Origin of the sequence: Agrococcus jejuensis (assembly GCF_007679035.1) — a bacterium.
In the GTDB taxonomy this organism is placed as follows: domain Bacteria; phylum Actinomycetota; class Actinomycetes; order Actinomycetales; family Microbacteriaceae; genus Agrococcus; species Agrococcus jejuensis_A.
In genome coordinates this window covers 56,709-112,061 of record NZ_VEFR01000003.1, presented here as the reverse complement: position 1 = coordinate 112,061, position 55,353 = coordinate 56,709, and the positions used below count along the sequence as shown (strand labels likewise).

Here is a 55,353-nt window from a genome sequence, read left to right as displayed (position 1 = left end):
TGCGTGCGCGTGAGCGGCGGCGCGATCTCGATGACCTGCACGCTCGTCTCGCGCAGCTGCTCGCGCAGCGCCTCGGTGTACGAGTGCACGCCGGCCTTCGTCGCCGAGTACGTGGGCGTCGCCGACAGCGGCACGTACGCGAGGCCCGACGTGACGGTGAGGATGGCCGCCTCGGGGCGCGTGCGCAGGTGCGGCAGGAAGGCCTCGACGAGGCGGATGGTGCCGAGCAGGTTCGTGGCGATCGTGCGCTCGGCGAGCTCGAGCGAGCCGGGCGTGCCGATCTGCTCGGGCTGCATGATGCCCGACATCGTGACGATGGCGTCGAGCTCGGGATGCTCGGTCGTGACCTGCTCGGCGAGGGCGACGATGGATGCGGCGTCGGTGACGTCGACGACGTAGCCGTCGAGCCCGTGCTCGGCGTGGATGGCGTCGAGCCGCTCCCGACGGCGGCCGGCGACGATGACCGTCGCGCCCTTCGACTGCAGCTCGAGCGAGAGGGCGAGGCCGATGCCCGACGTGCCGCCGGCCATGAGGATCGTGCGTCCGGGGATGCGCATGGGTGCTCCTTCGTGGGGTGCGATCGCCGATGCTCCACCGGCGTTACCGTCGCTACCGTACGCGCGCTATCGCTGATGTGCAAGTCGCTAGCAGGGATCCGTTATCATCGATCCATGGCCGAGGCGATCGACACCCGCACGCGCATCCTCGATGCGGCGAGCGGGCTGCTCGACGAGGGCGGACGAGACGCCGTCACGACCCGGGCCGTGAGCGCGGCCGCCGGCGTGCAGCCGCCCACGATCTATCGCCTCTTCGGCGACATGGACGGCCTGCTCGACGCCGTCGCCGCCGCCGGCTTCCAGACGTACCTCGGCCAGAAGCACGCGATGGAGCTCGGCGACGATCCCGTCGCCGACCTGCGCGCCGGCCACGAGATCCACGTGCGCTTCGGCCTCGAGCACCCCGCGCACTACCGCCTCATGTACGGCCGCGCCGACCCCGACCGCATCACCGATGCCTCCCGCGCCGCGCACGACCGGCTCACGATGCTCGTCTCGCGCATCGCCGCCGTCGGGCGACTCGTCGTGAGCGTGCCGACGGCGGTGCAGATGGTGCAGGCGACGGGCACGGGCCTCACGCTGCAGCTGATCGGCACGCCGCCCGCCGAGCGCGACCCCACCCTGACGGGGCGCATGCTCGACAGCGTGCTCGCGTCCATCACGGGCGAGCGCGCCGAGCAGGCGTCGACGTCCGCATGGGCCGCGAGCCTGCTGGGCGAGATCGACGGGCTGGATGCCGTGCTGTCGCCCGGCGAGCGGGCGCTCGCCGCCGAGCTGCTGCAGCGCATCGCCGACGCGCGCTGACGCGCCTCCGCCAGCGGATCGAGCCGCTGCGAGCGACGGGGTGAGGAGAGGCCGACGGCCAGGCCGGCCTCTCCAACGGACCCTTGCGGGCGACCCGTGGTGCAACCCACCAGGTTGCTTCGAACACCGTATGGGCGACCACCCACGTGCACCATGGGCAGAACTGCCCATGTCGCAGAAACGTCCCCCGAACGGGCGTCGCCTGAGTGACGCCCGACGCAGGACCCCACCCGCTGCACGCAGCGCAACGGGGTCGCGCGAGCGTCGCGGCACGAGGAGGGTGGCTGCCATGACCGACGCGACGCAGCCCACCGCCTCCGACCCCGACCTGCCGATCGACCCCGACGCCGCCGAGCCCGCGCCGGAGGCGCCCGACCCCGACCAGCCAACCGATCCGGGCGAGCCCGGACCGGCGGAGTCCGCCCCCAGCACGCCGAGCGTGTCGCCGACTGCAGCGTCCGGCGGCCCGGTCACCTCCGAGCTCGACGGCCCGCCGGAGCTCGATCGGGTCGTGGAGGGCGAGGAGCCGACGAACGTCGAGCGCGACTGATCGCTGCGGCAACGACGAAGCCCCTCGCTGTCGCGAGGGGCTTCTCTTGCGCGCCCGGAGGGATTCGAACCCCCAACCTTCTGATCCGTAGTCAGATGCTCTATCCGTTGAGCTACGGGCGCATGGCCTTCAGGGCCGTGGACCAGCATAGAGGACCACGGCCCCTCGGCGCGAATCGGCGTGGCGCGAGCCACGCGAACGATCAGAGCGGCGTGATGTTGGAGGCCTGCAGACCCTTCTGGCCCTGCGTCACCTCGAACTCCACCTTCTGGTTCTCGTCGAGCGTCTTGAAGCCCGACGTGGCGATCTGCGAGTAGTGAGCGAAGAGGTCTGCGCTGCCGTCGTCGGGGGTGATGAAGCCGTAGCCCTTGCCCGAGTCGAACCACCTCACGGTCCCAGTGGCCATGAGTCTCCCTGTCATGCTGTGGTGCTGCGTGATGCACGGCGGATGCCGCAGGCCGGGTCGCGAAGGCAGCCCCTGTCCCCCGCACGGCGTGCTCTCACGCTAGCGACTCGTCCCTGAGACATGGGGCTTCGATCATGCCGATTGGATAACGGTCTGCCACGCCGTCCGGATGCCGGTCAGCGGTGCGTGAAGTCGGGGTCGCGCTTCTCTCGGAAGGCGGCCATGCCCTCCTTCTGGTCGTGCGTGTCGAACTGCGCGGCGAACGCGTGCCGCTCGAACCGCAGACCCTCGGCGAGCGACGTCTCGAGCGCGGCGTCGAGCGCGGCCTTCGCGGCGTAGAGGCTCGGCAGCGACTTCGCCGCGATGCCCTCCGCGATCGTCGCGACCTCGTCGAGCAGGTCGTCGGCGGGCACGACTCGCGACACGAGGCCCGCGCGCTCCGCGTCCTCGGCCGAGATGAGCCGGCCCGTGAGCACCATGTCGGCGGCCTTGTAGTAGCCGACGGCACGCACGAGGCGCTGTGTACCGCCGATGCCGGGCAGCACGCCGAGGTTGACCTCGGGCTGGCCGAAGCGCGCCGAGTCGGCGGCGACGATGAGGTCGCACATCATCGCGAGCTCGCAGCCGCCGCCGAGCGCGTAGCCGGACACCGCGGCGATGACGGGCGTGCGGATGGCGGCGAACCGCGGCCACTCGCCGAACGGGTCGTCGACGAGCCAGTCGACGCTCGTCTTCGACTCCATCTCCTTGATGTCGGCTCCGGCGGCGAACGCCTTCGCCGATCCCGTCAGCACGATCGCGCCGATCGCCGGGTCGGCGTCGAACGCGGTCGCGGCGGCGACGACCTCGCGCATGATCTGCGCGTTGAGGGCGTTGAGCGCCTCCGGCCGGTCGAGGGTGATCCAGCCGACGCGGCCTCGGGTCTCGACCTGGATGGTCTCGGGTGCGGTCACGATGTGCTCCTCTTCGTCGTGGCGGGCGTGGGGAGGTCGAGGTCGCCGCTGGGCGGCGCCGCGAAGTAGGCGTCGACGTCGGCGTCGGTCACCTCGGCGAGCGTCGCGGGCTGCCAGCGCGGGTCGCGGTCCTTGTCGACGAGCTGCGCGCGGATGCCCTCGGCGAGGTCGTGCGTCGTGATCGCGTGCGCGACGATGCGCAGCTCCTGCGCGAGCGCCGCCTCCAGGTGAGGCAGCTCGGCGCCACGGCGGCGCGCCTCCGCGGCGACGCGCAGGCCGGTCGGCGACTTCGTGCGGATGAGCGCCGCCACCTCGCGGTCGCCCTCGCCGCCGGCGTCGAGGGCGGCGAGCACGGCCCCGACCGTCGGCTCGTCGAACGCGTCGGGCACGTCGTCGCCCGCGCCGGGGCCCGCATCGGTCGCGAGCGCGGCGATCGCGGCATCCGCATCCTCGCCCTCGAGCCGGGCGAGGAGGGCGTCGAGGCGATCGGCGGGCACGTGGTGGTCGGCGAGGCCGGCGCGGATGGCGGCGGCGGCCCCGATGGGCTGGCCCGTGAGGGCCATCCACTGGCCGATGCGGCCGGCCTCGGGGCGCGACAGCAGCCAGGAGGCGCCGACGTCGGGGGCGAAGCCGATGGTGACCTCGGGGAAGCCGATGCGGCTGCGCTCGGTGACGACGCGGTGCGAGGCGTGACCGCCGATGCCGATGCCGCCACCCAGCACGACGCCGTCCATGAGCGACACCACGGGCTTGGGGCAGCGCGCGACGGCGGCGTCCATGCGGTATTCGTCGTGGAAGAAGCGCAGCGTCGCGTCGAGCTCGCCGTCGAGGATGCTGCGGCGCAGCCCCACGACGTCACCGCCGGCGCACAGACCCCGCTCGCCGGCCCCGCGGATGACGACGGTCTGCACGTCGTCGTTGTCGCGCCAGCCGTCGAGCGCTTCGAGCACGGCGAGCACCATGCCGTGCGTGAGGGCGTTCATCGCCTTCGGCCGGTCGAGGGTGATGATGCCCGCGCGTCCGCGGCGCTCGACGACGACGTCTTCGCTCATGCGCCCACGCTATCGGCGCGATGCGACGGCGTGCGTGGCACGAGATGACGTCCAGCCGGGCGCGCCGAGCGACGTCGAAGCCGCGCTCGGCGTCAGCTCATGCCGACGGACCGCGCCGGGTGATGACCAGCGGCACTGCTCCTGCGATGCGCGCTCGCCGACGCGCTCACCATCACCTCGAGCGATGCGCCCGCGTCACACCGACGGCGGCGCCTGCCTGCCCGCGGTGATCTGCTCGGCCTCCTGCTCGGTGACGAGCACGAGGCCGCGCGACGAGTTCGCCATCTCCATGAGCGCCTCGAGCCACATGCCGTTGAGCTGCGGCACCCGCGAGCCCGAGAAGCGGAACTCGAGCGGGATCGACGGCGACATCCACAGGGACACCCGACCGGAGCCGGCGTGGGCGTCGACCGTCCACGACAGCAGGAACGACTCCTGGCGGCGCAGCTTGGCCGACACGACCGCCTTGGCGTGCGCGAGCATGCGATCGTCGATCTCGTACTGCGTCGATCCGGCGTAGGTGAGGTGGCCCATGTCGTCAGTCTACGAATCGAACGGTGGTCTACGGTACTTCGGCGGCGCGTCGCGCCGATCGCGAGAACGTAGGGAAACTAGTTCGGCACGCTACCTAGTTCCCGCGCGATGACACCTGGAGCGCTCGAAGGATCTTCACAGGCCTCGCGCACATGTCGATCCGCCTGCAACCCCGTTGCCGAGACTGGTCCGCGGTGATGAGGTGGAACGTGGATCGAGAGGAGCGAGCCATGGGACGGCTGCACTACGGCGACGACGGCACGGTCGCACGACTTGCCGACGAGGATCTCGAGCACTTGCAGGTCGTGGTGGTGAACAAGCTGCGCCGGTCGGAGCCCTTCCTGCTCACCGTCGAGTCGACGGATGCCCTCGAGCCCACCGTCGCGTTCTGGATCCACGAGCACTCCGACCTGCGCTTCGCCTTCGACCAGCGCGAGCCCATCAAGCCCGACCGCGAGCGGCTCGAGCACATGATCCAGGAGGCGTCGTCGACCGCGGGACTGCATCTGCACGCGGCGTGAGCGCAGCGCCCCCTCGCGCTCACCGCAGCGTGATGGTCCGGCATCCGATCAGCTCGTTCACACCCGTCGTGGGCGACACCGCGACGACGCATGCGGTGTGGGAGCCCCGCCCGGGGCTGGCCCCGGCGAAGAACGCGTGGTTGCCGGGCACGCCGTAGGACGCGAGATAGGGCGACTCGAGCGCGGCCGTGATGCCGACGTGCCAGCGGCCGTCGACGATGACGCCGACGGGGATCTGCGCGTAGAGGTTCGCGTGGTCGAACGCCCACCCGACGACGGCCATCGTGCCGCCGCCCACATCGACGATCGTCATGTCGCCCTGCGGCACGACGCCCTTGAGGGTGACGCGCTGGCAGGCGGGGTAGGCGTTGCCGCCCACGCCGATGCCGACGGCGACGACGCAGACCTCGTGGGTGCCGCCGGAGACGGTGCCCGACCAGTGATAGGCATGCCCGGAGGGCACGCCATAGCGGTGCAGCTCGGGCGAGGCGCGGTTCGCCAGCGTCGTCGCGACCCACCGCCCGTCGATCGTGATGCCGATCGCCAGCGGCGCGTACAGGTCGCTCTGGTCGTAGGCCCACCCGCGCACCGACAGGGACCCGTACCAGCCGGAGACGGCGATGGACGAGACGGAGGGCACGAGGATCGCGCGCGCCTGCGCGAGCGTGAGCTCGCCGCGCACGTACTTGGCGAGGTAGGCGCCGAGCACGCTCTGCGCGCGGGCGTTGAAGTGCACCCAGTCGGAGGCCGCGTGGAAGACGGGCGGGTTGAGCCGCGACGCGATCCACTCGCGGTCGAGCGCGGTCGGCACCGCACCGGAGTCGGCGATGGCCCCGTTGCCGATGTACTCGTCGAGCGGCACGTAGTGCTGGCCGTACCGGCGCTCGAGCTCGGCGTTGATCTGCGAGCGCGCGACGCCGTAGATCGACGTCGCATTGCCCCAGGCTGCCGTCACCGACACGACCCAGTAGGGCTCCGACGAACGGGACTCGTGCTGTCGCACGAGCGCTTGCACGTCGGCGAGCACCTGGTCCACGTCGTGCACGTTGTTCGTGCCGGCCCAGATGATCGACGCGGCACCGGCGCGCATCGCCGTCTGCGACGAGATCACCGCGCCCGCGGGCACCGAGACGGCAGCGCCGGGCTCGAACCGGGTGAAGCGCCAGTCGAAGCCGTTGCCGGGGCTGTGCACGAGCACGCCCGAGACGCCGCCGATCGACACGCGACCGGTGAAGGTGCCGAACTCCGCCTCCGTCGTCGGGGCGCCGGTGGGGTATCCGATGCGCACGGGGCCGGACGCCGGGATGGTCACGGCCGCGGGCGTGCGCAGCACGTACGCGCCGGCGTTCGCGGCGATGGCTGTGGAGGTGCTGCCGCCGACGGCGAAGTTCTCGACGCTGCGGCCGGGCACGTTGGCCGCGATCGACGGGCAGATCGACGTCAGCAGGCTGTCGCCGTAGCAGTGCACCGTGCCGGGCGCGGCGCTCCCGGGCTCGACGAGCTCGAACCGGTCTGCGCCCGCCGGCATGTCGAGCGCCTCCTCGGGCGCATCGGGCAGGGCGTTCGGCGAGGCCTGCGGCGGCTCCACGCGCGGCGGCTCGACGGGATCGGCGGGGACGGGAGGCTGCGTGCCATCGACCGGGGCGTCGGGATCGGCAGGGGCCTCGGGCTCGGCGGGGGCGCCGGTGTCGACCGGGTCGGACGGCGCCACGCCGGGCTCGCTCGGCGCGGGCGTTCCGGGCGTCGGCGTGCCCGGCGTCGGTGTGCCCGGTGCGGACGGCTCGGGCGCGACCGTCGGTGCGACCTCGTCCGGCCCCGGCGTCGGATCGCCCGGCGCGGGCGTCGCCGCCTGCGTCGTGGTCGACCGCACGTCGACGAGGGCATCGGGTGCGGCGACGAACGGCGCGACGAGCGCGAGCAGCGCACAGCAGACGGCAGCGAGCATGGAGGATGCGACCCTTCGATGGAGAGATCATCGAGGGGCTTCTGCCACCGTCCGACGACGACACACAGCGTCGCACGAGCTGCCTGAAGATTCGTCGAGAATGGGGGACAGCGTGTCGTCGCGGCCGCCTGACGCGACGACGCTGCGGCCGCGGCGCAGCGACCGGCGGGGCCCGTCAGTCCTTGTAGACGCCCACCAGCACCATGGCCGGCTCCGTGCCGTCCTCGCGATCGCGCACGAGCTCCCAGCCGCGCTCGCCGAGCCGCGCCCAGCGATGCTGCGCATGCCACCACGCCGACGCGTCGAGGCCGTCGTCATGCGACTCCTCGTCACCAGCGTGGCGCTGATCCATGAGGTCGCGCCAGGCGTCGGCCGCCTTGCGCGGGTCGTGGGTGCCGACGACGCAGACCCCGAGACCCGACCAGGCGGCGAGCAGGCCGCCGCGACCGCCGCGCGCCCCGGCCGCACCCAGCGGAGGCTCGGAGCCCGTCGCGCCAGCACCGTGTCCCCTGCTGTGGAATGCCGTCTCGCCCATGCCTGCAGGCTCCTCCGCCACCCTATGGATGGACCAGGCTTGCTCTCCGACATCAGTCGGACACTGGGCGTCGACGCATGCGAAGACCCCCGAGCGATCACGCTCGGGGGTCTGCCGCGGAGACGGAGGGATTTGAACCCTCGGTCCCCTATAAGGGGACTCCACCTTAGCAGGGTGGTGCACTAGGCCGAACTATGCGACGTCTCCATGGCCCGGAGGCCGACCACGACTCTAGCAAACCGCGGGATGCGCTCCGCACCGCCGCCAGAGCGAGGCGACTCGGGTCAGAACTGGTACGGCACGACGCAGGTCTGCTGCGACGCATCCGTGCCCTGCACGCCCTCGATCGGCGCCTCCGACGGGGGCGTCGTGGCAGCAGGGTCGGTCGCCGCCGGATCGGTCGCCGCGGGGTCCGTCGCGGCAGGGTCGGTCGCAGCGGGATCCGTCGCGGCAGGATCGGTCGCAGCAGGGTCGGTCGCAGCGGGGTCCGTCGCCGTCGGGTCCTGCGTCGCCTCGGCACCCTGGCCCGTGGCGTTCGGGTCGAGCGTCACGGGCTGGTCGGCCGCGATGAGCGCCATGACCTCGTCGGCGACCGCGGTGGGCACCACGCGTCCCGTGCCGTTCGAGGCCGACGGGTACTGGATGAACTGCATCGTGTCGAGCGGGATGTTCGCGAGCACGCGCGCCATCGACACCATCGTGCCGACGTCGTTGAGCGACGACGACATCGTCATCGACGAGGTCGCGACCTGCGCGATCGAGTAGAGCCTGCCGAGGTCGGTGAGCACGGCATCCGACTGCAGCTTGCGGATGAGCGCCGACAGGAACACCTGCTGCGACGAGATGCGCGACAGGTCCGAGCCGTCGCCGACGCCGTGGCGCATGCGCAGGAAGGCGAGCGCCTGCTGGCCCTCGATCTCGTGCGTGCCCTCGGTGATCGCGAAGCCCGTGTACGGGTCCTCGATGTCGCCCGCGAAGCACACCGGCACGCCCCCGACGGCGCTCGACATGTTCACGACGCCGTCGAAGCCGATGAGCGCCGCGTACGGGATGTCGAGGCCCGAGATCGACTCGACGACCTCGGCGACGCACGCGAGTCCGCCGCGGCCGAGCGCCGTGTTGAGCTGCTGCGTGCGCGCGGCGGGGATGTCGGCCCCGCCCTCGGGGTCGGGGCAGGCGGGGAAGTCGATGAGGAGGTCGCGCGGGAACGACACGACGGTCGCGCGCTGGTGGTCCTCCGAGACGTGGAGCACCATCGTCACGTCGTTGAGGGCGCCGCCCGAGTAGCCGTCGTCGACCGAGCCCTGGCCCTCGCGGGAGTCGGAGCCGACGAGCAGGATGTTGAACGCACCCTGCTGCTCCGCGAACGCGGGGGGCGGGTCGCCGGCGAGGTCGACGGTCTCGACGTCGCCCTGCAGCTGCAGGAACGAGATGCCCAGCACGCCCACGGTCGCGACGAGCACGACGGTGAGGCCGATGGCCACGAAGCCGACGATGCGGCGCACCGGGTGGCGTCGACGGAGGCGCCCGTGGCGCGGTCGAACCTCAGGTGCGTCGACGATCTTCGGCGGTGCCATCGGTCTCCTTCCGGTGCGGCAGCGTGGCGCGGATGCGCGGAGGGCGTGGGATTCGAACCCACGAGGCATCGCTGCCCACCGGTTTTCAAGACCGGCTCCATCGGCCGCTCGGACAGCCCTCCTGGTCCGCGGCGCGGACGGCTCATGGTACCGGGCGAGCCTCGGGAGCCGCCGCGCCGTCGGCTATGAGCCTGCCCAGGATGCGGCGCGCCTGCATCCCGCAGGCTCGCGACGCGAGCGCGAGCACCCTCAGGCGGTGACGGAGCCGGCGGCCGCGAGCGGCTCGAGCACGTCGGCGAGGCCGTCGTCCTCGACGGATGCGGTGCGCTCGTTCGCGGCCGCGGCGACCTCGGCGGGTGCCTGCCCCATCGCGACGGCGCGGCCGCCGCCCGCGGCAGCCCACTCGAGCATGTCGATGTCGTTGCGACCGTCGCCGACCACGAGCACGCGGTCGCGCGGGATGCCCGTCGCATCCACGATCCGCTGCAGCCCCGTCGCCTTGTTGACGCCGTCGGGCGCGATGTCGAGCCACGACGAGAAGCCGATGGCGTACGACACCTTGTGCAGGCCCATGCCCTCGACGATCTCGAGGAAGTCCTCGACGTCGTGGTCGGGGCTCATGACGACGACGCGCATCGCGGGCTCCACGGTGAGGCCGTCGAACTCCACCTCCTCGGCGTGCTCGAGGTTCCAGTCGTCCATGCCGCGCGTGTAGCGGCGGAAGCCCGTCGCGTCCTCGACGAGGAAGCGCGCCTCGGGCAGCCCCTGCACGATGCGCTGCAGCGCGGGTGCGGCGTCGAAGACCTCGACGTGCTCCTGCACGTAGCGGTCGCCCTCGGCACGCAGCACGAGCGCGCCGTTCGCGACGACCATCCACTCGGGGTGGATGCCGACGCGCTCGGCGAGGCCGACCGTCGTCGACTGCGAGCGGCCGGTCGCGAGCACGACGAGGTGGCCCGCGTCGACGACGGCGCGCACGGCGTCGGCGACGCGCGCCGAGAGCGAGTCGTCCTCGCGCACGGTCGTGCCGTCGATGTCGAGCGCGACGAGCCAGCGGTCGGTCACGCGACCGGCTCCAGCACCTCGAGGCCGCCGAGGTACGGCCGCAGCCGCTCGGGCACGCGCACCGAGCCGTCGGGCTGCTGATGCGTCTCGAGGATGGCGACGAGCCAGCGCGTCGTCGCCGCGGTGCCGTTGAGGGTCGCGACGGGCGCGGTCCTGCCCGTCTCGGTGCGGTAGCGCGTGCCCAGGCGGCGGGCCTGGAACGTGGTGCAGTTCGACGTCGACGTGAGCTCGCGGTACGTGCCCTGCGAGGGCACCCACGCCTCGATGTCGAACTTGCGCGACGCCGACGAGCCGAGGTCGCCCGCGGCGACGTCGATGACGCGGTAGTCGAGCTCGCACGCCTGCAGCATGCGCTCCTGCAGCGCGCGCAGGCGGTCGTGCTCGGCCTCCGCCTGATCGGGCTTGACGTACGAGAACATCTCGAGCTTGTTGAACTGGTGCACGCGCAGGATGCCGCGGGTGTCGCGTCCAGCGGAGCCCGCCTCGCGGCGGTAGCAGGTCGACCAGCCGGCGTAGCGCAGCGGCTGCTCGACGTCGACGATCTCGTCGGCGTGGAAGCCGGCGAGCGCAACCTCGGACGTGCCGGTGAGGAAGAGGTCGTCGGCGGGCAGGTGGTACACCTCGGCGGCGTGCTCGCCGAGGAACCCGGTGCCCTGCATGACCTCGGGGCGCACGAGCGTGGGCGTCACGAGCGGCGTGAAGCCGTCGGCGAGCACCTCGTCGAGGCCCATGAGCATGATCGCGAGCTCGAGGCGCATGCCGATGCCCGACAGGAAGTAGAAGCGGCTGCCCGACACCTTCACGCCGCGCTGCAGGTCGAGCGCCTTGAGACCCTCGGCGAGCTCGACGTGGTCGCGTGCCGCGAAGTCGAACGTGCGCTCGGTGCCGTGCGTCGACAGCAGCGCGAAGTCCTGCTCGCCGCCTGCGGGGACGGAGGGGTGCACGAGGTTGCCGATGCGGCTCATGACGGCGTCGAGCGCCGACTCGGCCTCGCCGACGGCGGCCTGCGCTGCCTTCACCTGCTCGGAGGCCTGCTTCGCCTGCGCGATGAGCGCGGGGCGCTCCTCCTTCGACGCCTTGCCGACGAGCGACGCGTGCGCGTTCTGGGCAGCGCGCAGGCGCTCGAACTCGCCGATCGCCGCGCGACGCGAGGCGTCGGCGGCGAGGGCCTCGTCGACGACGTCGACGGAGTCGCCACGCACCTGCTGGCTGTGCCGTACCGACTCGGGCTGCTCACGCAAGAGGGAGGGGTCGATCACCCCTCCAGTCTAGGGTGAGCACATGCGTGCAGCCGTGGTCTACAACCCCGTGAAGGCTGATCGGCGCGCGCTCGAGAAGGCGATCGAGGGCGCGCAGCCCGACGACTGGGACGAGGCCGTCTGGTTCGAGACCGACGCCGACGACGACGGCCGCAAGGCGGTCGAGGCGGCGATCGCCGAGGGCGTCGACGTGGCGCTCGTCGCCGGCGGCGACGGCACGGTGCGCATGGCTGCGGAGCTGCTCGCCGGCACCGACATCGCCCTCGCCGTGCTGCCCTCGGGCACCGGCAACCTGCTCGCCCGCAACCTCGGCATCGACCTCACCTTCCTGCGCGCATCCGTCCGCACCGCCTACGACGGCAAGGACCGCCGCATCGACGTGGGCTGGGCCGAGTTCGAGCGCGAGGACGGCGCCAAGGCGAAGCACGCGTTCGTCGTCATCGCCGGCTTCGGCCTCGACGCCGCCATGGTGCAGAACACGGATGCCGAGCTGAAGAAGAAGGTCGGCTGGCTCGCCTACGTGGATGCGATCGTGAAGTCGGTGCAGCGCATCCAGCGCGTGCGCATGCGCTACCGCGTCGACGGCGGCCAGCAGCGCACCGTCGGCCTCAACACGCTCATGGTCGGCAACTGCGGCGCCCTCACCGGCAACGTCGTGCTGCTGCCCGACGCGAGGATCGACGACGGCCGGCTCGACGTCGCCATCCTGCGCCCGAAGGATGCGTTCGGCTGGCTGCAGGTGGTGAAGTACGTGACCGTGAACTCGGCGCTGCTCACGCGCGTGCTGCGACGCAAGAGGCTCATCGGCCCGCAGAAGGCGGTGCCGACGCTCGGCTACGGCCAGTGCGCCGAGTTCAAGGCACGGCTCGACGAGCCCATGCCCGTGCAGATCGACGGCGATCCGTACGGCGAGGCGATCGCAATGCGGTTCTCGATCCAGCCCGGCGCGCTGACCGTGAAGGCCCCGCAGCGCGTGTCGCTCGCGCGGCCCACCTCGTAGCCCCATGCGCGCGCTCGTCTACGAGCGGTTCGGCGGCCCCGTGGGCGTGCAGGACCTGCCCGACCCCGTCGCGCCCGACGGGGGCGTGGTCGTGCGCGTCGCCGCCTCGGGCCTGTGCCGCAGCGATCGGCACGCGTGGGCGGGTCACGACGACTCGGTGACGCTGCCGCACGTGCCCGGGCACGAGCTCGCAGGCACCATCGCCGAGGTCGGCGCGGGCGTGGTCGGCTGGCGCGTGGGCGACCGCGTGACGGTGCCGTTCGTGCACGGCTGCGGGACGTGCGCCTGGTGCCTCGCCGGCCACGCGCAGGTGTGCCCCGCCCAGACGCAGCCGGGCTTCACGCATCCCGGCTCGCACGCCGAGCTGGTCGCGGTGCGCGCTGCCGACGCCAACCTCGTGGCGCTTCCCGACGACATCGACGAGGCGTCGGCGGCGAGCCTGGGCTGCCGCTTCGCGACCGCCTTCCGCGCGCTGACGTCGCGCGCACGCGTGCAGCCGGGCGAGTGGGTCGCCGTCTGGGGTGCGGGCGGCGTGGGCCTCAGCGCCGTCATGATCGCGACGGCCCTCGGGGCCCGCGTCGTGGCGGTCGATCGCTCGACGACCGCCCTCGACCTCGCGCGCGAGCTGGGCGCGGAGGCGACGGTCGTCGCCGGCGACGACGCGGTGGCCGAGGTCGTCGCGCGCACGGACGGCGCCCACGTGTCGATCGACGCCGTCGGCAGTCCCGAGACCGCTTCGTCGAGCGTGCTGTCGCTGCGCCGCCTCGGCCGGCACGTGCAGGTGGGGCTGCTCGCTGGCGCGCCGCCGTCGCTGCCGCTCGGTCGCGTCATCGGCTGGGAGCTCGAGGTGCTCGGCAGCCACGGCATGTCGGCGCGCGACTACCCGCAGCTGCTCGAGCTCGTCGCCTCCGGTGCGCTGCAGCCGCAGCTCCTCGTGCGGCGCACGGTCGGCCTCGCCGAGGCCGCGACGCTCGTGGGCGCCGACGCCCCCGGCTCGGGCATCACGGTGCTCGATCCGCGGCTGCCGTAGCCCGCGCCTACATCGACGCCGCGAGGCGATGGTAGGCGGCGTTCCAGCGCAGCTCGCGCTGGAAGTCGCGCACCGTCGTGTCGGCGTCGATCGTGAGCAGCTCGGTGCGGGTCATCGTCGCGAAGTGCTCGAAGGCCTCGACCCCGACGGCGGTCGACAGCACCGTGTGATGCGCGCCACCCGCGGCGAGCCAGCACTCCGCCGACGTCGAGAACGACGGCCGCGGCGCCCACACGGCACGCGCGACCGGCAGGTGCGGCAGCGGCTCGGGCGCCGCCACGACGTCGACGACGTTCGCCGTGAGCCGGAACCGCTCGCGCATGTCGGCGAGCGAGACGACGACGGCGCCCTCGGTCGCATCCGCGTCGAACACCATCCGCACGGGATCCTCCTTGCCGCCGATGCCGAGCGGATGCACCTCGATGCGCGGCGTCGAGGTCGTGAGCGTCGGGCAGATCTCGAGCATGTGGGCGCCGAGGATGAGCTCGCTGCCGGGCGTGAGGTCGTAGGTGTAGTCCTCCATGAGGGAGGCGCCGCCGGGCAGGCCGTCCCCCATGACCTTCGCCGCGCGCACGAGCAGCGCCGTCTTCCAGTCGCCCTCGGCGCCGAACCCGAAGCCGCGCTCCATGAGCCGCTGCACCGCGAGGCCCGGCAGCTGCCGGAGCGCCCCGAGGTCCTCGAAGTTCGTCGTGAACGCCGTCGCGCCCACGTCGCCGAGCAGCCGCAGCAGCGCGACCTCCTGCGCCGCCGCGACCCGCAGCGACTCGTGCCGCTCGGCCCCTGCACGCAGCTCGGGCGCGAGCTCGTAGCGCTCGTCGTACTCGGCGACGACGGCGTCGACGTCGCCCTCGTCGACCTCGGCCACCGCGGCGACGAGGTCGTTGACGCCCCACGTGCTCACCGTGACGCCGAAGTGCGCCTCGGCCTCGGTCTTGTCGCCCTCGGTCACGGCGACGTCGCGCATGTTGTCGCCGAACCGGGCGATGCGCATCGATCGGGTCGCGACGACCCCGGCGCTCGCCCGCACCCACGTCGCGACGCGCGCGACGACGGCCGGATCGGAGACGTGACCGGCGATCGTCGCGCGCGGGATGCCGAGCCGAGACGCCATGTACGCGTACTCGCGGTCGCCGTGCGCGGCCTGGTTGAGGTTCATGAAGTCGAAGTCGATGGTGCTCCACGGCAGCGCGACGTTCGCCTGCGTGTGCAGGTGCAGCAGCGGCTTGTCGAGCGCGTTGAGGCCTGCGATCCACATCTTCGCGGGGCTGAAGGTGTGCATCCACGTGATGACGCCCACGACGTCGTCGTTCGCGTTGGCGTCGAGCATGGCGCGGCGGATGCCGTCCTTGCTCGTGAGCACCGGCTTCCACACGACGCGGGCCGGGATGCTGGGGTCGTCGCCGAGCCGCTCGGCGATCGCGCGCGACTGCGTCGCGACCTGCTCGAGCGTCTCGGGGCCGTAGAGGTGCTGGCTGCCGGTGAGGAACCAGACCTCGCGGTCGGGGTGGGCGGTCGTCATGGTGTGGGCCTCTCTGCCGACGTCATCGTTGGCCGTAGACGTGCTGGTAGCGCGCGTGCAGGGATGCGATCGCATCCGGGTCGATGGGGATGGGGTCGCCGAGCTCGCGTGCGACGTGGACGGTGCGCGCGACCTCCTCGAGCAGCACGGCGGCCTTGACGGCCGCGCGGGCGGAGCCGCCGATCGTGAAGGGTCCGTGGCTCTGCATGAGCACGGCGGGGCTCGGCGAGGACTCGAGGGTCTCGACGATGCCGCGTCCGATCGAGTCGTCTCCGATGACCGCGAAGGGCCCGACGGGCACGGGGCCGCCGAACTCGTCGGCCATCATCGTCAGCACGCACGGGATGGGCTCGCCACGCGCCGCCCATGCCGTCGCGTACGTGGAGTGCGTGTGCACGACGCCGCCGACGTGCGGCATGTGGCGGTACACGTAGGCGTGCGCGGCGGTGTCGGACGAGGGTGCGAGCGCACCGTCGACCAGGCGGCCGTCGAGGTCGCACACGACGACGTCGGCGGGCGAGAGGTCGTCGTAGGAGATGCCGGACGGCTTGATGACGAGGAGGTCGTCGGCGCCGTCGACGCCGCGCACGCGCGCCGAGACGTTGCCGGCGGTCCAGGCCACGAGCCCCCAGCGGGGCAGCTCGGCGTGCAGGGCCGCGACGTCGACGCGAGCGGCGTCGATCGCGACGCGCATCGCCTCGGGCAGCGTCGCGACGCTCACGCGACGACCTCGGGCGCGAGGCGCGCGAGCGGCAGCGCGGCGCGCCACCGGTCGGCGTACGCGCGCGACTCGGCGACGAGCGCGGGGTCGGCTGCGACGACGGTGCCCGCATCGATGCCGGACCGCTGCTGCAGCCACGTGCGCAGCGGGCGCTCCTCGCCCTCGACGCGCGCGAGCCGGTAGGCCGCGAGCAGCGCCATGCCCCAGGCGCCACCCTCGCCGGCGCTCGCGGAGACGCGCACGGGCGCCTCGAGCGAGGCGGCGAGCATGCGCTGCGCGATGCCCGTGGTTCGGAAGAGGCCGCCGTGGGCGACGAGCTCGTCGACGCGGACGCCGTGCTCGCGCAGCACCTGCATGCCCTGCTGCAGCGTCGCGAACGCGCTGAGCAGCTGCGCGCGCACGAATCCGCCGAGCGTGAGGGTCGTGCCGGCAGCGCGGACGACGATGGGCCGCCCGTCCTGCAGGCCGAGCGCGTGCTCGCCCGCGACGAAGTTGTAGGCGACGATGCCCTCCGACGTGGCGTCGTTGGCCGCGGACAGCATGGCGGCGAACGTCTCGTCGGGCTCCATGCGGTGGCCGCTGGCCTCCGAGAGCTCGCCGAGGAGGGTCGCCCACGCGCCGAGCTCGCTCACGCCGTTGTTGCAGTGCACCATCGCCACCGGTGCGCCCTCCGGGGTCGCGACGACGTCGACGTCGGGCAGGGTGGGGGCCTCGCCGTCGACGACGACCATCGCGAAGATGCTCGTGCCGACGCTGACGTTGCCGGTGCCCGGCTCGAGTGCACGCGTCGCCACCATGCCGGTGCCCGCATCCCCCTCCGGCGGGCAGAGCGCGGCACCCGGCAGCAGTCGACCCGTCGGGTCGAGCAGCGCTGCGCCCGCGTCGCTCAGCGTGCCTGCGTCCTCGCCGACCGGTCGGATCGACGGCAGCAGCTCGCGCACGCGCAGGTCGGTCGCGCCGTGCTCGGCGGCGAGCCGGTCGAACGCGTCGAGCACCGCGCCGTCGTAGTCGGAGCCGTCGGCGAGCAGCGGGAACATGCCGGAGGCGTCGTCGGCGCCGAGCACCGGGTGCCCTCCGAGCAGCACGTGGACGTGGCCTGCGAGCGTCGTGATGCGCGCGAGGCGCGCGAGATGCTCCTCGCGGTCGAGCACGACCTGCAGCAGATGCGAGGCCGACCAGCGCAGCGGCATCGAGCGTCCGAGCGTCGAGCCGAGGAGCGTCGCGGCGGCACCCGTCGTCGAGTTGCGCCACGTGCGGAAGGGCACGAGCAGCGCGTCGTCGGCGTCGAAGGCGAGGTAGCCGTGCATCATCGCCGAGACGCCGACGGCACCGAGCGATGCGGGCGCGACGCCCCACGCACGCGTGCTGTCGAGCACGAGCGCGGCGTACGCGGCCGCGAGTCCCGTCGCGACGTCGTCGAGCGAGTAGGTCCAGTGGCCGTCCTCGAGCCGGTCGGACCAGCCGTGGGCGCCGGTGGCGAGGATGGTGCCCTCGGCGTCGACGAGCACCGCCTTGATGCGCGTCGAGCCGAGCTCGATGCCGAGGCTCGTGCTGCCGTCCTGGATCGCCGAGCGTGCGGCGTCGCGGTCGCGAGTCATGGTGAGACCTCCTGGGTCATCGGCGCCGTCGGACGACGGCACGCTGGAGCATCACGAAGACGAAGAGGATGCCGCCGGTGATGATGGTCGTCATCTCGGGCGGCACGCCGCCGTCCCGAGTGATGAGCACGGTCATGAGACCGAGCACGAGGGCGCCGATCACGGAGCCGACCACGTAGCCGTAGCCGCCGGTCAGCAGCGTGCCGCCGATGACGACGGCCGCGATGGCGGTGAGCTCCCACCCCATGCCCGTGATGTTCTGCGCCGTGCCGAGGCGGGCCGTGTAGACGACGGCCGCGACGCCGGCGAGCGTGCCGCTGATGACGTAGATCGCGAGCTTCGTGCGCGGCACCCGCAGCCCCATGAGCGCCGCGGACGACTCGGAGCCGCCGATGGCGTACACGGTGCGACCGAATCGGGTGCGCTGCAGCACGATCGCCGCGACGACGACGACGACCACGGCGACCACGAGGCCCGCGGAGGCCATGAGGTCGTTGACCCGAGGCCCATCGATGAGCTTCCACGGCTCGCCGAGGAGCCGGAAGGACGAGTCGTCCGGCAGCCGCTGCGGCGTCGTCGACAGCATCGAGGCGAGCCCGCGGGCGAGGAACATCATCGCGAGCGTCGCGATGAAGGGCTGCACGCCGAAGTGCTGCACGAGCACGCCGGACGCGGTGCCGAACGCGGTGCCGATCCCGATCATCGCCGCGATGGCGAGCGGGGTCGGCCAGCCGGCGCCGACGAGCATGACGCCCGCCACGCTGCTGACCGCGATCACGGCGCCGACCGACAGGTCGATGCCGCCCGCGAGGATCACGAACGAGAGCCCGACCGCGAGGATCACGAAGTGCGCGTTGTTGATGAGCAGGTTCGACAGCGTGCTCGCCTGCAGCACCTGGCCGTAGGCGACCTCGCCGTAGACGAGCATGACGGCGAGGATGATGCCGGCCGCCCCCGTGGGCAGCGTGCGCACGTCGATGCCGCGCCTCCGCGCCCGTTCGATGGCACGCCGGTGCCATGGCGGCTTGGGTGCGGCGTGGGGGCGCTCGATCGTGGTGGTCATGCCGTGACCTCTCGTCGGGGTGCGCGCAGTCGCACGCGGGAGAGGCGCTCGCGGATCGTCGCCGACTGCAGGAGGCAGAGGGCGACGATGACGACGGCCTTGAAGGCGGGGGTCGCGGCCGAGGAGACGCCGAGGAAGACGACGGTCTTGTCGAGCGTCGCGATGAGCAGGGCGCCGATCGCGGCGCCTGCGAGCGAGAAGCGGCCGCCGGTGAGGGCGGTGCCGCCGACGACGACGGCGAGGATCGCGTCGAGCTCGAGCAGGAGCCCGGTGTTCGACACGTCGACGGTCATGACGCTGCCGGTCGCGAAGACGCCGGCGACGCCGCCGAGCACGCCCGAGATGACGTAGACGGCGACGAGCAGCGATCGCCGGTCGACGCCAGCCATGCGCGACGCCTTCGGGTCGATGCCGATGGACTCGATGAGCATGCCGAGCGCCGTGGTGCGCACGAGCACGACGACCACCACGAGGATCGCGAGCGCGATGAGGAAGACCACGGGGGCGCCGAGCACCGTGCCGTTCGCGATCCACCGGAACGCCTCGTTCGATGCCGACGTGTTCTGCCCCTCGGTGATGACCTTCGCGAGACCGCGGCCGGCGAGCATCGTGACGAGCGTCGTGATGAAGGGCTGCAGGCCCACGAACGCGACGAGCACGCCGTTGATCGCGCCGAGGACGGCGGTGATGAGCAGCGCCACGCCGAGCGCGGCCATGGCGGAGCCGACCGATCCGTCGCCGGCCTGCAGCATCTCCATCGAGACGGCGCCGCCGATGACCATCGCCGATCCGACCGACAGGTCGATGCCTCCGGTCGCGACGACGAGCGTCATCCCGAGCGCGATCATGAGCAGCGGCGCTGCCGTGCGGAGGATGTCGATCGGGTTGCCCGTGAGCCTGCCGGACGCGGCGAGCTCGACGCCCAGGTACCCGGGATCGCGGAGGCTGTTGATGGCCAGCAGCACCACGATCGCGACGAGTCCCCAGACGAGTGGCGTGGAGGCGAGCGCGCCGAGGCGCTCGCGCGTGGTCGTGGCGGTCATGCCGCCTCCTCCTGGGTGTCTGCGTCCGCGATGCGCGCGACGATCGTCTCCGAGGTGACGTCCGGGCCGTTCTCGAGCGTCGCGATCACGGCGTGGTCCTTGAGCACGACGATGCGGTCCGACAGGCGCACGACCTCGTCGAGCTCGGAGGAGATGAAGATCACGGCGACGCCTCGGGAGGCGAGCTCGAGCACGGCCGCCTGGATGTCCGCCTTCGCGCCGACGTCGATGCCGCGGGTCGGCTCGTCGAGGATGACGATCTCCGGGTCGGTCGCGAGCCACCGACCGAGCAGCACCTTCTGCTGGTTGCCGCCGGAGAGGGTGCCGATGCGACGCTCGGGTTGCGCGGGACGCACGTCGAAGCGGGCGATGCAGTCGTCGACGAGCGTGCGCTGCTGCGAGGTCGCGATGCGACGCAGCCAGCCGCGCTTGGCCTGCACGGCGAGCACGACGTTCTCGCGCACGGTGAGGTCCCGGATGATGCCCTCGTCGCGACGGTTCTCGCTCGAGAAGACGATGCGGTGCCGCAGCGCGGCCGCCGGGCTCGTGAGCGCGACCGGTCGGCCATGGAGCTCGATCGTGCCGGCGTCGAGCCGGTCGGCGCCGTAGAGCAGGCGTGCGAGCTCGGTGCGGCCGGAGCCGAGGAGCCCCGCGAAGCCCAGCACCTCGCCGGCATGCAGCTCGAGGTCGGTGGGGACGATCGCCCCTCGCCTCGCGATGCCGCGGGCGCGCAGCAGCGGCTCCGCGTCGACCTCGCGCGGCGCGGCCTCGCGCTTCTGCGCGATGGCGTCGAGCGTGTCGGCGTCCTTGCCGATCATGAGCGAGATGAGCGCCGAGCGATCGATCTCGTCGATCGCGAACTCGCCCTGGTGCCTGCCGTTGCGCAGCACGGTGAGGCGGTCGCTGATCTCGTACACCTGCTCGAGGAAGTGGGACACGAAGAGGATGGCGACGCCTCGGTCGCGCAGGTCGCGCATGACGGCGAAGAGCCGGGCGACCTCGTTGGCGTCGAGGCTGGAGGTGGGCTCGTCGAGGATGAGGACCTTCGCGTTGGCGACGATGGCCCTGCTGATGGCGACGAGCTGCTGCACGGCGAGCGAGAGCGTCGAGAGCGACTGCCTGGTGTCGAGGTCGCCGAGGCCGAGCGCCTCGAGCGCCTCGCTGGCCCGGGCGTGCAGCCGCCGCCAGTCGATGCCGAGCCTGGTGCGCGGCTCCTGCCCCAGCATGACGTTCTCGCCGATGCTGAGGTTCTCGCAGAGGTTGACCTCCTGGTAGACGGTCGAGATGCCCGCCGCCTGCGCCGACGCCGTGCCGTCGAGGCGCACGGGCTCCCCGGCGACGATCAGCTCGCCCTCCTGGAAGCGGTAGACGCCGGTGAGGGCCTTGATGAGCGTCGACTTCCCCGCGCCGTTCTCGCCCATGAGGGTGTGGACCTCGCCCGGCAGCAGTCGCAGGTCGACGCCGTCGAGCGCCTTCACGCCGGGGAACTCGATCGTGATGCCGCGCATCTCGACGATCGGGGGTCGTGGCTCCATCGCCATCGCCTCTCGTGTGGTGGGTCCGGGCGGCCGGCGGGTGTCGCTTCCCACCGGCCGCCCGGGTCCTGGTGTGCCTAGAACTGGCGGTCGGGCAGTGCTGCCTCGGCAGCCTCGGGCGAGTCGAACGTCTCGCTCGGCACGATGATGTACGAGTCGACCTCGCCACCGTCGAGCACGGTCTCGACCGCCTCGAGGGCCGTCTCGCCGAAGAGCGGGTTGTACTCGGCGACGAAGCTCAGCTGGCCGGCGGCGAGCGCCTCGAGCGCCGGGCGGGTGCCGTCGATGGTCGCGATCTGCACGTCGACGCCCGGGGTCAGGCCCGCGGCCTCGACCGCCTGCACGGCACCGAGTCCCATCTCGTCGTTCTGCGCGAAGACGAACTGCACGTCGTTGTCGTTGGCCTGCAGCACCGTCTCCATGACGCTGCGCGCCTCCTCCGTCGACCAGTTCGCGGTCTGCGCGCCGAGGCTGACGAACGCGTCCTCCTCGCCGATGACCGACTGGAAGCCCTCGTTGCGCTCGTTGACGACCGAGACGCCGGCCGGGCCCTCGAGCACGAAGTAGTTGGCGCCCTCGGGGAACGCCGACACCGCCCACTCCGCGACGCTCTCGCTCACGACCATGTTGTCGGGGGCGATGCGGGTCGCGTAGAGGCTGTCGTCGTTCGGCTCGATGCCGCGGTCGATGAGGATGACGGGGATCTCCGCCTCCTGCGCCCGCTCGAGCGACGCCTCCCAGCCGCTGCCCTCGGTGGCCGAGAGCAGGATGACGTCGACGCCCTCGTCGACGAACGACGTGAAGGCGTCGATCTGCGACTGCTGGTCGAGGTTGGTGGCCGGCGCGTACCGCAGGTCGTAGCCGGCGTCCTCCGTGAACGTGTCCTGGATGTTGGCCTCGTTGGCCTCGCGCCATGCGCCCTCCGGGCCGACGGCGACGAAGCCGACGGTCACGAGGTCGCCCTCGGCGCCTCCGCCGTCGCCACCCGCGCTGCAGCCCGCGAGGCCGATGCCTCCGAACACCACTGCGGCCGTCGCGACCGCCCTGACGATGTGCTTCTTGAACATGGTCGCTCTCCCTTGAGGAACCGCAGGGGAAGGGCTGACCGCCCCTCTCGTATCCACGATGTTACCGATAACATCGCGGAACGCAAGTCACGATCGCATCACGCATCCCCCAGCGCCTGGACCGGCGGGGCTGCGCCGTCAGCGCGACGGCGTCGCGGTGGAGTCGCGCACGGTGAGCGACGCGGGGATCGTCGCGATGCGCGGTCGCGCCTCTCCTGCCATCACGGCCACGAGCGTCTCGATGGCGCGCTGGCCGAGCGCCGAGAAGTCCTGCCGCACCGTCGTGAGCGGGGGTCGATAGTGCGCGACGTCCGCGAGGTCGTCGAACCCCACGACGCTCACGTCGCCCGGCACGTCGATGCCGCGGTCGGCGAGGGCGTGGATGAGCCCGAGGGCCATCTGGTCGTTCGCGGCGAACACCGCGGTCGTCGCGGGGTCGAGCGCGGCACCGAGCGCGTAGCCCGAGTCCGCCGTCCAGTCCCCGACGAGCACCTCGACCGGCTCCCCGACGGCCTCCATCGCCGCGCGGTAGCCGTCGAGGCGTGCACGCGCGTCCAGCCAGTCGCCGGGGCCCGCGAGATGCGCGATGCGGCGGTGCCCGAGCCCGAGGAGATGCTCCATCGCGAGACGGGCGCCGCCCGCCTGGTCGACCGCGACGGCGTGGTGCCCGTCGTCCGGGCTCGGCGTCACGACGAGCGTCGGGATGCCGCGGTCGAGCTCGCGCAGCATCGAGAGCGACGAGGCGCGCGGAGCGATGACGCAGAGGCCATCGACGCCCTGCGCGCTCAGATGCTGCAGCGCCGCGCGCGCTCCCGTGCGGCCGTCCGTGCCGACCGTGACGGTCGAGACGCGGTAGCCGGAGACGAGGGCCGCCTGCTCGACGCCGAGCATGGTGTTCGCCGGGCCGACCTGTCCGGGGCTGTCGATGATGACGCCGATGCGATCCGTGCGCCTGCTCGCGAGCGCTCGTGCATCGCTGTTCGGGCGGTAGTCGAGCTCCTCCATCGCGGCGCGCACCCGTTGACGCGTGTCGTCGCGCAGGCTCGGATGGTCGTTGATGACGCGCGAGACCGTCATGTGCGAGACGCCCGCGAGAGCCGCGACGTCGCGGATGTTCGGCCGTGGACGCTTGGGCGTCATGCGTTCGCCTCCGGGATCGACGGGAGTCTGCGATCGACGGTAGCGCGCCTCATCCCTCACGCGGCGGCGATCGTCCAGGAGGCCTCGTGCACGGCGCCGGGCTCGAGCGTCACGAGCCCTGCCTCGTACCCGAGGAGATCCTCGTCGAGCGCGCCCGGCGCGCATGTCATCGGCTCGACCGCGAGGCCTGCGCGGTGCCCGATCGCGCGATCGGCACCCGGCAGGTCGGCGGTGTGGATCTGCACCCACGGGCACGCGGCATCCCAGCGCACCTCCACGCCCGTGCCCGCAGGATCGCGCACGACGACGGCGGCCATGCCCGCGTCGTCTCGGGCGAGCCCGGTGAAGGCATGGTCGATCCGCACGTCGCCGAGCACGCGCGCGCGACGGAAGTCGAAGCGCTCGGCGTCGACGGAGACGTCCTCGAGCGCCACCGGCACGAGTCGATCGTCGGTGACGGTCTGCACGGCGCTCGCGGGCAGCTCGAGCGTCCAGGCCTCGAGCGGCGACGGGCCGGCGACGACGTAGGGGTGCGGACCCGTGCCCCACGGCGCTCGTCGGTCGTCGAGGCTCTCGACCCGCACGTGCTGCGTGACCCCCCGGGCCGTGAGCGCGTACGTCGTGCGCACGTCCAGCCGCCACGGGTAGCCGTCGGACGGCTCGATCTCGAGGGCGAGCTCGACGCTCGTCGCATCGCTGCCGACGACGCGCCAGTCCCGCCACGTGGCGAGCCCGTGGAGGGCGTGACCGCGCGAGGGCTCGGTGAGGGCCAGCTGACGCTCGACGCCGCCGAAGCGGTACCGGCCGTCGATGACGCGATTCGGCCACGGCGCGAGCGTCGCACCTCGGAACCCGGGTCGGATCGCGTCGGCAGCGAAGGGCACCACGAGGTCGCGCCCGTCCGTGCGCAACGATCGCAGCGAGGCTCCGATCGATGCGATCGAGACCATCGTGCCGTCCGACCGGAGATCGATCCTCGTGCCCGATCGGGGCGTGCGCATCCTCGGGTCCACCGCGCCTCCTTGCAACGTGATACCGCTCACATGAGCATAGGACCTCGCTGCGTCAGCGCGCGTCGCGGTCGGGACGAGCCCGCTCGACGCGCACGAGCCCGGCGACGACGCCACCGAGCAGCGCGCCGACGCCACCTGCGACGATGTCGCCGATCGTGTCGTCGTAGGCGACGAAGATCTGCGAGTCGACGAGCGTGTGCCCCACCCACTCCGTGACCTCCCAGACCGCCGCGAGCGCGAGGCCGACGGTGGTCGCGACCACGATCGGCACCCAGGTGGGCGACGCGCGCGGCGAGGCGACGACGCCGGCGCGGGCGAGCACGACGAGCGCGACGACCGCGACGACGCCGGTGCACACGACGTGCACCGCCACGTCCCACCACGCGATGCTCGTGTACACGTCGAGCACCCCGCTCCAGGCGGCGACGAGCACGACGATGCCGAACCCGGCGTCGAGCCCGCCGCGCAGCCCCAGCATGCGCGGCAGCAGGCACGCGGATGCGGCGAGCAGCAGCACGGCGGCGTCGGTGGCCGCTCCGGTCACGCCCGCGACGACGATGCTGACGACGCCAGCGATGCGCACGACGTCGGCGAGCACCTCCCACGCCGTCGCAGGTCGCCGCAGCAGATCGGTGCGGAACCGCTCGCCAGGGCGTTCGTGGTCAGCGGTCATCCGACCGCACCGTCGAGGTGCACGAGCGCGTGGACGCCGAGGTGGTCGGAGGGCCAGCCGCCAACGAACGCTCGAGGGTCGATCGCGATGCGATGCACGTCGACGCCCGGTCCGACGAGGATCCAGTCGAGCCGTCTGCCGCCCTCGCGTGGCGAGCGGTACGCCGGCCGCGTCGCCCACTGGGGCGTCGTGCGCTCGTCGGCGACGTCCCACGCATCGCGCAGCAGGTCGTCGGCGAGCAACGCGTCGAGGGTGCGCGACCGCTCGCCCGCGTTGAGGTCGCCGAGCACGATGGCAGGCATGTCGCGCGCGGCGACGACGTCGCGGATCGCCGCGGCCGACCGCACCCGCGCACGCTGCGACGTCAGCGACAGATGGGTCGAGACGGCGAGCAGCGGAGCCCCGCTGACGCGGTCGCGCAGCTCGGCGGCGACGAGCACGCGCGGCAGCACGTTCCCCCACGAGCGCGAGCCCGGGCGGTCCGGCTCGTCCGACAGGGACTGCTGCCACCAGTCGAGCACCTCGACGCGCGACTCGTCGACGACGAGCAGGCACGCCTCGTCGTCGCCGCGCGCGTCGCGGCCGCGGCCGAGCACGCGATGCCCGGGGCCGAGGGCGTCGCGCACGAACGTCGCCTGGTCCGGCATCGCCTCCTGTACCGCGAGCACGTGCGGCCGCTCGGCGCGCAGCGCCGCGCGCAGCCGCGGCGCCCGCTCCCGCCACCGGTCGGCGGGGCGCATCGCGGGCGTGCGCCTGCGGATGTTCCAGGTCGCGACGTGCAGCGCCCGCTCGTCGGCGTCGCCGAGGATCGAGGTCATGCGCGCCCCTGCCCGCGCGCGACGCGCGGGGCGGCGCTCGCCGCCTCGAGCGCGGCGGTCGCCCTGCGCGCCCATCGGTGGGGCGGGAAGTCGACCGGCCAGTGCACCGCGACGGTGCGCAGCCCGCGCACGAGGCGTCGCGTGAGCCCGCGCCCGGTGCCGAACGGCCGCATCGACATGCCCATGCCCGCTGCCGTGCTCCAGCGGATGCCGTCGCGTTCGCCGAGGTGGAAGGCGAGGTCGAGGTCGTCGTGCAGCTCGGGGTCGTCGCGGTGCACGTGCGGGCTGGCCGCGAGCCACGCATCCCTGCGCATCGCCATGTTGGAGCCGAAGAGCGGTGGATGCCCGAGCGCGGCGCTCGCGAGCACGACGTAGGTGCCCAGGTAGAGCGCGGCGAGCGGGCGGCGCAGCGCCCGAGGGCCGTCGACGAACGTCGCGCGGCCCGACACGGCGGCCGCGCGGGGATCGGCGGCGAGCAGCGCGAGCATGCGCGCGACCCACGCCCGATCGGGTCTGCAGTCGGCGTCGAGGCGCAGGATCACGTCGCCCGTCGCGGCGTCGTAGCCGCGGGCGGCCGCAGCCGGGATGCCGGGAGCGTCGCACGGCACGACGACCGCGCCGGCCGCTCGCGCGACCGCGGCGGAGTCGTCGGTCGATCCGTTGTCGACGACGACGATCTCGTGCACCGTCGCGGACTGCTGGGCGAGCGCGCGCAGGCATGCCGCGAGATGGGGCGCGTCGTCCTTCACCGGCACGACGACGCTCACGCGCGGCCCGGTCGCATCGGCGATCCCGCCCGCAGGATCGGAGCCGAGCACCGCCATCGCTCCCCCTCCCGCGCGCCTCCGCACGACGCGCCGTGAGAGCGACGGTACGCAGCGGCCCGCCGGCGTGCGCGGGGTTGCTCCTGCGCCCGCCGGTCGACTATCGCGGGGCCTCAGCGCGCCAGCAGGTCGACCACGAGCTTGCCGTGCACGTGCCCGCCCATGAGCACCCGGTAGGCGTCATGCGCGTCCTCGAGCCCTACGACGCCCGCGATCGGCACGTCGAGCGTGCCGTCGGCGGCCAGGGCCGCGAGCTCGGCGAGCGCCGCGCCGGTGCGACCCAGGTCGGTCGGCACGCCCGCCACGCCCGCGTGGCCCTTCACGGCGATGCCGACCATCCGCTCCTCTGGCACGCCGAGCGCCACCCCGGCATCGATGCCCGCGGTGCCGTGCGTCTCGAACACGGCGTCGACGCCGCCGAGCGCGCGCAGCCGATCGAGCATGCCGTCGCCGTACGGGATGGCCTCGACGCCGTAGGCCACGAGCCGGTCGTGGTTGCGAGGGTTCGCGGTGCCGACCACACGAGCGCCGCGCAGGCGCGCGAGCTGCACGGCGAGCACGCCGACGCCGCCCGCGGCGCCGTTGACGAGCACCGTGTCGCCGGCGCCGAGCGCGAGGCGATCGACGCCCGCCCACGCCGTGCGGCCCGCGACGACGAGGCAGGATGCGCGCAGGTCGTCGAGCCCGTCGGGCGTGCGCACGAGCGCCTCCGTCGCGACGTCGACGACCGTGCGATCCTGCATGGCCTTCGCGCGCGCCGAGCCGAACACGCGGTCGCCGATCGCGAGATGCGTCACGCCCTCGCCGACGGCATCCACGACGCCGGCGACGTCGTTGCCCACGCCCATGGGCGGCTGGAGCCCGCGGCTCGTCGCGGCAGGCGTGCCGGTGAAGATCTTCCAGTCGACGGGGTTCAGCGCAGCGGCGTGCACGCGCACGCGCACCTCGCCGGGGCTGGGCTCGGGATCCGGCTCCTCCACGACCTCGAGCACGGCGGGACCGCCGAACGTGCGATGCATGAGCCGGCGCACGGCTACGCCTCGGGCTCGCCAGAGAGGAGGCTGCGCAGCCAGTCGCGCGCCTCGACGAACGACGCATCCCCGTACCGCTCGTGCACGTCGGTCGACTCCGCATCCGCGCGGGCGTACGAGCCGAGGAACACGACCTTGGGGCTGAAGCGCTTGAGCCCCACCAGGGCGTCGGCGACGCGCTCGTCGGTCACGTGGCCGTCGAGGTCGAGCACGAAGCGGTAGCGACCGAGGCGGTCGCCGATGGGCCTGGACTGGATGAGCGACAGGTTCACGCCGCGCGTCGCGAACTGCTCGAGCATCTCGAGCAGCACGCCGGGGGCGTCGCTGGGCAGCTCGGCGATCACCGACGTCTTGTCGGCGCCCGTGCGTGCGGGCAGCGCGCCCGGCCGTCCGACGAGCGCGAACCTCGTGACGGCGTTCGGGTTGTCGATGACGTCGCGTGCGAGCACGGCGACGTCGACGTGGTCGGTGATCGACGGCGTCGACAGCGCCACCTGGCCCGGCTGCAGGTCGATGGCGGCCGTGACGTTCGACGACGCGGGGATGTGCTGGTGGCTCGGCAGGTGCTCGCCCAGCCACTGCAGGCACTGGCCGTAGGCGACGGGATGGGCGACGACGACGCGCGCATCGGCGATGCCCTGTCCCTGGGGCGCGACGAGCACGAACGACACCGGCACGAGGTGCTCCGACAGGATGCGCAGCCCCGGCGTGGTCGCGAGCGCATCCTGCGCCGCGGTCACGACGCCCTCGAGCGAGTTCTCGACCGCGATCATCGCCGCGTCCGACCGGCCCTCGGTCACGTCGCGCAGCGCCTCGCCGACGTTGGCGACGGGCGCGCGGTCGGCGACGTCGGCGCCGGGCACCTGCAGCAGCGCACGCTCCGTGAAGGTGCCAGCGGGGCCGAGGTACGAGTAGCGCGTCACGATGCCAGCGTATGGGGGCACGCGGGCCTCAGGGCTCGAGCGCGCTCTGGATGCCGAGCAGCACGAGCACGGCGACGCCCACCGCCACCACCACGCACACGAGCATGACGATGGCGAGACGGGCCGCGCGGCGCCCCGCCTCGTCTCGCGGCCTTCCCGGCGACGACCCCATCGCCTGCAGGAGCCCTGCGAGGAGGTCGACGATGAGGTGCACGCCCCGCAGCGTAGGCGCGCACCCTCCATGCAAGCCGGTGCCGCCGGCCACGCGCAGTGCCAGGATGAGGGCATGAGCAGAGCAGGCACCGTCGCACAGCCCTCCGACCTCATCGACGTCGCCGCCCTCGAGCGCGCGTACGTCGAGCTGGTGCCCGATGTCTCGAACCCCGACCAGCAGGTCGCGTTCGGCACGAGCGGCCACCGCGGCAGCGCGTTCGACACCGCGTTCAACGAGACGCACATCCTCGCCATCACGCAGGCGATCGTCGAGTACCGCGCGGCGCAGGGCATCACGGGCCCGCTCTACATCGGCCGCGACACGCATGCACTGTCGCTCCCCGCGGAGCGCTCGGCGCTCGAGGTGCTCGTCGCCAACGGCGTGCGGGTCGTCGCCGATGCGCGCGGCTCCGTCACGCCGACGCCCGCGGTGTCGCGAGCGATCATCGCCTACAACGCGGCGGGCAACGCCGACCAGGCCGACGGCATCGTCGTGACGCCGTCGCACAACCCGCCGCGCGACGGCGGCTTCAAGTACAACCCGCCGCACGGCGGCCCCGCCGACTCGGACGCGACGAGCTGGATCGCCGACCGCGCCAACGCGCTCATCGCCGCCGGACTCGAGGGCGTGCAGCGCACCGAGGTCGTGGGCGGCAGCGACGAGCGCGTCGAGCTCGTCGACTTCCGCGCCGACTACGTCGAGGCGCTCGGCAGCGTCATCGACTTCGACGCGATCCGCGCCGCGGGCCTGCGCATCGGCGCCGACCCGCTCGGCGGCGCCGCCGTCGAGTACTACGCGGCGATCGCGGAGCGCTACGACATCGACCTCACGGTCACGAACCCGGCCATCGACCCGACGTGGGCGTTCATGACGCTCGACTGGGACGAGAAGATCCGCATGGACTGCTCGAGCCCCAACGCCATGGCCTCGGTGCTCGCCCGCAAGGACGAGTTCGACATCCTCACGGGCAACGACGCCGACGCCGACCGCCACGGCATCGTGACGCCCGACGGCGGCCTCATGAACCCGAACCACTTCCTGGCCGTCGCGATCGAGTACCTCTTCACGCACCGCGCAGGCTGGCGAGCGGATGCGGCAATCGGCAAGACCCTCGTGTCGTCGTCGATGATCGACCGCGTCGCCGAGTCGCTCGGCCGCCGCCTGTGGGAGGTGCCGGTCGGCTTCAAGTGGTTCGTGCCGGGCCTCGTCGACGGCTCCGTCGGCTTCGGCGGCGAGGAGAGCGCCGGTGCGTCGTTCCTCACGGCCGACGGCACGGTGTGGACGACCGACAAGGACGGCATCCTGCTGTGCCTGCTCGCGTCCGAGATCCGCGCCGTCACGGGCAAGAGCCCGTCCCAGCTGTACGGCGAGCTCACGGCGCGCTTCGGCGCCCCCGTGTACGAGCGCGTGGATGCGCCCGCGACGCGAGAGCAGAAGGCGCGCCTGGGCAGGCTGACCGGCGACGCCGTGACGGCGACCGAGCTCGCGGGCGACGCGATCGTCGCGAGGATCGTCGAGGCACCCGGCAACGGCGCTCGCATCGGCGGCCTCAAGGTCGTCACCGACCGCGCCTGGTTCGCCGCGCGCCCGTCGGGCACCGAGGACGTCTACAAGATCTATGCCGAGTCGTTCGTCGGCGTCGACCACCTGCGTCAGGTGCAGGCCGAGGCGAAGGCGATCGTCGACGCCGCCCTCGCCGGCTGACGCGGCTGAGATCCTCCTCTCCCACCAGCTGGTCGAGGAGGCCCCGAGCGCAGCGAGGAGCCGTCACGAGACCCGCCGAGCCTCCCGACGGCTCCGAGCACTGGGAGCGACGGCGGGTCTCGTGACGCGGAGGCGCTGCGCGCCTGCGCTCCTCGACCAGCTGCGAGGGGTCAGTGCGCGGCGCCGAGCTCCACGAGCACGACGCCCGCGCCGATGAGCAGGATGCCGAGCGCCATGACGAGCGTGAGCGGCTCCTTGAACAGGATGCGGCTCAGCACGGCCGTGATGGCGACGCCGGCGGCGGCCCAGATGCCGTAGGCGACGCCCAGCGCCATGCCGAGCGAGAGCGCCACCGAGAGCATGAGGAATGCGAGCGCGTAGCCGACGACGACCGGCGCGTACCAGCGTCGCGACGGCGACTCCCCCGTCGTGGCCATGCGGAGCGACAGGGTCGCGGTGATCTCGAGCGCGATCGCGGCGGCGAGTGCGAGCCAGGCCATCAGCGGCTCCCCTCGGTCGTCGCGGGTGCGGTCGTCGCGGCGCGGCGGTGCGCTGCCTGCGAGCCGAGCTCGACGAGCAGCACGCCGCCGATGATGAGTGCGATGCCCACGCCCATGAGCGGCGTGAACGGCTCGCCGAACAGCGTCGTCGAGAGCGCGGCCGTGAGCGCGACGCCCGTCGCGCCCCAGATGCCGTACGCGACGCCGAGCGGCATCCCTGCGCGCAGCGCGCCGCCGAGGCCCGCGAACGCGCCGACGTAGCCGAGCACGACGACGGCGTAGAGCGCCGGCGACTCGAGCGCGCCCTTCAGCGAGAGCGATGCCGTGACCTCGAGCGCGATCGCGCCGGCGAGCAGCACCCAGCGCTGCACCACCGGCGTCATCGCGTCGCCGCCAGCAGCTCGTCGACGAGCGCCGCGAGCGCGCGCCGCTCGTCGACGGAGGGCGCGAGGGCCCCGGACGCGCAGGCGAACCACACGCCGTCGGCGAGCATCCGCGCCGCGAGGATGCGGGTGCGCAGCGCGGGCTCGACGTCGTCGAAGGTCGCGAAGATGCGGAAGCGATCGCTCCACCGTTCGACGAGGGCGTCGCGCAGTCGTGGGTCGGCGAAGGCGACGAGATCGCTCGCGTCGTGATCGTCCTCGAGCGCCCACCGGGCGTAGGCGGTCGCGAGCTCGACGGGCGTCGCCGCGGAGGGATCGGGCACGCGCAGCAGGATCTCCGCCTCGCATCGGTCGACGACGTGGTCGACCAGCGCGAGCATGAGGGCCTCCTTCGTCGGGAAGTGGTACATGAGGCCGGGCTTCGTGAGGCCGGCGGCGCGTGCCGCGGACTCGAGCGAGACGGCGTCGCCGTCGCGCAGGAGCGCGAGCGCGGCATCGAGCGCATCGATGCGGGAGGAGGTGCGGGTGCCCATGCGCATCACCATACCTTCCGGTTGGTAAAGCATCAACGGGAGGCAAGCGCCTTCCCTCGCATCGCGGACCGCGAGAGGCTGGCAGCATGCGCACCCTTCGAGCCCTCAGGGCGCTCGCCGCGCCCGCCCTCGCGATGGCAGCCCTCGCCGCCTGCTCCTCCGGCACGGCGCCGGAGCCCACGGCGTCGACCGCGCCGGCCCCGTCGGCGTCGCCGAGCCCGAGCAGCGAGCCGAGCGAGCCACCCGCCGCCTACGAGCCGCCCGGCGAGGTCGCGGGCGGCATCGCACGCGCCGACTTCTCGATCGTCGACGGCGTGCCGACCAACGCCTCGACCGCCCTCGGCCCGCTCGTCGCCGGGCAGACGTTCGTCGTCGAGGGGCAATGCGTCGGCGGCGAGCGCATGGACTTCCTCCTCGAACGAGCCATCGATGCCGAGCCCGATGCGCGCACCCTGATGGAGGGCACGTTCGAGTGCGGGGACGATCCGGACCAGGGCTTCTCGTACTCCCTGCCCTACGACGGCGTCGTGCAGCTCACGATCGCACCCGACGCCGACGTGACCGAGGCCTGGGCGGTCGTGCGCTCGATCTGAGCCCGCGCTAGGGCGTGATGCGCACGTCGGGGCCGAGCACGTCGGTGACGAACGCGATCCCCGACTCGACCGTGAGCTCGTTGCGCCACGCCGACCGCGTGAGCGGCTCGGCCGCATCCACGAGCGGGTACACCTGCAGGTTCACCCGGTCGATGAGCTGGTTCGACGCGAGCTGCTGGGGCGTCAGGTCGTAGTGCATGTAGATGGGGATCGCGCGCGGATCCTGCACCGTCACGGTGCCATCGGGATCGACGACGACGTCGATCTGCGCGATCGCCGCGAGGATGCGCGGGATCTCGATCTGCGTCGACAGGAAGTTGCCGACGGAGTAGTAGACGAAGGCCTGCGTGCCGTCGGCGCGCGTGATCCACGACGCCGGCTGCAGCACGTGCGGGCCGGTGCCCATGATGACGTCGGCGCCGAGGTCGGCGAGCCACTGCCCCTGCTCGACCTGCGCGGGATCCTCGGCGAGCGAGTACTCCGTGCCCCAATGCACCGACACGATCTGCACGTCGGACTGCTCGACGGCCTGCGCCATGAGCGACTCGACGAGCGCGGTGTCGCCGAGGCGGTTCAGGGCGAACGGCTCGTGCCCCTCGTTCGAGAGCTGCGTGAAGGCGAGGAAGGCGACGCGCACGCCGTCGACCTCGGCGATCGACACGGTCTGCTGCTCCTCCAGGCTGCGGTTCGCGCCGGCGATGAGCGTGGGCTGCAGCGCGTCCCACTGGGCGCGCGTGATGTCGATGCCCTCCTGGCCCCAGTCGGCGAGGTGGTTGTTCGCGAGGTTGATGGTGTCGCAGCCCGCGGCCGCCATGCCGGTCGTGAGCGCCGAGGGCGCGTTGAAGCGCGGGAAGAACGACACCCCCATCTCGTCGCCGGCGCTCGGCACCTCCTGGTCGCACATGACGAGGTCGGAGGCCGCCCAGCGCGGCGCGACCGCATCGGCGAAGTGCGCGAAGTCGTAGGTGCCGTCGGGCTGCTCGGCGTCGAACACGACCGAGTCGTGCGGCAGCCAGTCGCCGACGGCGCTCAGCGTGATCGTCGTCGGCTCGGGCGCCGGCTCGGGCGTCGGCGCGGGCGTCGACGACTCGGATGCGGTCGGCGCCGGCGAGGGGGCGCCGTCGTCGAGCGCGCCCTGGCAGCCGGCGAGCGCGAGGACGAGCACCGCGAGCGTCGCGGCGGCGGGCTTCAGCTGCGTGGGCACGCGCTCAGCCTGCCATGCGGGGGATGCGGCGATCCTGCGCGGTCGCGGCTACTGCATCGTCATGAGCGCGAACGCGACGATGCCCACGATCACGAGCACCACCACGCCGATCCACGTGAACGGGTTCTCGGCGTCGCCGTAGCCGCCGCCCGAGGACGAGTCGTGGTCGTACGAGCTGCGGCCGCTGCTCGACGCCCCCCACGACCATCCGCCACCGCTCGAGCCGCCGGAGCGCCTCGACGACGAGCCGAACGAGCCGCCGGAGCCCCGCGACGACGAGCCGAAGGAGCCACCGCTCGAGCGGCGGCCGCCGAACGAGCCGAACGAGCTGCTGCGGCCGCCGAACGAGCCGCCGCGCGACGATCGGCCGCCTCCGGACCGGTTGATCTTCGCCATGGCGACTCCCCTTCGTCGATGCGGATGCGAGCGACGCTAGTCGCGCGGCCTGGGCGTGCGCTCACCTGCAGGTGCGCGCGACCCGACCGTCGACGTGCGTCGAGGAGTCGGGGTCGATCAGCCGTAGTCGGGTGCCGCGGGCAGGGCGAGGTACTCCTCGAGCGTCGCGGCACCCGCCTGCGTCATCGCGGTCGCCAGCTCGACGCCGACGAATCGCAGGTGCCAGGGCTCGTACTCGTAGCCCGTGATGCCCTCGAGCCCGTTCGGGTAGCGCACGACGAATCCGTGCTGCCACGCGTTGGCCGCGAGCCACTGACCCGAGGGCGTGCTCGCGAAGGCGACGCTGAGGCGTGCGACGCCCGACGTGCCCACGACGTCGACCGCGAGGCCCGTCTGGTGCTCGCTGTGGCCAGGGCGCGCGCTCGTCGTGTCCGCCTCCGCCTGCCCGTACTGGTTGACGAAGCCCTGGTAGATCGTGGTCTGCGTGGCGTACGAGCGGTACGACGAGAAGACGAAGACGCCCTCGCCGATCGCCGCGCGCTGCGCCTGGTCGAGCGCGACGAGCGCCGCGTCGACCTCGGGTCGCACGAGCTCGTCGCCGTCCTGCGCGATCGAGACGGCCACGAGCTGCGGCGCGTAGTCGGGCGGGTTCAGCGGGCGTCGCTTGTTGACGATGACCTGCAGGCTCCCGCCCGAGTCGATGTCCCACTCGAGCGGCGCCGGCTCGGGCGTCGGCTCCGGCGTGGAGGTGGGGGTGGCCGACGGGGTCGCGCTCGGGCTCGGCGTCGGCGACGGCGACGGCGACGGATCGTCGCTCGGCGATGGGCTCGTCGAGGGCTCGGGATCGCCGGCGCAGGCGGAGAGCGCCAGGACGGCAGCGGCGGTCAGCACGGCGCGACGGGAGTAGCGGGGCACAGCCCAACCCTACGGTCGACAAAAGTTGCAGTCTCTGCAATAATCGATCCTTGCCGTCGCAGCGTCGAGACCGGCCGCACCACCATCACTCGTTCGTTGGAGCACCATGTCCTCTTCTCGCCCCTCGGCCTCCCAGGCCAAGGCCGCTGCGATCGCCGAAGCCGGCGGCATGACCCGCCGCGAGATCAACCTCGTCATCCTCGGCCTCATGGCCGCGATGTTCCTCTCGTCGCTCTCGCAGACGGTCGTCGGCACCGCCATGCGCACGATCGCCGACGACCTGCACGGCCTCAGCCTGCAGGCGTGGGTCACGACCGCGTTCCTCATCGTCTCCACGGTGATGACGCCCATCTACGGCAAGCTCTCCGACCTCTTCGGCCGCCGCCCGCTGTTCCTCATCGCGATCGTGCTGTTCCTCGTCGGATCCGTCGCATCGTCCTTCGCGCAGGACATGATCCAGCTCGCCGGATTCCGCGCCCTCCAGGGCCTCGGCGCCGGTGGCCTCATGTCGCTGCCGCTGACGATCATGGGCGACATCCTCGCTCCGCGCGAGCGAGCCAAGTACCAGGGCTACTTCCTTGCCGTGTTCGGCGTCTCGAGCCTCCTCGGGCCGCTCGTCGGCGGCCTGTTCGCCGGCGCCGACACGCTCGCGGGCATCGAGGGCTGGCGCTGGGTGTTCCTCTTCAACGTGCCGATCGGCATCGCCGCGCTCTTCATGGTCTTCCGCTTCCTGCACATCCCGGTGCTGCACCGACGCGTGCGCATCGACTGGTGGGGCGCCGCCGCGCTCGTGATGGGCGTCGTGCCGCTGCTGCTCGTCGCCGAGCAGGGACGCACGTGGGGCTGGGGCTCCGCCCTGGCGATCGCCTGCTACGTCACGGGCGTCGTCGGCATCGTGCTGTTCATCGTCATCGAGTCGCGCATGGGCGACGACGCGCTCATCCCGCTGTCGCTGTTCCGCTCGGCCACGTTCTCGATGGCGACCCTCATCGGCGTGCTGGTCGGCTTCGGCATGTTCGCGGGCATGATGGTGATCCCGCTCGTGCTGCAGATCGTGCACGGCATGACGCCGACCGAGGCGGGCCTCTCCACGCTGCCGATGATCCTCGGCCTCATGATCGCGTCGATCGGCTCGGGCCAGATCATCGCCCGCACCGGCCGCTACCGCATCTTCCCCATCGTGGGCACCGCGCTCATGGCGCTCGGCTACCTCATCCTGTCGCTCCAGCAGTACGACAGCCCGCTGTGGATGCTGCTCGCCGGCCAGCTCGTGCTCGGCCTCGGCCTCGGCCAGCTCATGCAGACCCTGACCATCGCCTCGCAGAACTCGGTGCAGCCCAAGGACATGGGCGTCGCGACGGCAGGTGCGACGTTCTTCCGGCAGCTTGGAGGCACCCTCGGCGTCGCCGTCGTGTTCTCGGTGCTGTTCTCGCGGGTCGTCGACACGATGGCCGCGTCGTTCCAGCGCTCCGATCTGCTCGCGAGCATGCAGGCGGCGCTGCAGGATCCGACGGTGCTCGCCGACCCGGCGAACCAGCGCATCATCGCCCTGCTGCAGGACCCCTCGGCGATCGGCAGCGCCTTCAGCGACGACTCGTCGTTCCTGAACGGCGCCGACCCTCGCCTGACGGCCCCGTTCCTCGACGGCTTCGCCACGGCGACCTCGACGGTGTTCCTCGTCGGCATGGCCGTCGTGCTCGTGGCCTTCGTGCTCACGCTCTTCTTCCGCACCCCGCCGCTGCGCCAGCGCTCGGCGATGGAGGAGGCGCTCGCCGAGAGGGCCGAGCTCGACCAGCTGGCTGCCGAGCAGACCGCGACCGGCTCGATCGGCGTGCCCGTCGTGGCGGCGCCGGACCGCGACGACGACGCCCGCACGGGCACTGGTCCGGGAGCGCACGCGCGCCGCGAGGAGTAGGCGGACGATGCCCAGGGGCGGATGCGGGAGACCGCATCCGCCCCTCTGCATCTGCTCGGGCGGCGACGGCGGGTGAGGAATCATAGTGCACGGGTGACGAGTCCGTGCAGAATCCTCACCTCCATGTCGCTGGAGAGTAGCCTGAACGCATGCCTGAAGGTGAGGCGGGCGTGCCCGCGCGTCGGCGCAAGCCGCGCATCCCCGCGAAGATCGCGCGCCAGCAGATGCTCGACGCCGGAGTCGCACTCGTCGAGCGATCGGGGCTGACCGTCGGGTTCGGCCACCTGCCGCTCGAGGAGATCATCGCCGAGGCCGGGGTCTCGCGCGCGAGCGCGTACCGGCAGTGGGGGTCGCACGAGTCGTACGTCGTCGACCTCATCGCCGAGATCTTCCGCCGGCCGCAGTACGGCCTCGGCTTCTCGCCGGGCACGACCGACTCCATCACGGCGGGTCTGCGCGAGCACGCAGCGCTGCTCGAGACCGTCGAGGGCCGCCACGCGGTCATGCGCGACATCATCCGCGTCGCCGCCGAGCGCAACTTCCGCGACCTGCTCGCCTCGCCGCAGTGGCACTCGTACGAGGCGCTCTACGCCGCCGCGGCCAGCCCCGGCGACCCCGCGAACGCAGCGGCACTCGAGGCGACGGCGCGCCAGGTCGAGCAGCACTTCATCGACACCAACGCCGGCTTCTACCAGGGCGCGCTCGGCATGCTCGGCCAGCGCTTCATCGCCCCCGCCACCGCGCGCACCGTCGCCGTCGCGACGCACATCGTGGTGAGCGGCTACGCCAACCGGGTGCGGGTCGACCCGTCCTTCGCCGACATGCGCGTCGACGGCCCCGCCCTCGACGGCACGATGACCAGCTGGCACCTCGTGGCGTGGCTCACGTACCAGGCGATCGTCGCATTCGTCGACGACGCGTCGGCGCCGGAGCCGGTCGCACCCGACGCCTGACCTCGAACGCGCGAGAGGCCCGCTGCCATCCGGCGGCGGGCCTCTCGTCGTCAGCGGCTCAGTAGCCCGAGTGCGACACCTCGGCCGCGGCGACCTCGATGCCGAAGTCCTCGGCCTGCTGCACGATCTTCTGCGCGCGGGCGAGGCGCGGCAGGTCGGAGCCGTCGGTGATCTTGCCGCCCGAGGCCTCGAAGGCGGTGATGAAGCCATGCGCCCACGCGATGTCGTCCTCGCTGGGGCTCAGGCCCTCGTTGATGGTCGCGGCGTGCGCGTGCGTGAGGCAGAGCTTGCCCGACATGCCCATCTCCTTGGCGTGCGCCGTGCCGGCCGGCAGCTTCGCGAGGTCGAGCGTGGGGCCGTCGATCGGCGCGGGCAGGCGCGCGGCACGCGAGGCGATGACGAGCTGCGAGCGCGCGTAGGCGAGCGCGAGCGGGTCCTCGCCCGTCGCGGTGTCGCGCTTGAAGTCGCCGGTGCCGAACGCGATGCGGAACGTCGACGGCGCGTTCGCGATGCGCTCGACCTGCTGCACGCCGCGCGCGGTCTCGACGAGGGCGAGGATGCGCACGCCGTCGGGCAGGCGATCCGCCGTGTCGTCGATGTGGCTCGACGACTCCGACTTCGCGAGCATGACGCCCTCGAGGCCCTCCGCCTTCTTGAGCGCGGCGCAGTCGTCGCTCCAGAAGTCGCTCGACGCGTCGTTGATGCGCACCCAGGCGCGGTGGCCCGAGTTCAGCCACGCGAGCGTGTCCTTGCGCGCCTGCTTCTTGTCGTTGGCGGCGACGGCGTCTTCCATGTCGATGATGATCGCGTCGGCGTCGGACGCCTGCGCGATCTCGAAGAGCTCGGGGTGGGATGCCGGCACGAGCAGCCAGGAACGGGCGATCTGGGGGGAGACAGGGCGTCGGCTCACGATGCTCGAGCCTATCGAGATGCGTGCACGCGCCGCGCGTTGCGGTCGTATCGGTCGCGAGGCCGGGCGCGTCGCTCAGCGACGACGGCGCACGCGCCCCGCCAGGGCGCGCAGCGGCCGCGTGACGCGCCACGAGCTGCTCGCGCGCATCGCGTCGCGCTCCGCGACCGCCGCGTCGCGGTCGGCCACGAGCCCATCGTGAGCGGCGAGCGCATCCTCCGCGAGCGCCGCGTGATGGTCGCGGTCGGCGGCGAGCGCGTCGCGGTGATCGCCGACGTGCCCCAGCTGCTCCTCGAGGCGCGCGAGCTGGTCGCGCATCCACGTCGCATGCTCGGCTGCGAACCCTGCGTTGACGTGCAGCGCCTGCTCGACCGCCGAGAGCTCGGCGGCTCGACTGCGTACATGCCCGACGACCGCCTCGCGACGGGCGACGAGGTCGACGGCCGACGGCAGCGGCCCGAAGCCGACGCCGACCAGCGCGAGATCCTGCGCATGCAGCCACCCCGTCGCCAGCAGCGCCTCGAGCTCGTCGGCCGACATGGCCGGCACGGCCACGAGGGCGTCCGTGGCGAGGTCGAGGGCTGCGACGTCGAACCGGGCGAGCAGCGCGACCTGCTCGTCGATCGACATGTGGACGGTCTCGAGCATGATCGCCCAGCCGTCGCGGGCGAGCAGCGATGCTGCGCCCGCGAGCACCGACGCCTCCGCACCCTCGACGTCGACCTTCACGAGCACGTGCGCGTCGGCGGCGGCCCCGTGCGCGGCGAGCTGCGCATCGATCGTCGTCGCGCGCACCTCCACCTCCTCGACCCGGTGCTCGGCGCCGTCGCGGCGCTGACCCACGAGCCCCGACGTGCCCGACCACTCGGTGTCGATGGCGAAGACGAGCGTCGCGCCGTCCTCGTCGGACATCGCGAGCGGATGCACGGGATGGTCGAGACCGGCCTCGGCGATCGACCGGCGCAGGTACGGCAGCACGCGCGGGTTGGGCTCGAAGCCTGCGACGATCGGCACCGACGACAGGTCGACGCCCAGCAGCATCTCGCCGTAGTTCACGCCGACGTCGAAGACGACGTCCCACGAGCGAGCGGCGACGAGCGCCCGCCACAGCCGCATCGAGCCCTCGTTGACGTCGCCCGAGCGCGCCCGCAGCTCGGCGCCGCGCGCGTCGGCCGGGTCGACGTGCAGTCGTCGACCGAGGTGGTTGACGACCGCATCGGCGGACTCCGAGGCTTCCGGCATGTGGCGATGCTAGCCCTGCCCCGTCGCGGGGCCGGTACCGTGGCGGCATGATCCTCGTCGCCGTCGCGCTGGGCGCCGTCGTGCTGCTGCTCGGCGCGGCCGTCGCCATCGTGGGCGCCCGGCGACGCCAGGGACGCGTCGTCGCGCTCGGCCTCGTCGGCGTCGTGCTGGGCCTCGCGGTGCTGCTGCCCGCGGCCATCACCGGCGCAGGGCTCGCGGCCTCGTAGGCGCTCGGCGTCGGCGCCCGCACTGCCGTGCGTCCGCGCCGATCAGTGCGGGTCGCGCCCGCGCAGGCGATCGAGCTCGCGACGGTCGCGCTTCGTCGGCCGCCCGGCGCCGCGGTCGCGGATCGGCACCAGCTGCGCCTCCATCGGCGTCGGCCGCGCCGGCGTGCGATCCTCGTAGGCCTTCGCGGCGAGCTCGGCACCCACGCGCTTCGCGAGCAGCTCGCGCACCATGAGGATGCGGTCGAAGCCGTGCAGGCGCACGCGCACCTCGTCGCCGACCTTGAGCGCCTGCGCCGCCTTCGCCGGCTGCCCGTTCACGCGCACGTGACCCGCTCGGCACGCAGCGGTCGCGGCCGACCGCGTCTTGGTGCAGCGCACGGCCCACACCCAGACGTCGACGCGCAGCGAGTCCGCCATCCACGCTCCATGGAGTTGAGGGGAGCGGCCCGATGCGATGTCGATTCGGGCCGAAGTCCTCAACTCTGTCACGCGGTGGCGACGACCTCCAGCACGGCGGTGCCATAGCGCTCGAGCTTCGCGTCGCCGACCCCCGAGACGCCGCGCAGCGCACCCTCGTCGCCCGGCCGCGTCGCGGCGATGCCCGCGAGCGTCGCATCCGAGAACACGACGTACGCCGGCACGCCCTGCTCCTTCGCGACCTCGCTGCGCCACGCGCGCAGCCGCTGGTAGACCGCCTGCTGCGCGTCGTCGAGCGCGATCGGCGCGGCCTTCGCCTTCGCCGAGCGCCGCACGCGCTCCTGCTCGCGCCGCAGCCGCACCTCGCGGCGGCCGCCGAGCACGTCGCCCGCGGCCTCGGTGATCGCGAGCACGCCGTACTCGCCCTGCACCTCGAGCATCCCCTGCGCGAGCAGCTGCCGCACAACGCCGCGCCACTCCTGGTCGCTCAGCTCGCCGCCGATGCCGTACGTGGACAGGCGATCGTGGCCGAGGCGACGGATGCGCTCGGTGTCCTTGCCGAGCAGGATGTCGACGAGGTGCCCGGCGCCGTACTGCTGCCGGTGCTCGCGCTGCAGGCGCACGATCGTCGACAGCAGCTTCTGCGCGGGCACGGTGCCGTCGAGCGTCTCGGGCGGCGCGAGGCACGTGTCGCAGTTGCCGCAGGGCTCGCTCGGCTGGCCGAAGTAGCCGAGCAGCTGCACGCGGCGGCACTCGACCGTCTCGCACAGCGCGAGCATCGCGTCGAGGTGCAGCGTCTGCGCGCGCTTGCGCTGCCGGTCGCCGTCGCCCTCGTCGATCATGCGGCGCTGCTGCACGACGTCCTGCAGCCCGTAGGCGAGCCACGCCGTCGACGGCTCGCCGTCGCGGCCCGCGCGACCCGTCTCCTGGTAGTAGCCCTCGACCGACTTCGGCAGGTCCATGTGCGCCACGAAGCGCACGTCGGGCTTGTCGATGCCCATGCCGAACGCGACGGTCGCGCACATGACGACCCCGTCCTCCCGCAGGAAGCGCGACTGGTTGCGCGACCGCGTGCCCGCGTCGAGGCCCGCGTGGTACGGCAGCGCCTCGATCCCCTGCTGGGCGAGCCACGTCGCCGTCTGCTCCACGCTCTTGCGCGAGAGGCAGTAGACGATCGCCGCCTCGCCCGGGTGCTCCTCGCGCAGGATGCGCAGCAGCTGGCCGCGTGCATCCTGCTTGGGGGCGATGCGGTACTGGATGTTGGGCCGGTCGAAGCTCGACACGAACACCCGCGCGCGCTGCAGGTCGAGGCGCTCGGCGATCTCGGCGCGCGTCTCGACCGTCGCCGTCGCCGTCAGCGCGATGCGCGGGATGCTCGGCCACCGCTCGTGCAGGATGGACAGCTGCAGGTAGTCGGGGCGGAAGTCGTGGCCCCACTGGCTCACGCAGTGCGCCTCGTCGATCGCGAAGAGCGCGATCGGCGCGCGGTCGAGCAGGTCGCCGACGACGGGCAGCCGCTCGGGCGCGAGGTAGAGCAGGTCGAGCTCGCCCGCGAGCAGGTCGCGCTCGACGGCGCGACGCTCGTCGACCGACTGCGTCGAGTTGAGGTAGGCCGCGCGCACGCCCAGCTGCAGCAGCGCATCCACCTGGTCGTGCATGAGCGCGATGAGCGGGCTCACGACGACGCCGGTGCCCTCGCGCACGAGCGACGGCACCTGGTAGCAGAGGCTCTTGCCACCGCCAGTGGGCATGAGCACGATCGCGTCGTCGCCGCGCACGAGCGTGTCGATGATCTCGGCCTGGCTGTCGCGGAAGGCGTCGTAGCCCCACACGCTGCGCAGCGCGTCGAGCGGCGTCTCGGGACGCGGGCGCGGCGGTGCGGCGACGGCGGTCGTCGCGTGGACCTGCGCCGCGACCGACGCCGGCACGGGCGCGCCGTCGGCGTCGTCGGGCGGCAGCCAGCCGTCGTCCTCAGGCGGCGCCCACTCGTCGGGGGGCACCCAGTCGTCGGGAGATCCCCACTGCGCGTCGCTCATCGCATCCAGCCTACGAGCCACCACCGCACGCCGCGCCGCACGGTGGATGCGCAGGGCCGGGCTGCGCCTGTGGAGACCGCGATCGTCAGGCGAGCGCAGCGTCGCGGCGCGCGACCTCGGCGAGCACGTCGCCGAGGATGCCGAAGTCCTCCGGACCGGCGAGCTCGAGCTGCGTCAGCCAGATGCCGATCGTGCCGTGCGGGTACAGGTAGGCCGCGGTGCCCCACGAGCCGATCCACCCGAAGCGGCCGAGCGCGTGGAAGGGCTCGGACTCCTGCACGTCGACCGCGCCGCCGACGCCCCAGGCCTGATCGTCGAGGAAGGGATTGCCGGGCTCGGCGGTCGCGAGCGGCGAGCGCATGGTGCGCACCGACGCCGTCGACAGCACGCGGACGCCGTCGAGCTCGCCGCCGGCCGCGAGCATGCGCCAGAAGCGCAGCAGGTCGGGCGCCGTCGACAGCAGGCCGCCCGCACCGGAGGGGAACACGGGCGGGTCGTCGAGCTGCGCCTGCGCCGCATCGACGGGCACGACGCCGTCGTCGGACCGCCGATAGGCCGCCGCGGTGCGCTCGACCTGGTCGCCGCGCAGCGCGAATCCCGTGTCGTGCATGCCGAGCGGCTCGAGCAGCACCTCGTCGAGCAGCGCTGGCAGCGGCGTGCACATGGCGCGGGCGAGCAGCACGCCGAGCACGTCCATGCCCGTGTTGTACGTCCATCCCTCCCCCGGCTGGTGACCGAGCGGCAGGGTGCCGACGCGGCGCAGCAGCTCGTCGGGCTCGGGGCGCGTCCGCGCATCCCCGCCCTGCCCCAGCCGCTCGGCGTGCGCGGCCATGAGCGGCGCCGAGAAGTCGCCCACGAGGCCGATGCCCGACTGCGACGTCAGCAGGTGCTGCACCGTGATGGGCTGCGCGAGCGGCACCGTCTCGTCGAGCTCGGCGGAGGGATGTCGCAACACGCGCATGTCGGCGAGCTCGGGCAGCCACCTGCTCGCCTCGTCGGCGGGATGCACGAGGCCGCGCTCGACGATCGCGAGCGCGAGGGCGCCGAGAATGGGCTTGGTGACGGATGCGGTGCGCACGACGGTGTCGAGCGTCATGGGTGCGCCGACCGGATCGCGCACGCCCGCGGTGGCGACGTCGACGTCGTCGCCCTGCGCGACGAGCGCGACGACGCCCGGCACGCCCTTCGCGACGGCTTCGTCGGCGAGCTGCTGCAGCGTTGGCATGGCGTCAGGCTAGCCGCGCGGCCAGGCGCGCCGCGCGGTCAGCGCGCGGAGCGAGCGAGCCACTCCTCGAACGACACGCGGCCCACGTGGCCGTCGGTCGGCAGCAGGTTCCTGCCCTCGCGGAAGAACGTGAGCAGCGATGGCGGGAACGGGCCGTTCACGATGAGGCCGCGCGCATGCGTCGCCTGCTGCCACGCCTTGGCGAGGTCGCGGGAGACTCGCACGCGCGGTCCGCCGATCTCGACGAACGATGCGCCCGACGGCTCGACGGCCTCGTGCGCGAGCAGCTCGGCGACCTCGTCGGGATCGACGGTCTGGAAGCGCGCACCGAGGAACACGGGGATGACGCCGAGCGGCTTCGCCTGCTCGAAGAACGTGACGGGGAAGTCGTGGAACTGCGTCGCCCGCACGATCGTCGCGTCGAGGCGCGACGACAGGTAGCGGTGCTCCTGGTCGACCTTGCGCTGGTGGTACTGGAACGTCGAGTGCTCGGCGCCGACGATCGACAGCACGATCGCGCGCTCGACGCCTGCCGCCTCCGCCGCGGCGATGAGGTGGCGCGCGCCGAGCGTGAAGATGCGGGTGTCGAGCGGGTTCGCCGTGTTCGTGCAGTCGACGAGCACGTCGACCTCGTCGAGCGCCGACTCGAGGCCGTCGCCCGTCAGCAGGTCGGCCTTCGCGCCCGGAGCGCCGTGGACGTCCTTGCCGCTGCGAGACACCGCGACGACGTCGTGGCCCTGCCGTTGCACCTGCGCGACCACCCTCGCGCCCGCGTTGCCCGTGCCCCCGAAGACTGCGATGCGCATGTCCGTCAGGCTACGCCGGTGCTCCGTGCGCTTCCAGGCGACGGCGGCGCGTCGCGCAGACGCATGGCCGATGCGTAGGTGTCCGCGCGCGGGCGCGCGTCAGCGGCGGGGCAGCACCCCGACGATGCTCAGCACGTCGTCAGCCGGGCCGACGGGCACCATCGGCGCCTCGATCTCGGCGCGCTCGAGCAGCTGCTGCATGCGGTCGCGGCGCGAGCGCGCGATGACCGTCACCACCGTGCCGCGACGGCCCGCACGGCCGGTGCGCCCCGAGCGATGCATGTACGTCTTGTGCTCGTCCGGCGGATCGGCCTGCACGACGAGGCCCACCGAGTCGATGTGGATGCCGCGGGCGGCGACGTCGGTCGCGACGAGCACGTCGATGCTGCCCTTCTGCAGCATGTCGAGGTTGCGCTGCCTGCGCGCCTGCGTGAGGTCGCCGTGGAGGCTCGCGGCGAGGATGCCTGCCTCCACCATCTGCTGCGCGAGCCGCTCGGCATACACGCGGGTGCGGGCGAAGACGACGACGGGGCCCTCGGCGAGCGCGAGCTGCTCGAGCACCGCGTCCTTGTCGTACCGGTCGACGACGAGCACATGGTGGTCGATCGTGCCCGACGCCTGGTCCTCGCCCTCGACCTCGAGCACGGCGGGGTCGCGCAGGAACTCCTTCGCGAGCGCCGACACCTCCTGGTCGAGCGTCGCCGAGAACAGCAGCTTCTGGCTGTCGGGGCGCGTGCGGCGCAGCAGGCGCTGCACGGGCTCGAGGAAGCCGAGCTCGCACATGTGGTCGGCCTCGTCGAGCACCGCGATCTCGACGCGTCCGAGGTTGAGGATGCCCTGCTCGACGAGGTCCTCGATGCGACCGGGGGTGCCGATGAGGATGTCGACGCCGCGCTCGAGCGCCTTCTCCTGCGGTCCCTGGCGCACGCCGCCGACGATCGTGGTGGTGAAGATGCCGACGGCCTTGCCGATGGACTGCGTCACCTGGTCGATCTGCATCGCGAGCTCGCGCGTCGGCGCGAGCACGAGGGCGCGCGGCGGACGGCCCACGGTGCGGCCGCCGTCGGGACGCGTGCGCAGCAGGTGCTCGACGATGGGGGCGACGAACGCGATGGTCTTGCCGGAGCCGGTGCGACCGCGGCCGAGCACGTCGCGACCGGCGATCGCCTCGGGGATCGCGGCGGCCTGGATCGGGAAGGGCGCGGTGGCGCCGAGCCCGCCGAGCGCGCCGACGATGCCGGCGCCGAGGCCGAGGTCGTCGAAGCCGATGCCCTCGACGGCCTGCGACACCGCCGTGGCGGCGAGGCGGTCGTGCACGACGTCGTCGGATGCGCCGGGCTGCGCCGCGCGCGACGGGTAGTAGGTGGAGTCGACGCGGCCGTCGGGGCGCGCACGATCGATGCGCGGCGCGGCCTGGTCGCGGCTGCGGTCCTCTCGGGCGCGGTGCTGCGCCGTGCGGTCGTCGCGGCGCGAGCGGTCGTCGGCGCGGGCGCGGTCGTCGAGGCGGTCGCGATCGCCGCCGACCGACCGACCGACGGGGCGCTGGCGCTGGTCGCCGCGATCGTCACGACGCGCGCCGCCCTTGCCCGACTTCAGGTCGCGGTAGGAGGTGCCGGCCTCGGGCCCGCGCGGCTGCTGCGCACGGTCGCGAGCGCGGTCGCGGATGGGGTCGCGGCCCGCTGCGCGGCGCTCGACGGCGGCCCGACGCGCCTCGCGGTCGCCGCGCGGTGCCGCGTGACCGTGGCGCTCGCCGCCACGGCCGGCCCCGCGCCCGCCTGCGTCGCGGTCGTCGCGTCCGCCACGCCCGCGGTCGTCGCGTCCGCCGCGGTCCGAGCGGTCGCCGTAGCCGCGCTGCTCGTCGCGGTCGACGTTGCGCTGCCAGCGCGAGGGCTTCTCGCGCGGCTCCCAGCTAGGACGCGATGGGTCGCGCTCGTCGCGCTGACGACCACCGGCCGCGCGGCCCGTCGCGGGTCGGCCGGTGCCTGGCCGTCCACCGGATCGACCGCGACCGGATCGGTCGTCGGCGCCGCCGCGGCGACGGTCGGGCTCACGCTGCGGACGCGGCATGGTGCTCGCTCTCGTCTCGAGTCGCGCAGCACGGGATGCCGCGTGCGCGTAGGGCATCCACGCTACGGCATGCACTCACGCCGGCTCCCCTGGCGTCAGCGGCCCTCGCGCACGATCGCGAGGCGGCGGGCGAGCTCGGTCGACGGCGAGAAGTGGCGATCCATCACCTCGCCGACGCCCTCGACGTCGCGGGCGCGCATGCGGGCGATGAGCTCGCGGTGCTGCTCGTCTCGGCGGTGGAAGTCGTTGTCGTCGGCACGCAGCGCGGCCGCGAAGTAGAAGCGGCTCACGCGACGCAGGCCCGTGAGGATGCCGATGAGGTTCGGCATGCGCGTCGCACCGATGATGACCATGTGGAACTCCTGGTTGAGCTCCGCCCACGCCTTCGGCTCGTGCGCCTTCCGCATGGCGGCATCGAGCTCCTCGAGCCTGCGCAGCTCGTCGTCGCTGATGTGCGGCGTCGCGCGGCGGGCCGCGAGCGGCTCGAGCATGATGCGCAGGTCGTTGATCTCGGTGGCCTCGGCGACGTCGAGGTCGCGCACCGTGACGGGCTTGTGGGTCTCGGCGACGATGAGGCCGTCGGCGACGAGGTCGCGCATCGCCTCGCGCACGGGCGTGACGGAGACGCCGAGCCGCGTCGCGATCTCGGTCTGCACCAGTCGGGCTCCCGGCTGATGCACGCCGTCGTAGATCTCACGGCGCAGACGGGCGAGCACCCATTCGTGCGTCGTCTGCCGCGCGTCGGCTCGACCGTCCATGCGTCCTCCTCTGCGAGTCACCGCATCCTATAGAACACCCTGCAGCCGTCCCCTGGATGCGGCATCCTGGCGCGTCGGCCGCGATCGATCGAGGCCGATGGATCTCCGTCATGAAGCGTTTCCCAGCGGAAACACGAGCGAAACACGTGTCGTCCTACATTCTATAGAACTCACTCCGCCGCGTCCCGCGGCCAGCACCCAAGGACACACATGCGCACTCCCCGACACCTCGTGACCGGCCTCGCCGGCGCGCTCGTCGCCATCGTCGCCCTCTCCGGCTGCTCCGCGGATGCGGGCGCCGACGGCGCGATCGAGCTCACGAGCAACGACTGGAATCCGCCCGCCCACCCGTTCAACGCCGACGGCTGGGAGCCGTTCGCCGAGGACGTCGCCGCCGCGACCGACGGCGCCGTCACCATCACGCACTACCCGAGCGAGGGCCTCGGCCCCGTCGCCGACACCCTCACCATGCTCGAGAACGGCACGACCGACATGGCCTCGACGGTCGTCGCGTACCACCCGGCCGAGCTGCCCCTCGCGCAGATCAGCGCCGCCATGGCGTGGGAGGACGCCGCCCTCGGCGCCCAGGCCATGTGGGAGCTGTGCCAGCAGGACCCGTTCCGCTCCGAGCTGCTGGCCGCCGGCATCGTGCCCATCATGTGCACCTCGGTGTCGGGCTACGAGCTGTTCACGAACGACGCCGAGATCGACGCCGTGCCCGACGCGTTCGGCGGCCGCCTCGTGCGCGCCACCGGCATCCAGGGCCTCATCGTCGACGCGCTCGGCGCCACGCCCACGTCGGACTCGTCGACCGAGATCTACCTGCGCATGGAGCAGGGCTCGATCGACGGCACGACCGCCGGCTGGTACACGATGCCCGCGCTCTCGCTCGACGAGGTCACGAACCACGCCACCGACGGCCTCGACAGCTGGAGCGCCGGCCTCGTCGTCTTCGGCATGTCGGTCGAGCGGTGGGAGTCGCTCGACGAGGACACCCGCGACGTCTTCCGCGACCTCGGCCGCGAGTACTCGCTGCGCGTCGCCCAGGGCATCGACGTGATGGACGACGAGGCCTTCGAGGCAGCGCAGGCCGAGATGGCGATCTACGAGGTGTCCGACGAGGAGCGCGAGGCCGTGCGCGCCGTCGTGCAGACCGTCATCGACGAGTGGGTCGCCACGACCGGCTCGACGCTCGGCCTCGAGGCCGAGGCGCAGGCCGCGGCCGACGTGCTCGCGTCGCTCGTCGACATCGAGCCGCTGCCCGTCGACGAGTGGACGCCGTCGACCTACTAGGTCGACCGCATCCACCCGACCCTGAGATGAAGGAGGAGCGATCGTGGTGATCGCCAAGGCATCCGCCGCCCTCGTGCTCGCGGCACGCATCGTGTCCGGCGCAGCGCTCGTCGCGCTCATGCTGCTGTTCTGCATCGACGTCGTCGCGCGCTATGCGCTCGGCAGCCCGATCGACGGCGTGCTCGAGATCACCACGACGCTCCTCCTCCCCCTCGTCGTCTTCGTCGGCATGGCGCTGTCGGTGCCCGTCGACGGCCAGGTGCGGATGGGCGTGCTCTACGACAAGGCGCGCGGCATCCCTCGGCGCGCCCTGCGCACGCTCGGCGGCATCATCGCCGTCGCCCTATGGGGACTCGTGGCGTGGCAGACCGGCGAGCGCGCCCTCGACTCCATGACGGGGCACGAGGTGTCGACGGTCTCGTTCGCCCTCCCCGTCTTCTGGGGCTACCTCATCGTGGCGCTCGGGTCGGCCCTCATGGCCGTCGTGTCGCTGCTGCACCTGCTCCTGCCGGAGCCCGAGCGCGGCGACGACGACGCTGCGCTCGACGAGGGCGTCTGACGCCCGCCGCCCTCGACCCGACACCCCTCCAGGAGCCTCCGCATGGACCTCGTCATCCCGCTCGTCCTCTTCGTGGCGCTGCTGCTCGCCGGCGTGCCCGTCGCCTGGACCATGGCGGCCGCCGGCGCCGTCGGCATCCTCATGATCACCGGCAGCACCCGCACGCTGCTCGGCGCGCTCGAGACCATCCCGTACGGCGAGGGCACGAGCTTCAGCCTCATCACGATCCCGTTGTTCGTCCTGCTCGCCTACGTCGTGCAGCACTCGCGCCTCTCCGACGACCTCTTCGACGCGTTCGCAGCGTGGATGGGCAGGCTGCCGGGCGGTCTGGCGGTCGCGAGCGTGTTCTCGGGCGCCATGTTCGGCGCGATGTCCGGCACCTCGGTGGCGTCGGCGACCGTGATGTCGCGCATGGCCGTGCCGCCCATGGATCGCTACGGCTACTCGCGAGCGCTGTCGACGGGTGCCGTCGCCGCCGGCTCGACGCTCTCGACGCTCATCCCGCCGAGCGTGGTGCTGATCGTCTACGGCATCTCGACCGAGACCTCCGTCGGCCGCCTCCTCATGGCGGGCCTCGTGCCCGGCGTGCTCATGGCCGTCGCGCTCGCCGTCGTCGTCATCGTCGCCGTGCTCGTGAAGCCATCGCTCGCCCCGCGCGGCGCGACGTCGACGTGGCGCGAGCGCGGCACGTCGCTCGTGAAGGTGCTGCCCGTCATCGGCCTCCTCGCCGTGCTCATGACGCTGCTGTACTCGGGCGTCGTCTCGCCCACCGAGGTCGCGGGCGTCGGCGCGCTGCTCGCGATCGCGCTCGGCGTCGTCATGCGGCGCCTCACGTGGAAGGGCTTCACGGAGTCGCTCGCGCAGACGGTGCGGATCACCGTCATGATCTTCGCGCTCTTCATCGGCGCCGGCCTGTTCGGCCAGTTCCTCACGCTCGCGCGCGTGCCCCAGCAGGTCGTCGGCTGGGTCGGCGACCTCGGCCTCGAGCCCATCGGCGTGCTGCTGCTCGTCGCGCTCATCTACGTCGTCGGCTGCATGTTCGTCGACGAGATGCCCTTCCTGCTGCTCACGCTCCCCGTCACGTTCCCGCTCATGATCGGTGCCGGCTTCGACCCCGTCTGGTACGGCGTCTTCGCCGTCATGCTGCTGAACATCGGCCTCATCGCGCCGCCGATCGGCATCGTGACGTTCATCGTCGCCGGCGTGACCAAGACCAGGCTCGCGACGGCGTACAAGGGCGCGGGCATCATGCTCATCGCCGTCGTCTCCTGCATCGCCGCATGCGTCGCGTGGCCCGAGCTCGTGCTCTGGCTGCCCGACCTGATGCGCTGACCCGAGGATCACAGCATGACCACCGCATCCCCGACGCGCCGACGCGTCGCCATCCTGCTCACCGGCGGCACCATCGGCTCCGGCGGCCACGACGACCTCGACCGGCTCGACTACGTCGACCTCGCGAAGGTGCTCACCGACGAGGAGGCGCTGCCGCTCTACCGCCTGCCCGACGACGTCGACGTCGAGCTCGCCCGCTTCGCCCGCATCCGCTCGAACGACGCCGACGAGGCGTTCTGGCGGCGGCTGCGCGCCCGCATCGTCGAGCTCGCCGCCGACCCCGGCATCGCGGGCATCGTCGTCGCGCACGGCACCGCGACCCTCGAGGAGACCGCGTTCTTCCTGCACCTCACGGTGCCGGTCGACGTGCCCGTCGTCCTCACGGGTGCGCAGCGTCCGCCGACCGCGATGGGGTCGGATGCGCAGTGGAACCTGCTCGGCGCCATCCGGGTCGCCGCCTCGACCGAGGCGCGCGGGCTCGGCGTGCTCGTGGCCATGGACGACCGCATCCTCACGGCACGCGACGTGCTCAAGTCGTCGAACCACGGCCTCGACGCCTTCCGCGCACGCGACCACGGTGCGCTCGGCGACGTCGACGCGTACGGCGACGTATGGCTGTATCGCACGCCCACCCGCCGGCACACGACTGGGACGCGCTTCGCCGCGGAGGTGGACGACTACCCGACGCCGCTGCCGCACGTGGAGATCGTGCCGGTGTGGGCGGGCATGAGCCCGTCGATCGTCGACCGCGCGGTCGAGGCGGGCGCGCAGGGGCTCGTGATCGCGGCGATGCCGCCCGGCATGACGCCATCGGCGGTCGAGGACGCCGTCGATCGCGCGATCGCCGCGGGCGTCGTCGTCGTGCAGGGCTCCCGTGCGATCACGGGCCGCGTCGCGCATCGACGAGCGTGGGACGAGCGCGGCCTCGTCGGCAGCGACACCCTCTCGCTCCCCGCCGCGCGGATCCTGCTGTCCCTCGCGCTCGCCTCCGGCATGGATCGCGACGGCGTGCAGACCGCGTTCGCCGAGCACTAGGCCGTGACGGTGCAGGATCGCGCCCGGTCCGTCGCGACCGAGCCGCCGTGGCGCACGGCCGGCGCGGGCGTGCTGCTCGTGGGGCTCGCGGCGATGTCGGTGCTCTACGCGCCGCAGGCGCTGCTCGCGCCGATCGCCGCCGAGTTCTCGCGCTCGGCGTTCGAGGCGAACCTCGCGGTGTCGGCGACGACGGCGGGCATCGCCGTCGGCGTCTTCCCCATGGCGTGGATCGCCATGCGCGTCGGCAGGCGTCGGAGCATGACGGCTGCGCTCGTCGCGGGCGTGCTGCTCACCGCGACGACGGCGCTCGCGGACTCGTGGTGGATGCTCGTCGCCGCTCGCGTCGGCGCCGGGCTCGCGATCGCCACCGTGCTGGTGTCGGCGCAGGCGTGGGTCGGCGCCGCCGTCGCGCATCCCGTCTCCCGGCGTGCGGCGGGTCTCTACGTCGCGGGCACGACGGCGGGCGGCATGGCCGGCCGCATCGTGTCGGGCGTCGTCGCCGAGCAGTGGGGATGGCGTGCGGGCGTGCTCGTGGTCGACGTCGTCGTCGTCGTCGCGACCATCGCAGGCGTCGCGTTGCTGCTGCGTCACGACCGCCGACCCGACCGCGGCGTGCTCCGCCGCGCGCCGTCGACGCGTGCAGGATCGGCGCCACGCATCGCGCGCGTCGCGCTCGTCGCGATCGGCGGGCTGGGTACGACGATGTTCGTCGGCGTGTTCAACGCCGTGACCTTCCGCATGCTCGAGCCGCCGTTCGAGCTCGGCGTCGCCGCGACCTCCACCCTGTTCCTCTGCTACGCCGCCGGCACGTGGTCGTCCGCCCGCACGGGCCGGATCGTCGAGCGGCTCGGCGCGCGCGGCGCCGTGCTCGCGGGTACGGCCGTCGCCGCGATCGGCATCGCCGTCACGGTCGTCGACCACCTCGCCGCCGTCGTCGCAGGGCTGCTGCTGCTCGCCGCCGGGTTCTTCGTGGTGCACACGACCGCATCGTCGACGATCGCGGTCGTGAGCCCTCGCCCCACGATCGGCTCCGCCTGGTACACCCTCGGCTACTACGCCGGCGCGTCCGTGGGGGCGCTCGCGCTGGGAGCCGCGTGGGATGCGGGCCGCTGGCTCGCCGTCGCGACCGCCGCGCTCGCGCTGCTGAGCGCATCCGCCATCGTCGCGCTCGCCCTGCCGGCCCGCACGGCCGACGGCGACGACGCCCCCACATCTCCCGACCCCGGCACCGTGCCCGACGACGCCGACGAGACCGACCCCCACCGAGAGGACACCCCATGACCACCGATCCCTTCGCCGCAGCCGGCTACGGCGCCAAGGCCGTCGGCTTCGGCCGCAAGGCTGCGATCGTCGTCGTCGACTTCCAGCTCGGCTTCACCGACGGCGAGAGCCCCATGGCGCGCAGCCCGTACATCGATGCCGCGGTCGACCGCGCGAGCGTCGTGCTCGCCGAGGCGCGGGCGCTGGGCGTGCCGGTGATCCACACGGTCGTCGAGTACGCGAACGAGGCCGAGCTCGGCTACTGGAAGCCGTCTGGCCTCGTCGACTTCACGCCGGGGTCGGATGCGGCGACGGTCGACCCGCGTGTGCTCGGCGAGGGCGACGCGGTGGTCGTGAAGCGCTTCCCGTCGGCGTTCTTCGGCACCGACGTCGCGTCGATGCTGCGCTACCTCGACGTCGACACCGTGGTGCTCATGGGCTGCGTCACGTCCGGCTGCATCCGCGCCTCGACGATCGACGCCTTCTCGAACGGCTTCCGCACGATCCTCGCCGACGACTGCTGCGGCGACCACGACCCCGACGCGCACGCGAGCAACATGCGGGACGTCGGCCGTCGCTACGCGGACGTGCTGCAGTCCGCCGACGTGCTCACCGCGCTGCACGCGATGGCCTGAGCGGCGTCGGCTCCGGCCTCGACCGGCATGACGATGGCGGGCACCCGGTGGTGCCCGCCATCCGTCGTGCGGCGCTCAGACGGGGTCGTGCTCGCGGCGACCGCCGCGCATGACCGAGGGGGTCCAGCGCTCGCCGTCGTGCCAGCGCACCTCGGAGCGGCCGTAGGGGTCGGGGTACCAGCCCTGCTGCTGCCTCGACGCCGCGACGACCTCGGCCTCGTGACGCTCGCGCTCGGCGCGCGCGAAGTCCTCGAACTGCCGCGGGGTGGGGATGGCGGGAGCCGAGCGGTCGCCGTCGACGCGGTCGCGGCCGTAGACGTCGCGGCGCACGATCGGCTGGTGGCCGAAGGCCGACTGCACGCCGGGCTGCATCGGCGGATGCTGCGGCGCTCCCGGCCCGAACGCGGGCGGCGCGACGGGGCCGGGCTGCTGGGGCGGCGCGACCTGCTGCTGCGGCGCCGCCTGCTGCGGCTGGTGCGGCGGTGCCACGTGCTGCGCCGGCGGCTGCATCGGCACGACCGGCGCGGCGGCGTGCTGCTGGGGATGCTGCTGCGGTGCCGCCTGCGGCGGGGCGACGCGGGGCGGCTGCGCCACCGCGGCCGGCGGCGCGGCGGGAGGCTGCGATGCGGGCGGCGCGAACGCCGACTGCTGCTGCACCCACGCGGGCGGGGCGACGGGCGCGACGATGGGCGGCGGCGCAGGCGGCAGCGCGTGCTGCGCCCCGGGCTCGACCACGGCCCCCTGCATCTGCCCGAACGTCGGCGCGCTCGACCGCGGCGCCACGACGGGCACGGATCCGGTCGACCCGATCGACGGCCCCACGGGCGGCACCGCCGGCATGGGCGACGACGGCGTCGGCTGCTGCACGACGGGTGGCTGGGCGGCCGGCCTCGAGGGCGTCGGCGCGGGCGCCTGCGGCGGGCCGCCGTGCTGCGGCTGCGGCGTGCCGCCCGGCTGCCCCTGCGGGAGCCGCTGCACGGGGTTGGTCGCGTGCGACTGCGGGCCACCCCATGCCGGTGCGCCGGCGGGTCGGCCGCCGACCTGCTGCTGCGCGATCGGTGCGAGCGGGCGCTGGTCGCGTGCGGCGTAGTACGCCATCGCCGCATCCGCGGGCCACTGCCCGTCGACGCGGAGCGTGGACGGCTGGCCGGGCACGGCGGGCGGCGCGAAGGAGACGCGCGTGCCGGTCTCGGGCAGCACGCGCACCGTGACGACGGCGCCCTCGTGGCCGCCCGTGACGGGCGCGACCGAGATCGTGACGCGGTGGTCGCCCGGCGGCACCTCGAAGGTGGTGTCGCCCCAATCGAGGCGCGCTCCGAGCCCCGAGACGTCGAGCATCGGGGGTTGCGCGAAGCGATCGGCACGGCCACCCGGCGGCTGGCTGTGCACGATGAGGAAGCTGGGCATGACGTCCTCCACGAGACGGACGATGGTCAGTGTGCCAGGTGCGTCGGTGCGCGGCCTGTGAGGCGGCTCACCCTGTGG

57 protein-coding genes and 3 tRNA genes (2 of these 60 running past the window's edge) are annotated in these 55,353 nt (G+C 72.9%); 16 read left to right on the top strand and 44 right to left on the bottom strand.

Annotated features, from left to right (window positions below):
• Positions 1-557, bottom strand: the 5' portion of a protein-coding gene (locus tag FS793_RS10970) for an SDR family oxidoreductase (protein ID WP_144720557.1). The gene continues 184 nt to the left of window position 1, outside the view; the window shows 557 of its 741 coding nt (coding positions 1-557); the start codon lies at positions 555-557; its stop codon lies beyond the left edge, outside the window.
• A gap of 114 nt (positions 558-671) precedes the next feature.
• Between FS793_RS10970 and FS793_RS10965 the strand changes: the two genes are divergently transcribed.
• Together FS793_RS10965 and FS793_RS10960 are read left to right on the top strand one after the other, a co-directional pair.
• On the top strand, positions 672-1,361 hold the full coding sequence (locus tag FS793_RS10965) for a TetR/AcrR family transcriptional regulator (protein ID WP_144720556.1): 690 nt from the start codon (positions 672-674) through the stop codon (positions 1,359-1,361).
• A 289-nt stretch (positions 1,362-1,650) separates the two neighbouring features.
• The gene (locus tag FS793_RS10960) at positions 1,651-1,911 is read left to right on the top strand and encodes a hypothetical protein (RefSeq protein WP_144720555.1); all 261 of its coding nucleotides are present in this window, start codon (positions 1,651-1,653) and stop codon (positions 1,909-1,911) included.
• A 49-nt stretch (positions 1,912-1,960) separates the two neighbouring features.
• Here FS793_RS10960 and FS793_RS10955 read toward each other — a convergent pair.
• From FS793_RS10955 to FS793_RS10935, 5 genes are all read right to left on the bottom strand, one after another.
• Positions 1,961-2,033, bottom strand: a tRNA-Arg gene (locus FS793_RS10955).
• 80 nt (positions 2,034-2,113) lie between these two features.
• A complete protein-coding gene (locus tag FS793_RS10950; RefSeq protein ID WP_092504831.1) occupies positions 2,114-2,317 on the bottom strand; it encodes a cold-shock protein in 204 nt (67 codons plus the stop codon).
• Positions 2,318-2,493: 176 nt separating this feature from the next.
• Positions 2,494-3,270: an enoyl-CoA hydratase-related protein gene (locus FS793_RS10945; protein ID WP_144720554.1), complete on the bottom strand. Its 777-nt coding sequence runs from the start codon at positions 3,268-3,270 to the stop codon at positions 2,494-2,496.
• Positions 3,267-4,322, bottom strand: coding sequence for an enoyl-CoA hydratase/isomerase family protein (locus FS793_RS10940; protein ID WP_144720553.1), 1,056 nt, complete (start codon positions 4,320-4,322; stop codon positions 3,267-3,269). Before FS793_RS10940 ends, FS793_RS10945 begins: the two co-directional genes overlap by 4 nt.
• Before the next feature lie 195 nt (positions 4,323-4,517).
• Positions 4,518-4,856: a DUF7882 family protein gene (locus FS793_RS10935; protein WP_144720552.1), complete on the bottom strand. Its 339-nt coding sequence runs from the start codon at positions 4,854-4,856 to the stop codon at positions 4,518-4,520.
• Between the two features lie 230 nt (positions 4,857-5,086).
• Here FS793_RS10935 and FS793_RS10930 point away from each other — a divergent pair, with 230 nt between their 5' ends.
• A complete protein-coding gene (locus FS793_RS10930; RefSeq protein WP_144720551.1) occupies positions 5,087-5,377 on the top strand; it encodes a DUF7882 family protein in 291 nt (96 codons plus the stop codon).
• A gap of 19 nt (positions 5,378-5,396) precedes the next feature.
• On the opposite strand, the gene FS793_RS10925 is transcribed toward FS793_RS10930, so the two are convergent.
• The 7 genes from FS793_RS10925 to serS form a co-directional block, all read right to left on the bottom strand.
• Complete coding sequence (locus FS793_RS10925) at positions 5,397-7,322, bottom strand: hypothetical protein (RefSeq protein WP_144720550.1); 1,926 nt, start codon at positions 7,320-7,322, stop codon at positions 5,397-5,399.
• 175 nt (positions 7,323-7,497) lie between these two features.
• Positions 7,498-7,857 (bottom strand): hypothetical protein, encoded by a 360-nt coding sequence (locus FS793_RS10920; RefSeq protein WP_144720549.1) that lies wholly within the window; start codon positions 7,855-7,857, stop codon positions 7,498-7,500.
• A 117-nt stretch (positions 7,858-7,974) separates the two neighbouring features.
• Positions 7,975-8,064 (bottom strand) — tRNA-Ser (locus FS793_RS10915).
• 77 nt (positions 8,065-8,141) lie between these two features.
• Positions 8,142-9,434 (bottom strand): LCP family protein, encoded by a 1,293-nt coding sequence (locus FS793_RS10910; RefSeq protein WP_186329459.1) that lies wholly within the window; start codon positions 9,432-9,434, stop codon positions 8,142-8,144.
• A gap of 37 nt (positions 9,435-9,471) precedes the next feature.
• A tRNA-Ser gene (locus tag FS793_RS10905) sits at positions 9,472-9,556 on the bottom strand.
• A gap of 127 nt (positions 9,557-9,683) precedes the next feature.
• Positions 9,684-10,499, bottom strand: a complete 816-nt coding sequence (locus FS793_RS10900) for an HAD-IIB family hydrolase (RefSeq protein WP_144720547.1) — start codon at positions 10,497-10,499, stop codon at positions 9,684-9,686.
• A complete protein-coding gene (serS, locus tag FS793_RS10895; protein WP_144720546.1) occupies positions 10,496-11,758 on the bottom strand; it encodes a serine--tRNA ligase in 1,263 nt (420 codons plus the stop codon). The genes FS793_RS10900 and serS overlap by 4 nt, the downstream gene beginning before the upstream one ends.
• A 22-nt stretch (positions 11,759-11,780) precedes the next feature.
• Here serS and FS793_RS10890 point away from each other — a divergent pair, with 22 nt between their 5' ends.
• On the top strand, positions 11,781-12,758 hold the full coding sequence (locus tag FS793_RS10890) for a diacylglycerol/lipid kinase family protein (RefSeq protein ID WP_144720545.1): 978 nt from the start codon (positions 11,781-11,783) through the stop codon (positions 12,756-12,758).
• A 4-nt stretch (positions 12,759-12,762) separates the two neighbouring features.
• Positions 12,763-13,788, top strand: coding sequence for a zinc-binding dehydrogenase (locus FS793_RS10885; RefSeq protein ID WP_144720544.1), 1,026 nt, complete (start codon positions 12,763-12,765; stop codon positions 13,786-13,788).
• Positions 13,789-13,795: 7 nt separating this feature from the next.
• On the opposite strand, the gene araA is transcribed toward FS793_RS10885, so the two are convergent.
• The 15 genes from araA to FS793_RS16620 form a co-directional block, all read right to left on the bottom strand.
• On the bottom strand, positions 13,796-15,307 hold the full coding sequence (gene araA, locus FS793_RS10880) for an L-arabinose isomerase (protein WP_144720543.1): 1,512 nt from the start codon (positions 15,305-15,307) through the stop codon (positions 13,796-13,798).
• Between the two features lie 22 nt (positions 15,308-15,329).
• On the bottom strand, positions 15,330-16,001 hold the full coding sequence (locus FS793_RS10875) for an L-ribulose-5-phosphate 4-epimerase (protein WP_144720803.1): 672 nt from the start codon (positions 15,999-16,001) through the stop codon (positions 15,330-15,332).
• A gap of 23 nt (positions 16,002-16,024) precedes the next feature.
• On the bottom strand, positions 16,025-17,626 hold the full coding sequence (locus FS793_RS10870; RefSeq protein WP_144720542.1) for an FGGY-family carbohydrate kinase: 1,602 nt from the start codon (positions 17,624-17,626) through the stop codon (positions 16,025-16,027).
• A 16-nt stretch (positions 17,627-17,642) separates the two neighbouring features.
• Positions 17,643-18,689, bottom strand: a complete 1,047-nt coding sequence (locus FS793_RS10865) for an ABC transporter permease (protein ID WP_144720541.1) — start codon at positions 18,687-18,689, stop codon at positions 17,643-17,645.
• The gene (locus FS793_RS10860; RefSeq protein WP_144720540.1) at positions 18,686-19,732 is read right to left on the bottom strand and encodes an ABC transporter permease; all 1,047 of its coding nucleotides are present in this window, start codon (positions 19,730-19,732) and stop codon (positions 18,686-18,688) included. Before FS793_RS10860 ends, FS793_RS10865 begins: the two co-directional genes overlap by 4 nt.
• Positions 19,729-21,273 (bottom strand): sugar ABC transporter ATP-binding protein, encoded by a 1,545-nt coding sequence (locus tag FS793_RS10855; RefSeq protein ID WP_440130460.1) that lies wholly within the window; start codon positions 21,271-21,273, stop codon positions 19,729-19,731. Before FS793_RS10855 ends, FS793_RS10860 begins: the two co-directional genes overlap by 4 nt.
• A 71-nt stretch (positions 21,274-21,344) precedes the next feature.
• The gene (locus tag FS793_RS10850; protein ID WP_144720538.1) at positions 21,345-22,334 is read right to left on the bottom strand and encodes an ABC transporter substrate-binding protein; all 990 of its coding nucleotides are present in this window, start codon (positions 22,332-22,334) and stop codon (positions 21,345-21,347) included.
• A 138-nt stretch (positions 22,335-22,472) separates the two neighbouring features.
• Entirely contained in the window at positions 22,473-23,474 is a 1,002-nt protein-coding gene (locus tag FS793_RS10845) for a LacI family DNA-binding transcriptional regulator (protein ID WP_144720537.1), read from the bottom strand.
• Between the two features lie 56 nt (positions 23,475-23,530).
• A complete protein-coding gene (locus FS793_RS10840; protein WP_144720536.1) occupies positions 23,531-24,475 on the bottom strand; it encodes an aldose 1-epimerase family protein in 945 nt (314 codons plus the stop codon).
• A gap of 64 nt (positions 24,476-24,539) precedes the next feature.
• Positions 24,540-25,160, bottom strand: coding sequence for a hypothetical protein (locus tag FS793_RS10835; RefSeq protein WP_144720535.1), 621 nt, complete (start codon positions 25,158-25,160; stop codon positions 24,540-24,542).
• Positions 25,157-25,978: an endonuclease/exonuclease/phosphatase family protein gene (locus tag FS793_RS10830; protein ID WP_144720534.1), complete on the bottom strand. Its 822-nt coding sequence runs from the start codon at positions 25,976-25,978 to the stop codon at positions 25,157-25,159. Before FS793_RS10830 ends, FS793_RS10835 begins: the two co-directional genes overlap by 4 nt.
• A complete protein-coding gene (locus FS793_RS10825; protein ID WP_144720533.1) occupies positions 25,975-26,802 on the bottom strand; it encodes a glycosyltransferase family 2 protein in 828 nt (275 codons plus the stop codon). The genes FS793_RS10830 and FS793_RS10825 overlap by 4 nt, the downstream gene beginning before the upstream one ends.
• A gap of 113 nt (positions 26,803-26,915) precedes the next feature.
• Entirely contained in the window at positions 26,916-27,833 is a 918-nt protein-coding gene (locus FS793_RS10820; protein ID WP_222123743.1) for an NADP-dependent oxidoreductase, read from the bottom strand.
• Between the two features lie 2 nt (positions 27,834-27,835).
• Positions 27,836-28,756 (bottom strand): prephenate dehydratase, encoded by a 921-nt coding sequence (gene pheA, locus FS793_RS10815; protein WP_260980127.1) that lies wholly within the window; start codon positions 28,754-28,756, stop codon positions 27,836-27,838.
• Between the two features lie 28 nt (positions 28,757-28,784).
• A complete protein-coding gene (locus FS793_RS16620; protein ID WP_260980126.1) occupies positions 28,785-28,970 on the bottom strand; it encodes a hypothetical protein in 186 nt (61 codons plus the stop codon).
• A 72-nt stretch (positions 28,971-29,042) separates the two neighbouring features.
• Here FS793_RS16620 and pgm point away from each other — a divergent pair, with 72 nt between their 5' ends.
• Positions 29,043-30,674 carry a phosphoglucomutase (alpha-D-glucose-1,6-bisphosphate-dependent) gene (gene pgm / locus FS793_RS10810; protein WP_144720531.1) on the top strand — a complete coding sequence of 544 codons (1,632 nt, stop codon included), beginning with the start codon at positions 29,043-29,045 and terminating at the stop codon, positions 30,672-30,674.
• 170 nt (positions 30,675-30,844) lie between these two features.
• Here the strand turns inward: pgm and FS793_RS10805 are convergent, their stop codons facing one another.
• The 3 genes from FS793_RS10805 to FS793_RS10795 are packed head-to-tail and all read right to left on the bottom strand — an operon-like array spanning position 30,845 to position 32,090.
• The gene (locus FS793_RS10805; protein ID WP_144720530.1) at positions 30,845-31,174 is read right to left on the bottom strand and encodes a DMT family transporter; all 330 of its coding nucleotides are present in this window, start codon (positions 31,172-31,174) and stop codon (positions 30,845-30,847) included.
• Positions 31,174-31,557 carry a DMT family transporter gene (locus FS793_RS10800; RefSeq protein WP_144720529.1) on the bottom strand — a complete coding sequence of 128 codons (384 nt, stop codon included), beginning with the start codon at positions 31,555-31,557 and terminating at the stop codon, positions 31,174-31,176. The genes FS793_RS10805 and FS793_RS10800 overlap by 1 nt, the downstream gene beginning before the upstream one ends.
• Entirely contained in the window at positions 31,554-32,090 is a 537-nt protein-coding gene (locus FS793_RS10795; protein ID WP_144720528.1) for a TetR/AcrR family transcriptional regulator, read from the bottom strand. Before FS793_RS10795 ends, FS793_RS10800 begins: the two co-directional genes overlap by 4 nt.
• An 86-nt stretch (positions 32,091-32,176) precedes the next feature.
• Here FS793_RS10795 and FS793_RS10790 point away from each other — a divergent pair, with 86 nt between their 5' ends.
• Positions 32,177-32,683 (top strand): hypothetical protein, encoded by a 507-nt coding sequence (locus FS793_RS10790; protein WP_144720527.1) that lies wholly within the window; start codon positions 32,177-32,179, stop codon positions 32,681-32,683.
• Between the two features lie 7 nt (positions 32,684-32,690).
• Here the strand turns inward: FS793_RS10790 and FS793_RS10785 are convergent, their stop codons facing one another.
• From FS793_RS10785 to FS793_RS10775, 3 genes are all read right to left on the bottom strand, one after another.
• Entirely contained in the window at positions 32,691-33,887 is a 1,197-nt protein-coding gene (locus tag FS793_RS10785) for a CapA family protein (protein ID WP_186329458.1), read from the bottom strand.
• Positions 33,888-33,935: 48 nt separating this feature from the next.
• Entirely contained in the window at positions 33,936-34,283 is a 348-nt protein-coding gene (locus FS793_RS10780; protein ID WP_144720525.1) for a hypothetical protein, read from the bottom strand.
• A 117-nt stretch (positions 34,284-34,400) separates the two neighbouring features.
• A complete protein-coding gene (locus FS793_RS10775) occupies positions 34,401-35,198 on the bottom strand; it encodes a M15 family metallopeptidase (protein ID WP_144720524.1) in 798 nt (265 codons plus the stop codon).
• Between the two features lie 169 nt (positions 35,199-35,367).
• Between FS793_RS10775 and FS793_RS10770 the strand changes: the two genes are divergently transcribed.
• Both FS793_RS10770 and FS793_RS10765 read left to right on the top strand, forming a co-directional pair.
• The gene (locus FS793_RS10770) at positions 35,368-37,113 is read left to right on the top strand and encodes an MDR family MFS transporter (protein ID WP_144720523.1); all 1,746 of its coding nucleotides are present in this window, start codon (positions 35,368-35,370) and stop codon (positions 37,111-37,113) included.
• 149 nt (positions 37,114-37,262) lie between these two features.
• Positions 37,263-38,066 (top strand): TetR/AcrR family transcriptional regulator, encoded by an 804-nt coding sequence (locus FS793_RS10765; RefSeq protein ID WP_144720522.1) that lies wholly within the window; start codon positions 37,263-37,265, stop codon positions 38,064-38,066.
• A gap of 58 nt (positions 38,067-38,124) precedes the next feature.
• Here FS793_RS10765 and FS793_RS10760 read toward each other — a convergent pair whose 3' ends face one another.
• Both FS793_RS10760 and FS793_RS10755 read right to left on the bottom strand, forming a co-directional pair.
• Positions 38,125-38,976 carry an HpcH/HpaI aldolase/citrate lyase family protein gene (locus FS793_RS10760; RefSeq protein WP_144720521.1) on the bottom strand — a complete coding sequence of 284 codons (852 nt, stop codon included), beginning with the start codon at positions 38,974-38,976 and terminating at the stop codon, positions 38,125-38,127.
• Between the two features lie 75 nt (positions 38,977-39,051).
• The gene (locus FS793_RS10755) at positions 39,052-40,218 is read right to left on the bottom strand and encodes an FkbM family methyltransferase (protein WP_144720520.1); all 1,167 of its coding nucleotides are present in this window, start codon (positions 40,216-40,218) and stop codon (positions 39,052-39,054) included.
• Between the two features lie 47 nt (positions 40,219-40,265).
• Here FS793_RS10755 and FS793_RS10750 point away from each other — a divergent pair, with 47 nt between their 5' ends.
• Positions 40,266-40,445, top strand: coding sequence for a hypothetical protein (locus FS793_RS10750; protein WP_144720519.1), 180 nt, complete (start codon positions 40,266-40,268; stop codon positions 40,443-40,445).
• Positions 40,446-40,487: 42 nt separating this feature from the next.
• Here FS793_RS10750 and FS793_RS10745 read toward each other — a convergent pair whose 3' ends face one another.
• The 6 genes from FS793_RS10745 to FS793_RS10720 all read right to left on the bottom strand — a co-directional run bounded on the left by FS793_RS10745 (position 40,488) and on the right by FS793_RS10720 (position 47,754).
• Positions 40,488-40,862 (bottom strand): RNA-binding S4 domain-containing protein, encoded by a 375-nt coding sequence (locus FS793_RS10745; protein WP_144720518.1) that lies wholly within the window; start codon positions 40,860-40,862, stop codon positions 40,488-40,490.
• A 68-nt stretch (positions 40,863-40,930) separates the two neighbouring features.
• A complete protein-coding gene (gene recQ, locus FS793_RS10740; RefSeq protein ID WP_144720517.1) occupies positions 40,931-42,898 on the bottom strand; it encodes a DNA helicase RecQ in 1,968 nt (655 codons plus the stop codon).
• Between the two features lie 85 nt (positions 42,899-42,983).
• Positions 42,984-44,123: a serine hydrolase domain-containing protein gene (locus tag FS793_RS10735; RefSeq protein WP_144720516.1), complete on the bottom strand. Its 1,140-nt coding sequence runs from the start codon at positions 44,121-44,123 to the stop codon at positions 42,984-42,986.
• Between the two features lie 38 nt (positions 44,124-44,161).
• Complete coding sequence (locus FS793_RS10730) at positions 44,162-44,929, bottom strand: SDR family oxidoreductase (protein ID WP_144720515.1); 768 nt, start codon at positions 44,927-44,929, stop codon at positions 44,162-44,164.
• 99 nt (positions 44,930-45,028) lie between these two features.
• A complete protein-coding gene (locus tag FS793_RS10725) occupies positions 45,029-46,996 on the bottom strand; it encodes a DEAD/DEAH box helicase (protein ID WP_260980125.1) in 1,968 nt (655 codons plus the stop codon).
• A gap of 95 nt (positions 46,997-47,091) precedes the next feature.
• A complete protein-coding gene (locus FS793_RS10720; protein ID WP_144720513.1) occupies positions 47,092-47,754 on the bottom strand; it encodes a GntR family transcriptional regulator in 663 nt (220 codons plus the stop codon).
• Positions 47,755-47,964: 210 nt separating this feature from the next.
• Here FS793_RS10720 and FS793_RS10715 point away from each other — a divergent pair, with 210 nt between their 5' ends.
• The 6 genes from FS793_RS10715 to FS793_RS10690 are packed head-to-tail and all read left to right on the top strand — an operon-like array spanning position 47,965 to position 53,868.
• A complete protein-coding gene (locus tag FS793_RS10715) occupies positions 47,965-49,047 on the top strand; it encodes a TRAP transporter substrate-binding protein (RefSeq protein WP_144720512.1) in 1,083 nt (360 codons plus the stop codon).
• A 43-nt stretch (positions 49,048-49,090) separates the two neighbouring features.
• Positions 49,091-49,606: a TRAP transporter small permease gene (locus FS793_RS10710; protein WP_144720511.1), complete on the top strand. Its 516-nt coding sequence runs from the start codon at positions 49,091-49,093 to the stop codon at positions 49,604-49,606.
• Between the two features lie 42 nt (positions 49,607-49,648).
• Positions 49,649-50,938 (top strand): TRAP transporter large permease, encoded by a 1,290-nt coding sequence (locus tag FS793_RS10705; RefSeq protein ID WP_144720510.1) that lies wholly within the window; start codon positions 49,649-49,651, stop codon positions 50,936-50,938.
• Positions 50,939-50,953: 15 nt separating this feature from the next.
• Positions 50,954-51,973: an asparaginase gene (locus tag FS793_RS10700; protein ID WP_144720509.1), complete on the top strand. Its 1,020-nt coding sequence runs from the start codon at positions 50,954-50,956 to the stop codon at positions 51,971-51,973.
• Positions 51,974-51,976: 3 nt separating this feature from the next.
• The gene (locus tag FS793_RS10695; RefSeq protein WP_144720508.1) at positions 51,977-53,254 is read left to right on the top strand and encodes an MFS transporter; all 1,278 of its coding nucleotides are present in this window, start codon (positions 51,977-51,979) and stop codon (positions 53,252-53,254) included.
• Entirely contained in the window at positions 53,251-53,868 is a 618-nt protein-coding gene (locus tag FS793_RS10690) for an isochorismatase family protein (RefSeq protein WP_144720507.1), read from the top strand. Before FS793_RS10695 ends, FS793_RS10690 begins: the two co-directional genes overlap by 4 nt.
• 75 nt (positions 53,869-53,943) lie before the next feature.
• Here the strand turns inward: FS793_RS10690 and FS793_RS10685 are convergent, their stop codons facing one another.
• Both FS793_RS10685 and FS793_RS16255 read right to left on the bottom strand, forming a co-directional pair.
• A complete protein-coding gene (locus FS793_RS10685; protein WP_144720506.1) occupies positions 53,944-55,275 on the bottom strand; it encodes a DUF2510 domain-containing protein in 1,332 nt (443 codons plus the stop codon).
• A 67-nt stretch (positions 55,276-55,342) separates the two neighbouring features.
• Positions 55,343-55,353, bottom strand: partial view of an efflux RND transporter permease subunit gene (locus FS793_RS16255; RefSeq protein ID WP_186329457.1) — the 3' end only. It continues 3,286 nt past the right edge of the window; 11 of the gene's 3,297 nt are visible here — the last part of the coding sequence; its start codon lies beyond the right edge, outside the window; its stop codon occupies positions 55,343-55,345.

Coding starts and splice junctions, on each gene's coding strand:
- FS793_RS10715 (WP_144720512.1), top strand. CDS start 47,965: ATGCGCACTCCCCGACACCTCGTGACCGGCCTCGCCGGCGCGCTCGTC.
- FS793_RS10890 (WP_144720545.1), top strand. CDS start 11,781: ATGCGTGCAGCCGTGGTCTACAACCCCGTGAAGGCTGATCGGCGCGCG.
- FS793_RS10765 (WP_144720522.1), top strand. CDS start 37,263: ATGCCTGAAGGTGAGGCGGGCGTGCCCGCGCGTCGGCGCAAGCCGCGC.
- FS793_RS10870 (WP_144720542.1), bottom strand. CDS start 17,626: ATGACTCGCGACCGCGACGCCGCACGCTCGGCGATCCAGGACGGCAGC.
- FS793_RS10825 (WP_144720533.1), bottom strand. CDS start 26,802: ATGGCGGTGCTCGGCTCCGATCCTGCGGGCGGGATCGCCGATGCGACC.
- FS793_RS10730 (WP_144720515.1), bottom strand. CDS start 44,929: ATGCGCATCGCAGTCTTCGGGGGCACGGGCAACGCGGGCGCGAGGGTG.
- FS793_RS10780 (WP_144720525.1), bottom strand. CDS start 34,283: ATGGCGAAGATCAACCGGTCCGGAGGCGGCCGATCGTCGCGCGGCGGC.
- FS793_RS10805 (WP_144720530.1), bottom strand. CDS start 31,174: ATGGCCTGGCTCGCACTCGCCGCCGCGATCGCGCTCGAGATCACCGCG.
- FS793_RS10875 (WP_144720803.1), bottom strand. CDS start 16,001: ATGCGCGTCGCGATCGACGCCGCTCGCGTCGACGTCGCGGCCCTGCAC.
- FS793_RS10830 (WP_144720534.1), bottom strand. CDS start 25,978: ATGACCTCGATCCTCGGCGACGCCGACGAGCGGGCGCTGCACGTCGCG.
- FS793_RS10925 (WP_144720550.1), bottom strand. CDS start 7,322: ATGCTCGCTGCCGTCTGCTGTGCGCTGCTCGCGCTCGTCGCGCCGTTC.
- FS793_RS10855 (WP_440130460.1), bottom strand. CDS start 21,273: ATGGCGATGGAGCCACGACCCCCGATCGTCGAGATGCGCGGCATCACG.
- FS793_RS10865 (WP_144720541.1), bottom strand. CDS start 18,689: ATGACCACCACGATCGAGCGCCCCCACGCCGCACCCAAGCCGCCATGG.
- FS793_RS10885 (WP_144720544.1), top strand. CDS start 12,763: ATGCGCGCGCTCGTCTACGAGCGGTTCGGCGGCCCCGTGGGCGTGCAG.
- FS793_RS10750 (WP_144720519.1), top strand. CDS start 40,266: ATGATCCTCGTCGCCGTCGCGCTGGGCGCCGTCGTGCTGCTGCTCGGC.
- FS793_RS10860 (WP_144720540.1), bottom strand. CDS start 19,732: ATGACCGCCACGACCACGCGCGAGCGCCTCGGCGCGCTCGCCTCCACG.
- pgm (WP_144720531.1), top strand. CDS start 29,043: ATGAGCAGAGCAGGCACCGTCGCACAGCCCTCCGACCTCATCGACGTC.
- FS793_RS10835 (WP_144720535.1), bottom strand. CDS start 25,160: ATGACCGCTGACCACGAACGCCCTGGCGAGCGGTTCCGCACCGATCTG.
- FS793_RS10910 (WP_186329459.1), bottom strand. CDS start 9,434: ATGGCACCGCCGAAGATCGTCGACGCACCTGAGGTTCGACCGCGCCAC.
- FS793_RS10755 (WP_144720520.1), bottom strand. CDS start 40,218: ATGCCGGAAGCCTCGGAGTCCGCCGATGCGGTCGTCAACCACCTCGGT.
- FS793_RS10770 (WP_144720523.1), top strand. CDS start 35,368: ATGACCCGCCGCGAGATCAACCTCGTCATCCTCGGCCTCATGGCCGCG.
- FS793_RS10965 (WP_144720556.1), top strand. CDS start 672: ATGGCCGAGGCGATCGACACCCGCACGCGCATCCTCGATGCGGCGAGC.
- FS793_RS10850 (WP_144720538.1), bottom strand. CDS start 22,334: ATGTTCAAGAAGCACATCGTCAGGGCGGTCGCGACGGCCGCAGTGGTG.
- FS793_RS10795 (WP_144720528.1), bottom strand. CDS start 32,090: ATGGGCACCCGCACCTCCTCCCGCATCGATGCGCTCGATGCCGCGCTC.
- recQ (WP_144720517.1), bottom strand. CDS start 42,898: ATGAGCGACGCGCAGTGGGGATCTCCCGACGACTGGGTGCCCCCCGAC.
- FS793_RS10940 (WP_144720553.1), bottom strand. CDS start 4,322: ATGAGCGAAGACGTCGTCGTCGAGCGCCGCGGACGCGCGGGCATCATC.
- FS793_RS10685 (WP_144720506.1), bottom strand. CDS start 55,275: ATGCCCAGCTTCCTCATCGTGCACAGCCAGCCGCCGGGTGGCCGTGCC.
- FS793_RS10950 (WP_092504831.1), bottom strand. CDS start 2,317: ATGGCCACTGGGACCGTGAGGTGGTTCGACTCGGGCAAGGGCTACGGC.
- FS793_RS10720 (WP_144720513.1), bottom strand. CDS start 47,754: ATGGACGGTCGAGCCGACGCGCGGCAGACGACGCACGAATGGGTGCTC.
- FS793_RS10960 (WP_144720555.1), top strand. CDS start 1,651: ATGACCGACGCGACGCAGCCCACCGCCTCCGACCCCGACCTGCCGATC.
- FS793_RS10845 (WP_144720537.1), bottom strand. CDS start 23,474: ATGACGCCCAAGCGTCCACGGCCGAACATCCGCGACGTCGCGGCTCTC.
- FS793_RS10840 (WP_144720536.1), bottom strand. CDS start 24,475: ATGCGCACGCCCCGATCGGGCACGAGGATCGATCTCCGGTCGGACGGC.
- FS793_RS10745 (WP_144720518.1), bottom strand. CDS start 40,862: ATGGCGGACTCGCTGCGCGTCGACGTCTGGGTGTGGGCCGTGCGCTGC.
- FS793_RS10790 (WP_144720527.1), top strand. CDS start 32,177: ATGCGCACCCTTCGAGCCCTCAGGGCGCTCGCCGCGCCCGCCCTCGCG.
- FS793_RS10800 (WP_144720529.1), bottom strand. CDS start 31,557: ATGACGCCGGTGGTGCAGCGCTGGGTGCTGCTCGCCGGCGCGATCGCG.
- FS793_RS10705 (WP_144720510.1), top strand. CDS start 49,649: ATGGACCTCGTCATCCCGCTCGTCCTCTTCGTGGCGCTGCTGCTCGCC.
- FS793_RS10690 (WP_144720507.1), top strand. CDS start 53,251: ATGACCACCGATCCCTTCGCCGCAGCCGGCTACGGCGCCAAGGCCGTC.
- FS793_RS10935 (WP_144720552.1), bottom strand. CDS start 4,856: ATGGGCCACCTCACCTACGCCGGATCGACGCAGTACGAGATCGACGAT.
- FS793_RS10735 (WP_144720516.1), bottom strand. CDS start 44,123: ATGCCAACGCTGCAGCAGCTCGCCGACGAAGCCGTCGCGAAGGGCGTG.
- araA (WP_144720543.1), bottom strand. CDS start 15,307: ATGACGACCGCCCACCCCGACCGCGAGGTCTGGTTCCTCACCGGCAGC.
- FS793_RS10700 (WP_144720509.1), top strand. CDS start 50,954: ATGACCACCGCATCCCCGACGCGCCGACGCGTCGCCATCCTGCTCACC.
- FS793_RS10920 (WP_144720549.1), bottom strand. CDS start 7,857: ATGGGCGAGACGGCATTCCACAGCAGGGGACACGGTGCTGGCGCGACG.
- FS793_RS10930 (WP_144720551.1), top strand. CDS start 5,087: ATGGGACGGCTGCACTACGGCGACGACGGCACGGTCGCACGACTTGCC.
- FS793_RS10725 (WP_260980125.1), bottom strand. CDS start 46,996: ATGCCGCGTCCGCAGCGTGAGCCCGACCGTCGCCGCGGCGGCGCCGAC.